Source organism: Thalassospira sp. CH_XMU1448-2 (assembly GCF_037027285.1).
Taxonomy (GTDB): Bacteria; Pseudomonadota; Alphaproteobacteria; order Rhodospirillales; family Thalassospiraceae; genus Thalassospira; species Thalassospira profundimaris_C.
The window spans coordinates 230,685-288,355 of sequence record NZ_JAYMEA010000005.1; the positions used below are offsets into that span (position 1 = coordinate 230,685).

55 protein-coding genes (2 of these 55 cut by a window edge) are annotated in these 57,671 nt (G+C 53.8%); 22 read left to right on the forward strand and 33 right to left on the reverse strand.

Annotated elements, in window-relative coordinates; translation table 11 throughout:
- The 3 genes in view from WA318_RS17650 to WA318_RS17660 are tightly spaced (at most 47 nt apart) and all read right to left on the reverse strand, a layout consistent with a single transcriptional unit that may run on beyond the window.
- Positions 1–1,072 carry the 5' portion of a cyclopropane-fatty-acyl-phospholipid synthase family protein gene (locus tag WA318_RS17650; RefSeq protein WP_336083239.1) on the reverse strand. The gene continues 164 nt to the left of window position 1, outside the view, so 1,072 of the gene's 1,236 nt are visible here — the first part of the coding sequence; it begins with the start codon at positions 1,070–1,072; its stop codon lies beyond the left edge, outside the window.
- A gap of 47 nt (positions 1,073–1,119) precedes the next feature.
- A complete protein-coding gene (locus WA318_RS17655) occupies positions 1,120–1,956 on the reverse strand; it encodes a DUF1365 domain-containing protein (protein WP_336083241.1) in 837 nt (278 codons plus the stop codon).
- A complete protein-coding gene (locus WA318_RS17660; protein ID WP_336083243.1) occupies positions 1,953–3,296 on the reverse strand; it encodes an NAD(P)/FAD-dependent oxidoreductase in 1,344 nt (447 codons plus the stop codon). The genes WA318_RS17655 and WA318_RS17660 overlap by 4 nt, the downstream gene beginning before the upstream one ends.
- A gap of 213 nt (positions 3,297–3,509) precedes the next feature.
- On the opposite strand from WA318_RS17660, the gene WA318_RS17665 reads away from it, so the two are divergent.
- Both WA318_RS17665 and WA318_RS17670 read left to right on the forward strand, forming a co-directional pair.
- Positions 3,510–4,100: a sigma-70 family RNA polymerase sigma factor gene (locus tag WA318_RS17665; RefSeq protein WP_258548614.1), complete on the forward strand. Its 591-nt coding sequence runs from the start codon at positions 3,510–3,512 to the stop codon at positions 4,098–4,100.
- Positions 4,097–4,801, forward strand: a complete 705-nt coding sequence (locus WA318_RS17670; protein WP_336083246.1) for a ChrR family anti-sigma-E factor — start codon at positions 4,097–4,099, stop codon at positions 4,799–4,801. Before WA318_RS17665 ends, WA318_RS17670 begins: the two co-directional genes overlap by 4 nt.
- A gap of 71 nt (positions 4,802–4,872) precedes the next feature.
- On the opposite strand, the gene WA318_RS17675 is transcribed toward WA318_RS17670, so the two are convergent.
- The 3 genes from WA318_RS17675 to WA318_RS17685 all read right to left on the reverse strand — a co-directional run bounded on the left by WA318_RS17675 (position 4,873) and on the right by WA318_RS17685 (position 7,499).
- Positions 4,873–5,760 (reverse strand): 23S rRNA (adenine(2030)-N(6))-methyltransferase RlmJ, encoded by an 888-nt coding sequence (locus WA318_RS17675; protein WP_336083248.1) that lies wholly within the window; start codon positions 5,758–5,760, stop codon positions 4,873–4,875.
- Between the two features lie 6 nt (positions 5,761–5,766).
- Complete coding sequence (locus tag WA318_RS17680; RefSeq protein WP_336083250.1) at positions 5,767–6,678, reverse strand: rRNA large subunit pseudouridine synthase E; 912 nt, start codon at positions 6,676–6,678, stop codon at positions 5,767–5,769.
- Between the two features lie 86 nt (positions 6,679–6,764).
- Positions 6,765–7,499, reverse strand: coding sequence for an SIMPL domain-containing protein (locus WA318_RS17685; RefSeq protein WP_336083251.1), 735 nt, complete (start codon positions 7,497–7,499; stop codon positions 6,765–6,767).
- Positions 7,500–7,770: 271 nt separating this feature from the next.
- Between WA318_RS17685 and WA318_RS17690 the strand changes: the two genes are divergently transcribed.
- A complete protein-coding gene (locus tag WA318_RS17690) occupies positions 7,771–8,448 on the forward strand; it encodes a D-lyxose/D-mannose family sugar isomerase (protein WP_114096988.1) in 678 nt (225 codons plus the stop codon).
- 100 nt (positions 8,449–8,548) lie between these two features.
- Here WA318_RS17690 and WA318_RS17695 read toward each other — a convergent pair whose 3' ends face one another.
- Complete coding sequence (locus WA318_RS17695) at positions 8,549–9,505, reverse strand: TPR end-of-group domain-containing protein (RefSeq protein WP_258548613.1); 957 nt, start codon at positions 9,503–9,505, stop codon at positions 8,549–8,551.
- 177 nt (positions 9,506–9,682) lie between these two features.
- Here WA318_RS17695 and WA318_RS17700 point away from each other — a divergent pair, with 177 nt between their 5' ends.
- From WA318_RS17700 to WA318_RS17710, 3 genes are all read left to right on the forward strand, one after another.
- The gene (locus WA318_RS17700) at positions 9,683–10,795 is read left to right on the forward strand and encodes a GGDEF domain-containing protein (protein ID WP_336083336.1); all 1,113 of its coding nucleotides are present in this window, start codon (positions 9,683–9,685) and stop codon (positions 10,793–10,795) included.
- 72 nt (positions 10,796–10,867) lie between these two features.
- Positions 10,868–12,052, forward strand: coding sequence for an NAD(P)/FAD-dependent oxidoreductase (locus tag WA318_RS17705; RefSeq protein WP_114096987.1), 1,185 nt, complete (start codon positions 10,868–10,870; stop codon positions 12,050–12,052).
- 134 nt (positions 12,053–12,186) lie between these two features.
- Positions 12,187–12,378 (forward strand): PLD nuclease N-terminal domain-containing protein, encoded by a 192-nt coding sequence (locus tag WA318_RS17710; protein ID WP_336083253.1) that lies wholly within the window; start codon positions 12,187–12,189, stop codon positions 12,376–12,378.
- Positions 12,379–12,442: 64 nt separating this feature from the next.
- Here WA318_RS17710 and WA318_RS17715 read toward each other — a convergent pair whose 3' ends face one another.
- Positions 12,443–14,209: a TRAP transporter permease gene (locus tag WA318_RS17715; RefSeq protein WP_336083255.1), complete on the reverse strand. Its 1,767-nt coding sequence runs from the start codon at positions 14,207–14,209 to the stop codon at positions 12,443–12,445.
- A 73-nt stretch (positions 14,210–14,282) separates the two neighbouring features.
- A complete protein-coding gene (locus WA318_RS17720) occupies positions 14,283–15,239 on the reverse strand; it encodes a TAXI family TRAP transporter solute-binding subunit (protein WP_336083257.1) in 957 nt (318 codons plus the stop codon).
- A 437-nt stretch (positions 15,240–15,676) separates the two neighbouring features.
- Here WA318_RS17720 and WA318_RS17725 point away from each other — a divergent pair, with 437 nt between their 5' ends.
- Complete coding sequence (locus WA318_RS17725; protein ID WP_258548612.1) at positions 15,677–17,113, forward strand: MFS transporter; 1,437 nt, start codon at positions 15,677–15,679, stop codon at positions 17,111–17,113.
- Positions 17,114–17,343: 230 nt separating this feature from the next.
- The gene (locus WA318_RS17730) at positions 17,344–19,536 is read left to right on the forward strand and encodes a malate synthase G (protein WP_336083260.1); all 2,193 of its coding nucleotides are present in this window, start codon (positions 17,344–17,346) and stop codon (positions 19,534–19,536) included.
- Between the two features lie 105 nt (positions 19,537–19,641).
- On the opposite strand, the gene map is transcribed toward WA318_RS17730, so the two are convergent.
- The 4 genes from map to pcaH all read right to left on the reverse strand — a co-directional run bounded on the left by map (position 19,642) and on the right by pcaH (position 23,713).
- Positions 19,642–20,391: a type I methionyl aminopeptidase gene (gene map, locus WA318_RS17735; protein ID WP_114096983.1), complete on the reverse strand. Its 750-nt coding sequence runs from the start codon at positions 20,389–20,391 to the stop codon at positions 19,642–19,644.
- Between the two features lie 98 nt (positions 20,392–20,489).
- The gene (locus tag WA318_RS17740; RefSeq protein WP_336083262.1) at positions 20,490–22,160 is read right to left on the reverse strand and encodes a GGDEF domain-containing protein; all 1,671 of its coding nucleotides are present in this window, start codon (positions 22,158–22,160) and stop codon (positions 20,490–20,492) included.
- A 206-nt stretch (positions 22,161–22,366) separates the two neighbouring features.
- Entirely contained in the window at positions 22,367–22,996 is a 630-nt protein-coding gene (gene pcaG, locus WA318_RS17745) for a protocatechuate 3,4-dioxygenase subunit alpha (protein ID WP_336083264.1), read from the reverse strand.
- A gap of 3 nt (positions 22,997–22,999) precedes the next feature.
- Entirely contained in the window at positions 23,000–23,713 is a 714-nt protein-coding gene (gene pcaH, locus WA318_RS17750) for a protocatechuate 3,4-dioxygenase subunit beta (RefSeq protein ID WP_114096980.1), read from the reverse strand.
- Between the two features lie 101 nt (positions 23,714–23,814).
- On the opposite strand from pcaH, the gene WA318_RS17755 reads away from it, so the two are divergent.
- Both WA318_RS17755 and WA318_RS17760 read left to right on the forward strand, forming a co-directional pair.
- Positions 23,815–24,768: a LysR family transcriptional regulator gene (locus WA318_RS17755; RefSeq protein WP_336083267.1), complete on the forward strand. Its 954-nt coding sequence runs from the start codon at positions 23,815–23,817 to the stop codon at positions 24,766–24,768.
- Positions 24,769–24,778: 10 nt separating this feature from the next.
- Positions 24,779–25,414: a trimeric intracellular cation channel family protein gene (locus WA318_RS17760; protein ID WP_114096978.1), complete on the forward strand. Its 636-nt coding sequence runs from the start codon at positions 24,779–24,781 to the stop codon at positions 25,412–25,414.
- A 104-nt stretch (positions 25,415–25,518) separates the two neighbouring features.
- On the opposite strand, the gene phnF is transcribed toward WA318_RS17760, so the two are convergent.
- Complete coding sequence (gene phnF / locus WA318_RS17765) at positions 25,519–26,232, reverse strand: phosphonate metabolism transcriptional regulator PhnF (protein ID WP_258548611.1); 714 nt, start codon at positions 26,230–26,232, stop codon at positions 25,519–25,521.
- A 132-nt stretch (positions 26,233–26,364) separates the two neighbouring features.
- Here phnF and phnG point away from each other — a divergent pair, with 132 nt between their 5' ends.
- From phnG to phnN, 8 genes are read left to right on the forward strand one after another with little or no spacing between them, the layout of a single operon-like run.
- Positions 26,365–26,880, forward strand: a complete 516-nt coding sequence (gene phnG / locus WA318_RS17770; protein WP_114096976.1) for a phosphonate C-P lyase system protein PhnG — start codon at positions 26,365–26,367, stop codon at positions 26,878–26,880.
- A complete protein-coding gene (gene phnH / locus WA318_RS17775) occupies positions 26,877–27,485 on the forward strand; it encodes a phosphonate C-P lyase system protein PhnH (protein ID WP_114096975.1) in 609 nt (202 codons plus the stop codon). The genes phnG and phnH overlap by 4 nt, the downstream gene beginning before the upstream one ends.
- Before the next feature lie 2 nt (positions 27,486–27,487).
- Entirely contained in the window at positions 27,488–28,621 is a 1,134-nt protein-coding gene (locus WA318_RS17780) for a carbon-phosphorus lyase complex subunit PhnI (protein WP_336083273.1), read from the forward strand.
- A 4-nt stretch (positions 28,622–28,625) separates the two neighbouring features.
- Positions 28,626–29,552, forward strand: coding sequence for an alpha-D-ribose 1-methylphosphonate 5-phosphate C-P-lyase PhnJ (locus WA318_RS17785; RefSeq protein WP_336083275.1), 927 nt, complete (start codon positions 28,626–28,628; stop codon positions 29,550–29,552).
- Positions 29,552–30,334 (forward strand): phosphonate C-P lyase system protein PhnK, encoded by a 783-nt coding sequence (gene phnK, locus WA318_RS17790; RefSeq protein WP_443082648.1) that lies wholly within the window; start codon positions 29,552–29,554, stop codon positions 30,332–30,334. Before WA318_RS17785 ends, phnK begins: the two co-directional genes overlap by 1 nt.
- 13 nt (positions 30,335–30,347) lie before the next feature.
- Positions 30,348–31,052 carry a phosphonate C-P lyase system protein PhnL gene (gene phnL, locus WA318_RS17795; protein WP_220150275.1) on the forward strand — a complete coding sequence of 235 codons (705 nt, stop codon included), beginning with the start codon at positions 30,348–30,350 and terminating at the stop codon, positions 31,050–31,052.
- Positions 31,045–32,187, forward strand: coding sequence for an alpha-D-ribose 1-methylphosphonate 5-triphosphate diphosphatase (locus WA318_RS17800; protein WP_336083278.1), 1,143 nt, complete (start codon positions 31,045–31,047; stop codon positions 32,185–32,187). Before phnL ends, WA318_RS17800 begins: the two co-directional genes overlap by 8 nt.
- Positions 32,184–32,789 (forward strand): phosphonate metabolism protein/1,5-bisphosphokinase (PRPP-forming) PhnN, encoded by a 606-nt coding sequence (phnN, locus tag WA318_RS17805; RefSeq protein WP_336083280.1) that lies wholly within the window; start codon positions 32,184–32,186, stop codon positions 32,787–32,789. Before WA318_RS17800 ends, phnN begins: the two co-directional genes overlap by 4 nt.
- Before the next feature lie 60 nt (positions 32,790–32,849).
- Here the strand turns inward: phnN and WA318_RS17810 are convergent, their stop codons facing one another.
- The 6 genes from WA318_RS17810 to WA318_RS17835 form a co-directional block, all read right to left on the reverse strand.
- Positions 32,850–33,548, reverse strand: coding sequence for a DUF1045 domain-containing protein (locus WA318_RS17810; protein ID WP_336083282.1), 699 nt, complete (start codon positions 33,546–33,548; stop codon positions 32,850–32,852).
- 135 nt (positions 33,549–33,683) lie between these two features.
- Entirely contained in the window at positions 33,684–34,331 is a 648-nt protein-coding gene (locus tag WA318_RS17815) for a chloramphenicol acetyltransferase (RefSeq protein WP_336083284.1), read from the reverse strand.
- Positions 34,332–34,335: 4 nt separating this feature from the next.
- Positions 34,336–35,148: a phosphonate ABC transporter, permease protein PhnE gene (phnE, locus tag WA318_RS17820; protein WP_114096969.1), complete on the reverse strand. Its 813-nt coding sequence runs from the start codon at positions 35,146–35,148 to the stop codon at positions 34,336–34,338.
- Between the two features lie 69 nt (positions 35,149–35,217).
- Complete coding sequence (gene phnD, locus WA318_RS17825) at positions 35,218–36,234, reverse strand: phosphonate ABC transporter substrate-binding protein (protein ID WP_336083290.1); 1,017 nt, start codon at positions 36,232–36,234, stop codon at positions 35,218–35,220.
- A gap of 68 nt (positions 36,235–36,302) precedes the next feature.
- Positions 36,303–37,148, reverse strand: a complete 846-nt coding sequence (gene phnC / locus WA318_RS17830; protein WP_336083292.1) for a phosphonate ABC transporter ATP-binding protein — start codon at positions 37,146–37,148, stop codon at positions 36,303–36,305.
- Between the two features lie 302 nt (positions 37,149–37,450).
- Complete coding sequence (locus WA318_RS17835; RefSeq protein WP_336083294.1) at positions 37,451–38,446, reverse strand: Ldh family oxidoreductase; 996 nt, start codon at positions 38,444–38,446, stop codon at positions 37,451–37,453.
- 279 nt (positions 38,447–38,725) lie between these two features.
- Here WA318_RS17835 and WA318_RS17840 point away from each other — a divergent pair, with 279 nt between their 5' ends.
- Positions 38,726–39,181 (forward strand): META domain-containing protein, encoded by a 456-nt coding sequence (locus WA318_RS17840; RefSeq protein ID WP_336083296.1) that lies wholly within the window; start codon positions 38,726–38,728, stop codon positions 39,179–39,181.
- 104 nt (positions 39,182–39,285) lie between these two features.
- On the opposite strand, the gene WA318_RS17845 is transcribed toward WA318_RS17840, so the two are convergent.
- From WA318_RS17845 to kduI, 6 genes are all read right to left on the reverse strand, one after another.
- Entirely contained in the window at positions 39,286–40,956 is a 1,671-nt protein-coding gene (locus WA318_RS17845) for a BCCT family transporter (protein ID WP_336083298.1), read from the reverse strand.
- Between the two features lie 66 nt (positions 40,957–41,022).
- Positions 41,023–41,436 (reverse strand): universal stress protein, encoded by a 414-nt coding sequence (locus WA318_RS17850; protein WP_336083300.1) that lies wholly within the window; start codon positions 41,434–41,436, stop codon positions 41,023–41,025.
- Between the two features lie 324 nt (positions 41,437–41,760).
- A complete protein-coding gene (locus tag WA318_RS17855) occupies positions 41,761–42,705 on the reverse strand; it encodes an alpha/beta hydrolase (protein WP_336083302.1) in 945 nt (314 codons plus the stop codon).
- 72 nt (positions 42,706–42,777) lie between these two features.
- Positions 42,778–43,710, reverse strand: a complete 933-nt coding sequence (locus tag WA318_RS17860; protein ID WP_114096961.1) for an L-lactate dehydrogenase — start codon at positions 43,708–43,710, stop codon at positions 42,778–42,780.
- A gap of 319 nt (positions 43,711–44,029) precedes the next feature.
- The gene (locus tag WA318_RS17865) at positions 44,030–46,498 is read right to left on the reverse strand and encodes a hypothetical protein (protein ID WP_336083305.1); all 2,469 of its coding nucleotides are present in this window, start codon (positions 46,496–46,498) and stop codon (positions 44,030–44,032) included.
- Positions 46,499–46,501: 3 nt separating this feature from the next.
- A complete protein-coding gene (kduI, locus tag WA318_RS17870; protein ID WP_336083342.1) occupies positions 46,502–47,332 on the reverse strand; it encodes a 5-dehydro-4-deoxy-D-glucuronate isomerase in 831 nt (276 codons plus the stop codon).
- Between the two features lie 192 nt (positions 47,333–47,524).
- On the opposite strand from kduI, the gene WA318_RS17875 reads away from it, so the two are divergent.
- A complete protein-coding gene (locus tag WA318_RS17875) occupies positions 47,525–48,547 on the forward strand; it encodes a LacI family DNA-binding transcriptional regulator (RefSeq protein WP_114096958.1) in 1,023 nt (340 codons plus the stop codon).
- A 41-nt stretch (positions 48,548–48,588) separates the two neighbouring features.
- On the opposite strand, the gene kduD is transcribed toward WA318_RS17875, so the two are convergent.
- The 3 genes from kduD to WA318_RS17890 are packed head-to-tail and all read right to left on the reverse strand — an operon-like array spanning position 48,589 to position 51,198.
- Positions 48,589–49,329, reverse strand: coding sequence for a 2-dehydro-3-deoxy-D-gluconate 5-dehydrogenase KduD (gene kduD / locus WA318_RS17880; protein ID WP_336083307.1), 741 nt, complete (start codon positions 49,327–49,329; stop codon positions 48,589–48,591).
- A gap of 41 nt (positions 49,330–49,370) precedes the next feature.
- The gene (locus tag WA318_RS17885) at positions 49,371–50,693 is read right to left on the reverse strand and encodes a TRAP transporter large permease (RefSeq protein ID WP_258548610.1); all 1,323 of its coding nucleotides are present in this window, start codon (positions 50,691–50,693) and stop codon (positions 49,371–49,373) included.
- Position 50,694: 1 nt separating this feature from the next.
- The gene (locus WA318_RS17890; protein ID WP_336083311.1) at positions 50,695–51,198 is read right to left on the reverse strand and encodes a TRAP transporter small permease; all 504 of its coding nucleotides are present in this window, start codon (positions 51,196–51,198) and stop codon (positions 50,695–50,697) included.
- 446 nt (positions 51,199–51,644) lie between these two features.
- On the opposite strand from WA318_RS17890, the gene WA318_RS17895 reads away from it, so the two are divergent.
- Both WA318_RS17895 and bglB read left to right on the forward strand, forming a co-directional pair.
- The gene (locus WA318_RS17895) at positions 51,645–52,619 is read left to right on the forward strand and encodes a TRAP transporter substrate-binding protein (RefSeq protein ID WP_336083313.1); all 975 of its coding nucleotides are present in this window, start codon (positions 51,645–51,647) and stop codon (positions 52,617–52,619) included.
- Between the two features lie 49 nt (positions 52,620–52,668).
- Positions 52,669–53,757 (forward strand): beta-galactosidase BglB, encoded by a 1,089-nt coding sequence (bglB, locus tag WA318_RS17900; RefSeq protein WP_336083315.1) that lies wholly within the window; start codon positions 52,669–52,671, stop codon positions 53,755–53,757.
- A gap of 216 nt (positions 53,758–53,973) precedes the next feature.
- Here the strand turns inward: bglB and WA318_RS17905 are convergent, their stop codons facing one another.
- From WA318_RS17905 to WA318_RS17920, 4 genes are all read right to left on the reverse strand, one after another.
- The gene (locus WA318_RS17905; RefSeq protein WP_336083318.1) at positions 53,974–55,041 is read right to left on the reverse strand and encodes an ATP-binding protein; all 1,068 of its coding nucleotides are present in this window, start codon (positions 55,039–55,041) and stop codon (positions 53,974–53,976) included.
- Positions 55,031–55,735, reverse strand: coding sequence for a response regulator (locus tag WA318_RS17910; RefSeq protein WP_220150273.1), 705 nt, complete (start codon positions 55,733–55,735; stop codon positions 55,031–55,033). Before WA318_RS17910 ends, WA318_RS17905 begins: the two co-directional genes overlap by 11 nt.
- Before the next feature lie 137 nt (positions 55,736–55,872).
- Positions 55,873–57,243, reverse strand: coding sequence for a TolC family protein (locus WA318_RS17915; RefSeq protein ID WP_336083321.1), 1,371 nt, complete (start codon positions 57,241–57,243; stop codon positions 55,873–55,875).
- A gap of 2 nt (positions 57,244–57,245) precedes the next feature.
- Positions 57,246–57,671 carry the 3' portion of a MacB family efflux pump subunit gene (locus WA318_RS17920; RefSeq protein ID WP_336083323.1) on the reverse strand. The gene runs 1,521 nt beyond the window's last position, so 426 of the gene's 1,947 nt are visible here — the last part of the coding sequence; its start codon lies off the right edge, out of view; its stop codon occupies positions 57,246–57,248.

A 57,671-nucleotide genomic window follows, 5' to 3' on the forward strand; every position in this document is an offset into this window, starting at 1 on the left:
GCTGCCATTCGCCCAGCGTACGGGCATAGGATTTGCCGAAGAATTCACTATGCTGCAGCTTGAGCCCCGCTTCACTGACCGCCGCAGCAAGGGCTGTTGGCGATGGCAACATGCCACCGGGGAAGATGTAACGCTGAATGAAATCGGCACCCTTGCGATAGGTTTCAAACCGTTCATCGTCAATGGTGATGATCTGCAATACAGCCCGGCCACCCGGACGCAGACACTTGCGGATCATTTCGAAATAGGTCGGCCAGTGTTCTTCACCGACGGCTTCGAACATCTCGATGGAAACGATCTTGTCAAACTGTCCGTCCTGATGACGGTAATCGCGCAGAACAATGTTGGTGCGATCATTAAGCCCCTGCATCAGGAGACGCCGACGGGCATAGGCATGCTGTTCGCCCGACAATGTCAGGCCGGTCACATTGCAGCGATATTTTCCAGCCGACAGTTCGGCAAATCCGCCCCAGCCGCACCCGACCTCAAGAACCGTTTCGCCCGGCTGCAAGTCGGCCAGATCACAGATACGCTGATATTTTGCGGCCTGTGCGGATTCAAGCGTCATGTCAGAATGGCGATAATATCCCGATGAATAGGTCATGCCGGGATCAAGCCAGCCAGCATAGAAATCGTTACCGAGATCATAGTGATAGGAAATATTGCGTCTTGATCCTTCGAGCGTGTTGGCATTACGCAAATGCCCGATCCGCGCAATCGTGCGTGACAAAAGCCCCCCGGCAAGACGCGCCCGGACGATATTCTCGTTCAGCATCGCAACCCGCATCAGCCGGGTAATGTCAGGGCTGCTCCAGCTGCCATCCATATAGGCCTCGGCAAAGGCGACGTCACCGCCCGTGGCAAGCTTGCGAATGGCTTTCCAGTCATGGATATGGATCGCGGCCTGAAGATCATTTTCGTGGTTACCGACGAAATGAAGATTGTCTCCATCGGGCAGAACAAGGGTCAGCCTGCCGTAATGCAGATGCGACAAAACCCTGCGCAGCATGACTTTCAACAGGCTGCGATTTCCCGTCATGCTGCCCAGCAAGGGCACAAGACGATCGCGCATTGAAACAGACAATTCTGAAGCCGAAGAGTTGCGGTCTGGCATTTTTCTTATCTCTTTCCTGCTTGGGCCGCTGCAGTCCCGGTTTCCAGCACATAGGTTACCGCGTCTTGCGGGGGTGCCGGTCGTTTGTGGAATGTCATCCCCTTGCGCCAAAGATGAAGCGCCTCCCAGTGGATACCCGCGACGACCTTCAGGGTCATAAGCGGGTAGCGAATGAATGCTCCAAACAGTTTACGGTCGGAAAGTGCGTTTCGATCACCGACGAATGCCGCTGTTAGAAATGCGCCCTTGGCATCGGTTTCACGAATGGTCACCGCAACATTTTCACCGGGCACACGGATACGGAAATGATAGTCCGCCACCATGTCGATGAAGGGGGAAACATAAAACCCCTTGGCACAGGACTGGCGCAAAACTCCTTTGTCATCAAGGCCATGCTCCCCAACCGGGATCAGGTAGCTGTGCCGGTCACCAAAGGTGTTCGAGACCTCATAAAGGACTGCACCAATCGTCGCGTCGGCGCGATAACAGAAATAGACCGACAACGGATTGAACACGAAACCAAGCAGCCGCGGATAGCACAGCAACCGGATTTTGTGCGCACAATCACCCAAACCATGACGCCCCAACAATGTTTCCATACGGCGGCGCAAATTTGTATTTGCTCCGTCGGCATGATCGCGATCATGGAAGGAAAACAGATTGAACCGGTTGCGGCTAAACAGCCGAAGCCGGGATGACAAATCATCGATTTCATCAAGATCAAGCAGGAAGGAAAACACCGAATAACGCAGCTTGTGGCGTTTCGGACGCAGCCGATGATGGGTTACAACCCCTTCATACAGGGCCGAAGCCCAGTTTGCGCTGTGCGATGGTTGGCTCATGCGGCCTCGCTCGATTGCGATTTCGCGGAGTTGCGGACATGGATGCGACCGCTTTCATTTTCGACAGTCCAAGGACGGCGAACATTTCCAAGGGCCTCGGCCACTGCCAAGCCCGACTGAAGTCCGTCCTCGTGGAAGCCATATCCGAAATAGCTGCCGCAATACCAAAGATTGTCGACGCCCTGAATTGACCACAGATCCTTTTGGGCCGCCATCGCACCAGCATCAAAGAGCGGATGGTCATACAGGAATGAGCGGATCACGCTGCCGGTTTGGGGATGGCGCGGCGGATTGAGGGTCACAAATAGCGGGGTGCTGTCATCGAGATGCTGCAAACGGTTCATCCAGTAGGTAACGCAGACCTTTTGTTCACCATCCTGTTCTTCGGCCAGATAGTTCCAGCTTGACCAGACCTTCGCGTTTTTCGGCATCAGGCTTTGGTCACTATGCAAGATGGCAAGGTTGCGTTCATATTTAAAGGCCGACAGCAATTCTTTGACCCGCGCATCAGGATTTTCCTGAAGGCCAAGTGCCTGGTCACCGTGACAGGCCAGCACAACGTGATCATAAAGATCGCGCTTGCCATAACGGTCTTCGACATAGGCTCCGCCCGCCGGATTGCGTCCGACCTTTGCAATCGCACGATCAAGCATCACCCCGCCCGATATGCCCGCCGTCATGCGTTTTACATATTCGCGCGATCCGCCAACCACGGTACGCCATTGCGGACGATCCTTGATCTGTAACAGGCCATGGTTCTGACAGAACCGGACAAAGGCAGCCAACGGATAAGCCATCATGGTATCGACCGGCGTCGACCAGATTGCAGCCCCCATCGGCAAAAGATGATCATTGATGAAGGCCCTGGAATAGCGTTTGTCGCGCAAATAATCGCCAAGGCTTATATGTTCGGCGGTTCCGTCTTCGAGTGCGGCGGGCGCCTCGCGGTAGAAGCGCAAGATGTCGCGCACCATCTTCCAGAAGCGCAGACGAAACAGATTGCGTTTCTGTGCAAACAGGGATTTGAGGTCACCCCCACCATATTCAAGCCCGCCTTCATCCATCGACGCGGCAAAGGACATGTCGGTTGGTACGGTTTTGACACCGAGATGGTCAAACAATGCACAAAGGTTCGGGTAACAGCGGGTGTTATAGACAATAAATCCCGTATCGACCGGCGTCTGGCCAGCATCAACCGTGTTGGAATGCCCGCCGGGCCGGTCATCCTTTTCATAAAGCGTCACATTGTGGGACTGGCTCAATAGCCATGCGGCCGATAAACCGGAAATGCCGGAACCGACGACTGCGATGTTGAGTTTCCCCGATGTGACAACGTTCATATGAGCCCGGCCTGCTTGCAGTTATGATTTCAAAGCTACATATGAATACGCATCACAACAACATGCGGATCACTGAATATTATTTACCTGCTGACATTGTAAGTATCTGGCAGAAAACGTACAATTTCTTCTGATCCAAATGAACGCGGCCGCCGTAAGATATGTATGATGAACATGATCTTGGCGCGGCCCCAAAGGGGACCCGAAACCAGAATGAACGGCACCAAGCCCAAACGCCCCGGTCCGGTTGACCCGGTGGAGGCAAAAAAATGTGCCGATTGGATCGTTGCTGTTGCGATGACACGTGACCGCGAGGCGTTTGCGCAATTGTTTGCGCATTTTGCCCCGCGCGTTAAGGCCTATATGTTCCGGTTTGGCGGAAACGCCGAAACCGCCGAAGAACTCGCTCAGGAAGCAATGATGCAGGTGTGGCGCAAGGCGCACCTGTTTGATCCCTCCAAGGCCGCGGCAAGTACATGGATTTTTACGGTTGCCAGGAACCTTCGCATTGACCGGTTCCGGCAACGCAAACATATCGAGGTTGATGATTCCGACCCGACGCTGATTGTTGACGAAGACCCGCTGGCAGACGAAGTCGTCAGCCGCGATCAGGAAGCCGTTCTCGTCAAGGCAGCGATGGAAGAATTGCCAGCCGACCAGAAGGTGGTTGTTGAATTGTCGTTTTTTGAAGATTGCTCACACAGCGAAATTGCCGAGCGTCTGAATATCCCGCTGGGAACCGTGAAATCGCGGTTGCGACTTGCACTTGGCAAGTTACGCGGCGGACTGGAAGGTGTCGCATGAATATCAAACATCATCCAACAGACCAGACCCTGATGGATTATTCCAGCGGCGCATTGTCGCAGGCGATGGAACTTTTGGTGGCAACCCACATGACTGTCTGCCCGCAATGCCGCAGCAAGGTCAACGGGTTTGAAACCATGGGCGGTGCTGTGCTTGAAAATGCCGATAGCATGGAAATGACAGCCCACTCGCTCGATCACGTGATGGCCATGCTTGAACGTGAAGCCACCAACGAGAATATCGTCACGGAAAAGCTGCCATCCTTGCGGCGTATTGCGGTTGGCGAAAGCATTACGGGCAGCGCGATGGCGGCTTTGCCGCGCCCCTTGGCCGAATTGCTTCCGGAAAATGTCACGTCACTCGATGACATTCCCTGGAAAACGCTGGCACCGGGTGTAAAGCATTTTCAACTGAAATCGATTGAAAGCAAGGGCACTGTCCGTCTACTTAAAATCGCGCCGGGAATTTCCATTCCCGATCACGGCCATCATGGTCATGAGATGACGCTTTTGATCAAGGGATCATATATCGACGAGATCGGCCGGTTCCGTGCCGGTGACGTTGCCGATCTTGACGACGATGTCGATCATCAGCCGATTGCCGACACCGCCGAGGAATGCATCTGTCTGATCGCAACCGACGCGCCGATGAAATTCAATCGACTGCTGCCCAAATTGCTGCAGCCCTTCTTCGGGATCTGACTTCCCGCAAATGAGTACCACTGCGTCCCAACGCACCAAGCCCCGCTGACAACTTTGTCGCGGGGCTTGTTTTATTCGGCTGCAACCAGCCAGTGCACTGAATGCTTGGCCGGACCGGGGAGCTTGCATGTCTTTGCAAGCCAGTTTCCGATTTCATCAAGCTGCTGATCAAATTGCCAGGGCGGGTTGATCACAAGCAACCCGGTGCCACGCATCCGGCCCTTTGCCCCGCCATCGCGACTTGCAAGTTCCGCACACAGGACGCCCCCCGCTGACTTGATGGCGCCAAATGATCTGCGAAGGTCGGTATCAAAGCCGTCCTCAAGGATCGGATACCACAACATGAATGTCCCGGTTGGCCATTTGTCCCATGCCTGCCGGATGGCGGCCGCTGCTTTCTGATAGTCCTGTTTGACGTCGTAACTCGGATCCATCAGCACCAGACCGCGACGGATGGCAGGCGGCATCATGCCAACCAGACCTTCATATCCGTCACGTTTATGCAGGTGAATTCGGTCATCGCGCTTTACACGGTGATGCAGCGTTTCAAATTCGCGCGGATGAAGTTCCATCAGGACAAGCTGATCGTCCTCGCGCAGCATTTCGCGCACAATAAACGGCGAACCCGGATAAAACGGACCACGATATTCATCATCTTCGCGCACACCATAATCACGCCCCCTTGCCTTCGGGTCAAAACCGGCAACGTGATCAAGATATTGCTGCAACATTTCTGGTGGATTGGCACCGGCCTTGGCCAGCGCATAGCCGTCTTTCCATTCGCCGGTCTTGGCGGCCTGTTCACTGCCAAGATCATACCAGCCGGACCCAGCATGGGTATCAATTACGCAGAACGGCTTTTTCTTTTTGCGCAAATGCGACAGCACAAGCCAAAGAGCGGCATGTTTATGCATGTCCGCAAAGTTCCCGGCATGAAATCCGTGCAGATAACTTAACATGTCGGTCTATCCTTTCTTGGGGCGCGCACCGTTTCGCCCGCCTTTGACAGAATACGATTTCACACCGGAACGCCCCGACGAACGTTTACCGGGCTTTGCACTTCGGGAACCGCCCGTTTTGCTGCGCCCGGCTGAGGTCGCAGTCGTTGCTGCACGTTTACCTGAGGGGCCCTGATTTGACCGGTCTTGCCCTGACGGAGCCGGATCGGACCGGGCGTTTCGGTGACGGGCCGGTTTATACCCGCCTTTTCGGCGCGACGGTCGCGATGACGGTTCATGAGCAATATCCACCGCCGCAATCTTATCAAGCTCGTCACGCCGTGGCGGCTTTGCCGATCCGGGCAACAAGCGCCGATGGGTTGCGGGTGGTGCTTCGACTTCGATCACTTTCCATTCGCCGGGCGCCAGGCCATCAAGCGTCCAGTCACCGATGGCATGGCGGATCAGACGCAGGGTTGGAAAACCCACCGCCGCCGTCATTCGCCGCACCTGACGGTTGCGACCTTCGGTAATGCTAAGCTCAATCCAGCTGGTCGGGATTTCCTTGCGATAGCGTACCGGCGGATCACGTTCCCAGAGATTGGCGGGCGCATCGATCCGACGCACCCTGGCAGGAAGCGTCATACCGTCTTTCAGCTCAACCCCGTTACGCAGGGCATCAAGGGCCTCGTCCGTCGGTTCGCCATCGACCTGCACCAGATAGGTTTTGGGTTTTTTGTATTTCGGATGAGCAATCTGGGCATTGAGCGGCCCGTGATCGGTGAGTAACAGCAAACCTTCGCTGTCGCGATCAAGTCGGCCAGCGGCATAGACCCCGGGCAGATCAATATAGTCGGCCAAAGTCGCCCGACCGTTTTCACGGTCGGTAAACTGGGTCAAAACGCCATATGGTTTGTTAAACAGGATCAATTGCGCCATGGCGCGCATAAAACCAGCTTTGGCCTGACTGTCAACAGATCGGTGAGCAACTGACCCATACAACCTGCTTCCGGCCTTCGGGACAGTTAGTCCTTGATCAGATATTCCATGGTGGTCACAACCCGGACCGTTTTATTGATCTGACTGGAATCAGTCATGTTGGGTGCGCCATCACCGGCCAGAATTTGAAACAGTCCCTGGGTCGCCCGCCGGATACCGCCCAGCTGACCACCCGAGTCCGTTGCAAATTGCAGGGCGGCCTCGCGGGCATTGGCGGTTGCGGCTGCGATCATTTCGGGTTTGATGGCGTTAAGCCCGGTGAACAGATAACTCGGCCCCGGATTATAGCCCTGCCCGCCCAGAACGATCCCGCCCTGAAGCAGTTTGCCGATATCCTGCGAAGCTGCGATCACCGCATCGACATCATCGGTTCGGACCTGAATGGTCTGATTGACGATATAGCGGCTTTCGACCGGACCCGACCGATAGGCTTGGGCAAGCTGGTCGGTGACTTGCAGATTTTGCAGTTCAGTCTGTTCCCGTGGAATGCCGTGCGATGCCAGAAAGTCAAAAAGGGTTTTGGTATCGGCATCGATCTTGCCCTGGGCATTTTGCAGCACGTCATCGGTGGCAACATAGGTGATCGGCCAGACGGCCTTGTCGGCCTTCACGTCGCGCTCTGCCAATCCCTTGACGGTGACAAAGCGATCAAGCGATCGCATGTTTTCGATCCCCTGACCGATCATCCATCCGGATGCCGCGATGCCGCCTGCAACCAGAATTCCCGCGACCACATTTGCAAAGCCCGAAGATTGCGCCATGTTCTTGTCCCTTGATGCCACACCCACTGCGTGTGTTTTGTGTCTTGAAGAATACTTCTTATCTCAGTGTATGGACAGAAAAAGCGGCAATAGAGAGGCATCGTTTAACAGACACCGATCCCTGAAATCTGTTTCCAGCCCTGTTTTTGAATGCATTCAAAAACTATCGCTTTCTGATATCCGTCATGTTAAAACCGCGCCAACAGTTTAAGGGCCAGAACATTGTTCCAGTATCTGACCCATACCATCCATAAGCCACAAGAGGTCTTCCATGCTGCGTTCTGAAATCAATGCCTGCATCGAGCACGCCAAAGAGCTGTACGCATCCATCGCATTCAAACTGCCGGAATGGGCACATTACAGCCCGCAACAGTGGGACGCCGAACCTGATCTTGCGAAATGGTGCCGCGGCCATCAGATGGGCTGGGACGTGACCGATTATGGCGAAGGCAATTTTGACAAACGCGGCCTAATTCTTTTCTGCCTGCGCAACGGCATCCTGCGTCAGCCGGGCGAAGTCCCCTATGCCGAAAAGATCATGATTGTTGGCGAAAATCAGGAATGTCCATGGCATTACCACAAGGTCAAAATGGAAGACATCATTGTACGCGGTGGCGGCAATCTGGTGATCGAGCTTTGCAACCTGACCGAAGACGGCCAGATGGATCGCGTCAATGACGTTCATGTCCGCACCGATGGGAAGCTCAACATCCTTCCTGCCGGTGGCAAGGTGGTTCTTGAACCGGGACAGAGTGTCACGCTGCCGCGCACACTTGTTCATCGCTTCTATGGTCAGGAAGGCAAAGGCCCGGTCATTGTCGGCGAAGTATCGCAGGTCAATGACGATCTGACCGACAACTATTTCTTTGATTGCGATGCACGCTTCACCAAGATCGAAGAAGACGTCGCACCAATCCATCCGCTTTGGAACGAGCTGCCTTCCGCATAAGGCATCCGACCTTCAGATTGCAAAAAGCCCCGTAGCAAAACTGCGGGGCTTTTTCATTTTCGACGCGACCCGTATTACCCCGACACCTTGGGGTGTAAAATCATTCTGCGGGTTTCGCATCATTCTTGTCGCCAAGAATGTCCTCGAATTCCTTCATATCGCGAAGGGGTTCGAATTCTTCTTCGGTCCAGGCTGGTTGTCGCATTGATTCAGAAAGTTCCACCGCACGCTGCAGATCGGCAAGGGCTGCTTCGCGGAAGCCAAGACCGGCATTCGCACAAGCACGCTGATAGTATCCGTTGGCATTTTCCGGCGCCTCGGCCAGCAGCCTGTTGCACAGGCTGAGCGCCCAGTCACGATCCCCCAGTTGCAAGGCAGCGTCGGCCTTATAGGCCATGACTTCGGGATCGCCCGGTGCCAGTTCGAGAATCTTGTCATAGGTTTCGATTTTTGAGCGCGGGTTTGACAGCTGGTTGGCTTGCAGCCACAAGGCATGGATGGTCTGGGTCCGTTCAATTTCGTGCTGATGTTCGTTGATGACCCTGGATTTCAGGCGCAGTTCATCTTCAAGCGATGAAAGGCGCGCTTCGAATTCTTCGGACAGACGATGCAATTCCGTGTCGGCCAGATTTCGCACGCTTGATTTCAGTTCGCGCAAGGATTGCCAGCCCAGCATGGTCAGAAGCGCACCGACCGCTGCAACAAAATAGAAGAAATAGGTCACCGTATTGGACGAATAGGAAATTGCCTTGTCGATGGCTTCCAGCTGACGATTGACGACTTCACGCAAAAGTTCTGCGCGCATGCCCTGCATCTCGGTGCGCAGGTTTTTAAGTTCGTCGAGAACATAACGCTCCATCAATGGCGGCATGTTTGATCGTTCTGCCGGATCAAGTGGTCTGAAATCAATGCCATCAGGTGGCAGGGGGCTTTCCGTCTGTGACTTGCTATCGCCATCGGTCTGCGCAAAGGCGTGATGGTTTGCCCCGCCGATGAGCAACACGCCCGTCAGAAGAACAATCCTGATGACATCCCTGAATTTCGACATTGTTTGCATGCCCTTTGTTTCCTGCCCTTTGAATGATCTGAACATAGCTTTCCGGAATGAACAAACCATAAAACCCGGGCTCGTCACCTCCATAAGAAATCACTGATCCAAATCAAACCTGCACAACTGGAAAGAGAGTATTCTGCCCGTTCCGACACATAATCAGGAATATCTTCCAGGTTGGCCATGCACACATACGGTCTTCGTCACGAGAATGCCCAGCAACATTCCAAGAGTGCGCTTACCCTGATGGCGCAACTTGGTGTGGTTCCGCATCCTGACAATTTTCTGATCTTCTATTCCTACATCGCGGGTACCAACCCGGATATGAACCAGACTATCGATATTCTGCTTAGCAACAATTGCGAGTTTGACGAACTGCAATGCAAGGCGATCCATGACCGCTTTTTCGGTGCTGAACGTGAACGCAAGATCATTGGCAGGATTACCGAGGACTTACGCCTCCAGATCAATGATACCCTGTCAAACGTGCAGAAAATCGGTATCGATACCAGCAAATATGGCAAGGCCCTGGATCACTTCTGCGACTACATCGCCAGCCGAGATTTCAGCAATCTTGAAGACTCGCTTGACAGTCTTTTGGGAGCAACCCGGCAGATGGAAGGCGCAAATCACAGCTTTGAAAACAGCCTTGATCATAGCTCGACGGAGATTTCCCGTCTGCGTCAGGATCTGGCAAATATGAAGCGCGAAGCCATGACCGACGGGCTGACCGGCATTGCCAATCGCAAGGCGTTCGATCAGCAACTGCGTAAAGAAGCGATGTCTGCCATGGAGCATGGCAAGCCTATGAGCTTGCTGTTGCTTGATATTGATCACTTCAAAAACTTCAATGACAATCACGGCCATCAGGCCGGTGATCAGGTCATTCGTCTGATGGCTGAATCGCTTCAGCGCAATGTCAAGGGACAGGACCTTGCCGCTCGTTACGGAGGCGAGGAGTTTGCCATCATCCTTCCGGGAACCGGACTGGGATGCGCCAAACAGTTCGCCAATCTGCTGCGGCAAAGTGTTGAAACCCACAAAATCGTCAGTAGAACGACAAACAAGGTAATCGGCAGCGTTACCGTCTCTATCGGTGTTGCCACATTCAAGTTTGGCGAGCCACTTGTCCGCCTGATCGAGCGCGCGGATCAGGCCCTTTATCATGCGAAATCAAAGGGCCGTAATCAGGTTGCAAGCGAACGCGATATCGCAACAGACACCGCCGAATGCAGTCCCGACGTAACGCAGAACAAAAACGTCGACGGCAAAACAGCAAATCAGCGTTGCGCCTGAGAACGCTGACAACATCCTTATTTCCACGTATAAGGCTGGCCAACTCATCCAATTCAAACTGGTCTGGTTTACGTGAAAAAAATTGATGTTCTGATCATTGGCGCAGGTGCGGCTGGCCTGATGTGCGCGATCGAAGCTGGCAAGCGCGGGCGTTCTGTCGTCGTCGTTGATCATTCCGCCAAGCCCGCAGAGAAAATTCGTATTTCCGGCGGCGGGCGGTGCAATTTCACCAATGTCCATACCAGCCCGGAAAACTTCATTTCCGAGAACAAGCGGTTCTGTGTATCGGCACTTAAACGCTATACGCAGCATGATTTTCTGGATCTGGTGAACAGCTACAATATCACCTGGCACGAGAAAACGCTGGGGCAGCTGTTCTGCGATGAATCATCCTTCCAGATCATTGACATGCTGCTTGATGAATGTGATGCGGCAAATGTTGAAATCCGCCTCAATACCGAAATATCAAACATCATGCGGCGTGATGATGAAGGTTTTGACGTCACCACGCGCACCGGTGCGCAATGGACCTGTCAGTCCCTTGTCGTTGCCTGTGGCGGATTATCAATCCCGAAAATCGGTGCGACCGGGTTCGGGTATCAGATTGCCCGCCAGTTCGGGATCAATGTTATCCCGACCCGTGCGGCGCTTGTACCCTTTGTCTTTGACCCGGACCTGCGCGCCAGAACCGGTGAACTTTCAGGCATCTCGGTGGATGCGATTGTTGGCTGCAACAAAAAGCAGTTCCGCGAAGGATTGCTGTTTACCCATCGCGGTCTGTCTGGCCCGTCGATCTTGCAAATTTCGTCCTATTGGAACGAAGGTGACAGCATCTCGGTTAACCTGAACCCGGAAGAAGACGCGTTCGATCTTTTGAAATCGGCCAAGGCCGAAAATCCGAAACAGGCCGTTCATAATGTTCTGTCACGCATTCTGCCAAACCGGCTCGCACAGATGATTACTGCCCGCCACGGACTTGAACGCCCGATTGGCGAAACCGGGGACAAGGCGCTGCGCAAACTTGCCATGGATGTCAATCAATGGTCGGTTACGCCAAGCGGGACAGAAGGTTACCGCACTGCCGAGGTTACGGTTGGCGGGGTAGATACCAATGCCCTGTCATCCAAAACCATGGAAGCACGCGATGTGCCGGGCCTTTATTTCATCGGTGAGGTCGTTGATGTGACCGGCCATCTTGGCGGGTTCAATTTCCAGTGGGCCTGGTCATCGGGCTGGTCGGCCGGGCAGGTTGTCTGATCACTAATCTTTGCCCCTGATTGACAGCCAAGTTAAGCCATCAAGTTACCCCGCACGGGAACAACGGCGGTAATCAACCGTTTATCCTTCAGGCGCGGCCATGATCGCCGCAGCAATAATGATGAGGTTGGAACATGGTTGAGTATGGTGGAATTATTGGCCTGTTGGTTCTGATTGCCGACGTATGGGCCATCGTCAATGTGATGGGCAGCGGTGCCAGCACCGGATCGAAAGTCATCTGGACCGTGCTTATTCTGGTCTTGCCGGTACTTGGTCTGATCATCTGGCTGTTTGCCGGGCCGCGCAGTGGACGCGCATCCGCTTAGAAAACGCTTTTGAGCAAGAGCAAAACAAAAAGGTCGACAGGGTTCCCTGTCGACCTTTTGTCATTCAGATTCCCGCAGCAAAGATGGCTATGCCGCCAACTGCAACCAGTGCGGAACGTATCACTGCAGAGCGCGGCGAAATCAAACCAAACGATATGGCTGTCAAACCAACCGAGACCTTAAGCCCCGCGGCAATGGCCCAGACCGGATCATTGGCCAGATCAATCAGCGATGCGTTGGCGATCATCGCCAGTGGCACGATGTAAAGGCCGACACCAAGCGCCATCGCCGTTCCGGCAACCTTGAGCCAGTTTTCCTCGACCATGCCTGCGGCAATGAACACGGCCCCGCAGACCGGCGGCGTGATGGTTGAAAGCAGTGCAAACCAGAACACAAACAAATGTGCCTGAAGCGGTTCAAGCCCAAGCTCGATCAGGGCCGGTCCCGCAACCGACACGCAGATCACATAGGCCGCCGTCGTCGGGACTTCCATCCCAAGGATCAGACAGGCCAGTGCCGTGAGCAACAAGGCCGGCCACAACATGCCGCCTGATCCAGAAAGCAGAAGCGAGGTGATCTTGATCCCAAGCCCGGTCAGTCCCAGAACACCGATGACAATCGAGGCACACAGAATGATCGACCCGATCATTGCAACCTGACGTCCGGCATTCAGGCAAACATCGGTAAACCGGTCTTTTGCACGGTTGAGATCAAAGGTCAGTCCGGCATCAAAGAACAGCAATGCTGCACCGGCCATCAAAGCAAGACATGCAGCATATTGCGGTGTGTAACCCCCGCCAAACATCCCCCACAGCAAGATTGTAAAGGGGACGAGGAAGAAACAGGACGTAATGACAACCGCGCGCATTTGCGGGCGATCTTCCTCGGGAACGCCGGGAAGGTCATAGCGCTGGGCAAAGGCATTAATCCCGACCCAGACGGCCAGAAAATAAAGGATCGCCGGCAGGATCGCCGCCACCATGATATCGACATAGGGGCGTCCGGTCAGCTCGACCATCACAAAGGCACCTGCCCCCATCAGTGGCGGCATGATCTGGCCACCCGATGACGCAACGGCCTCGACCGCAGCTGCAAGACGTTTGGGATAACCAAGCCTGGTCATCGCAGGAAGGGTAATTGCCCCGGTCGATGCCACATTGGCCGATGCCGATCCCGATATGGACCCGAACAATGCCGATGACACCACCGATACCTTGGCCGCACCACCCTTAAGGCGTCCGGCCGCCGCACCGGCAACATTCATGAAGCCCTGCCCGGCTTCACCGGCATTCAGGACGGCACCAAAAATTACAAAGATCGCGACGATGCTGACCGAAACACCGGTCAGGCTGCCCCAAAGACCGCCTTCGGCAATGGTCAGAGTGCCAAGCATGCTTTCGACCGGAAGACCGGCATGACCGAACTCGCCGGGAATGTATTCGCCGTAAAGTGCGTAAATAAGAGCAATCGCAGCAACCAGCGGCAAGGGCCATCCAATCGCCCGGCGCGCCATTTCAAGCACGATAAGAAGAAGTGCCGAAGCCATCGCGATCTGGCCATTGCCCATCAGGAATCCGTACTGATCCCCAAGTGCGGACTGATTGAACACGATCCAGCCACAGCCAATCAATCCGGTCACGGTCAGAATGATGCCCGAAATCTTTTGTGCAGGTGTTTTCGCAACAAAGATCAGCGCCCATGGCAAGGCAAGCGCCATATGGATCGGTCGACTGACAAGGTTGGGAACAAGGCCGGAAAAAATCAGCCAGAGATGAAATGCAATCGAGATTGCACCAAGGGTAATCCAGAAGGGGCGAGAAATGGCCGACATGTTTATTCAGTACGTTTGATAAAGAATGGCCCGGCAAGACTGCCGGGCCTGTCATATGCGATAAAATCAGGTCCTAGCGCTGATCGTCACGGATCGGGAAGCCTGCCTCGGCATAGTAACGCAGGGCACCTGCGTGGATTTTGCCGGTAATATTGGCAAGCATTTCCGGTGCAACACCATTCCACCAGGAAGAGCTTTCACCCATTTTGGCTTTCTGTTCCCAGAAGGTCCGGGTTAGCTGATAGGCAGTATCGTCATCCATCTGGTCGGTTGCAAAGGCAACAACCGAAAGCGACGCCGTGGTGATGTCCTGATCCTGATTGGAATAGGTACCTGCCGGAATAACCGTCTTGTCGCGTTTGGTCAGGGCAAGCTGTTCGTCAGATAGCGACAGAACATTTACATCTGTGCCAGCCGCCGCTTCGATGACGTTCGGTGCAGGCCAGGAGCCCGCCGTGACGAAACCGTCAATCTGACCATTTTTAATCGCAGCAACGGCGTTCGACAGTTCGGCATCTGCCAGATTGACCTTGCCTTCAAGACCAAACAGCTTGAGGTATTTTTCACCTTCGCTTGCACCGAAGGATCCCTTGCCAAGCAGAATGGTTTTGCCCTCAAGACCCGGGAAATCGGTTACGCCGGAATCTGCGCGCATCACGAAATGCATGGTCAGGGACGGGATCGGGAACAGAGCACGGACACCAGCGAATTTTTCAGCCGGGCGGTCCTTGAACGGGCCTTTGGCAGCCTGTGCCAGACCGACCAGACCGGGCGGGGAGGTAAACACATAATTGCCCGGACGCACCATGGCTTCCATGACGTTCTGGACCGAACCCTGACTTTCTTCGACAGTGACGATCACATCACCGTTGGTGCCGACTTTCATTGCTTCGGCAAACTGGGCAGCCATCTGGTAATAAGACGACGCTGCCTTGGCCGATTTAAGGGTTACACGGGTTTCGGCCTGTGCCGCAGTCGCCATGGACAGTGCCATCACACCGGCGGCAATAGCGCCAAGAGTACGTTTCATTTTCAAGGTTTCCTCCCCTCGTATGGTGATCCACCGGTCGGCTTTGACTGCCGAACTTGAAGGTGAACCGTTTCGCTGGTGGCGAAATCGCGCAAAAACCAGCCCGGTTTCGGGATGGTTTTGGCAAAAAGAACCAAATTCCCGGTCATAGAAAGCATCAATCGCGTCAAGGTCAAGCAGCTTGTTGGCATGACGGTCCATTGATTGACCACCAAGCAGTCCGCATTTCACATGCCAGTTGCGCAAAACAGGCACTGTTCGCGGTTAGGCTTCGCGCTTAAAGGATGCGATGAATTTGCACGGGAACTTATTGTGCAAGCCAACGTTAGCTCCAAAATGGATGACAATCCTTTTGCCTCAACGGCTTGTTTGGATTGACATGCTTTGCACCCATACCGCAGGGTATCATTACCCCACAAAACTCAGACGAGGATGCCATGCCGCGCTCGCCGGTCGCACTGATCATTGCACTGTCAGCCACATTATTTGCGGCATTTGCGCTTAATAGTGGTGCGTCACTGCAATCATCACTTTTGGCTCTGCGCGCCTCGTCCGAAGGATTCGCACCGATCTTCACCGGTATCATCATGGCATCCTATTATATCGGGTTTGTTGCCGGAATCGTCTGGGGTGCCAGTCTTGTCAACCGGGTGGGACATATCAGGACATTTGCCGCACTGGCATCAACCGGGTCAGCTATTACATTGCTGCATGCAGTCATCGTTGATCCGATTACATGGTCGCTGTTTCGCGCCTTGACCGGTCTTTGTGTATCGGGCCTGTATCTGGTGATTGAAAGCTGGCTGAATGCACAGGCTGATAACACGTCACGCGGCGGCACAATTGCCATATACATGACGGTATCACTTGGCGGGCTTGCGATTGGTCAGTTGTTGCTCAATGTCTCGCCAATTGACAGCTTTGAGCTGTTTACCGTCGCCTCGGTCTTGCTGTCGCTGTCTTTGGTGCCGCTTGCCCTGACCCGTCAACCACCGCCGACCGCAGTCAGTGGCGAGCGCATGACATTCCGTCGCCTTTACAATATTTCCCCGCTTGGCTTTGTTGCCGCGTCGGGTGCTGGCGTCCTGTCGGGCGCGGTTTATGGTGTCGGTCCGGTCTTTGCCGCCGACCTTGGTCTGCCGACACAGGATGTTGCCTATTTCATGTTCTTTGTCATTCTGGGCGGCATGATCATGCAGTTCCCGATTGGCAAGATATCGGACATGGTGCCGCGCCAGTATGTGATGATCGTGGTTTTGCTCGGACTGGCGATTTGTGGTCTTCTGCCACTGGCAGCCCCGGAAATGATCAGAAACAACCTGACACTCTGGGGCGGGATCACCGGCGTCTTTATCATGCCGATCTATGGATTGGCTGTGGCCTATGTGAACGACTATCTCGAACCCGAGGATATCGTCCCGGCATCGGGTGGTCTTCTGATTATTTATGGTGCGTCGGCCGCCACCGGCCCACTTTTGGGTGCCAGTGCCATCGGGCAGATGGGCCCGTGGGCGCTTCCGGTATTCTTTGCAATCATCGGTGTCTGCGTCGCAAGTTTCGCGATCTATCGTGCCGGCTTTGGCCGTCGCATCAGTATCGAGGAACAGGGACAGTTCGTTGCCGTACCGCGCACAACGCCGATGGCGTTTGAATTATCCCCGATCACCGATGATCCGGGCCATATCGAACCGGATGGCAGCATACCGGGAAACCAGACGTTGGATGCCGATGAAATCGCCGGGATGATGACACCGGATGGCACCGCGCATCCTGATGACATCGGACAAGTACCGGTTGACGGACAAGTGCAAGCAACTGGTGTTGCAGATAAAAACGAGCAGGATGATACCGGTTCAGACAAACCGCGCGGCTGATGCCATCACCTGATATGATGTCTTTGATCCCGGCATGGATGCACAAATCCGTACCGGGTTTAATTCCATAATACGGAAAACATCCCAAAATAATAAAACCGACTGTGGACCCATCGGGGATTCAACCCATATGTTGTGGCAAATGAAAGCGCGGAGACGTGACGAGGATGTCGCCCATATTCGGACAGACACCCACACCCGCGGCGGTTCCAAGTCTGGTGAGAGAAAACATGACCCAACGTATTCAAAAAGGCGGCCTTCAGATTGCAACGGTTTTGCATGATCTGGTTGCCAATGAAATCATTCCCGGAACCGGGATCGATGCCGATCAGTTCTGGGCATCTTTTGAAAAACTCGTCACCGAGCTTGGCCCGCGCAACAAGGCTCTGCTGGCAAAGCGCGACGAACTTCAGGCAAAGATCGACGAATGGCACCTGTCACGTCAGGATCAGGCCCGCGACCCGGCCGCCTACAAGGAATTCCTGACCGAGATCGGTTATCTGCTTCCGGAAGGTGATGATTTCTATATCGGCACCACTAATGTTGATCCGGAAATTGCCCGCGTTGCTGGCCCGCAGCTTGTTGTGCCGGTGATGAATGCACGCTACGCACTCAATGCAGCCAATGCGCGCTGGGGCAGCCTTTATGATGCGCTCTATGGCACCGATGTGATCGATGATGCCGATGGCAAGGAAAAGACCAAGGGCTTTAACCCGAAACGTGGTGCTGCTGTTGTGGCCTATGCGGCGGACTTCCTCGACAAGGCAGTGCCGCTTGCCAGCGGAAAACATGCCGATGCCGCAAAATACGAAGTCCGCGAAGACGGATCGGGTTGGTGGACGCTGGTCGTGACCCTGACTGATGGCAGCGAAAGTGCGCTGGCACAGCCATCACAGTTCATTGGTTATAACGAAAAGAGTGGTGCGCTTGCGGAAATCCTTCTGCGCAATCACGGCCTTCACATCGAAATCCGCATTGATCCGACCCATCCGATTGGCAAGGAACATGCCGCGGGTGTTTGCGATGTCATTCTCGAATCTGCACTGACAACCATTCAGGATTGCGAGGATTCAGTCGCCGCCGTTGATGCCGAAGACAAGACCCTTGTCTATCGCAACTGGCTTGGCCTGATGAAAGGCACGCTTGAAGAAAAATTCGAAAAAGGTGGCAAGACAGTTACCCGTCGCCTGAATGCAGACCGTTCCTATCAGGGATTTGACGGCAACGAAGTCGTTCTTCCGGGACGCAGCCTTATGCTGGTGCGTAACGTCGGCCATCTGATGACCTCGGATGCGGTGCTTGATGCCAATGGCAATGAAATCCCCGAGGGGTTCCTTGATGCCATGATCACCGGCCTGATTTCCAAGCATGATGTGGAAGGCAAGAACGAGCTTTCCAACTCCCGCCATGGCAGCGTCTATATCGTAAAGCCGAAAATGCACGGCCCCGAGGAAGTCGCCCTGACCAATGATCTGTTTGCCTTTGTCGAAGGTGCGATCAATGTTCCGGAAAACACTCTTAAGGTCGGCATCATGGACGAGGAACGCCGCACGACGGTGAACCTCAAGGAATGCATCCGTGCTGCAAAAGACCGCGTTGTCTTCATCAATACCGGCTTCCTTGATCGTACCGGTGATGAAATCCACACCAGCATGGAAGCTGGTCCGGTTGTCCGCAAGGAAGCCATGAAAGACCAGTACTGGATTTCGGCTTATGAAAACTGGAACGTTGATGTCGGTCTGGAATGCGGCATGAAGGGCATTGCCCAGATCGGTAAAGGCATGTGGGCCAAGCCGGACCGTATGGCAGAAATGATGGTTGCCAAAATCGGCCATCCAAAAGCCGGTGCCAACTGTGCATGGGTTCCGTCGCCGACGGCCGCAACCCTGCATGTCATGCATTATCACCAGATTGATGTGCGCGCCGTACAGGACGAGATCGGCAAACGTGAACGCGCAAGCCTTGATGACATTCTGGCGATCCCGCGCATGGGTGACACCAAACCGATGCCACGCGAAATTCAGGAAGAACTGGATAACAACGCCCAGGGTATCCTTGGCTATGTTGTCCGCTGGATCGATAGCGGCGTGGGTTGCTCCAAGGTGCCAGATATCAATGATGTCGGCCTGATGGAAGACCGCGCGACGCTTCGTATTTCAAGCCAGCATATTGCAAACTGGCTCCATCATGGCCTGTGCACCGAAGAACAGGTGATGGAAACCATGAAGCGCATGGCAGCCGTCGTTGACAAACAGAATGCTGGCGATCCGACCTATCGCAACATGGCCCCGAACTTTGATGACAGTGTTGCCTTTGCAGCGGCCTGTGATCTGGTCTTCAAGGGTCGCGAACAGCCAAACGGCTATACCGAGCCTGTCCTGCATGCCCGCCGCCGCGAAGCCAAGGCGAAATACGGCGCATAAGCAACCCACTTATAGACCAACCAAAAACAAAAGCCGCCCGGATCATTCGGGCGGCTTTTTGCTGCAAAAGATGCTGCAACATGAATTGCAGCATTCCTGTCTCTCTTATCCGCCCAGCGTCATGATCTCATAGCCCTTATCGGTCACGACAAGGGTATGTTCATACTGAACAGTGGCATCGCCGGTATCGGCAAACAATGTCCAGCCGTCATCTCCGTCCAGCGCCCATTTCGCACCATAGGACAGGAACGGTTCGATTGTGATCACCTGCCCTTTTTTAAGCGAGCGGCGTTCCTTGGGATCATCCCAGGTCGGAATGGTATGGGGATGTTCATGCAGGGATTTGCCAATGCCATGGCTGGCAAGGTTACGGATCAGGGTATAGCCGCCCTTGCGGGCAAAGCTTTCGATCTTAAGACCGATTTCGCGGATCGGGGCCTTGTCGCGCACGACCTTGATGCCCGCCCACATTGCCTTTTTGCCATCTTCACACAGCTTGACGATTTCAGGCTTTGGCGTGCCGCAAATGAAGCTGGCACCGGTATCGGAAAAATATCCGTCAAGCGATGCCGATACGTCGATATTAACCAGATCGCCATCAGCCAGAACCTGATCACCAGGAATGCCGTGTGCCACGGCTTCGTTCACACTGATACAGGTCGCACCCGGAAACTTGTATTCGGCCTCAGGTGCGGAAACAGCGCCCGCATCTTCAAGGATTTTACGACCGATATGATCAAGTTCCGCGGTTGTAATACCGGGAACAACGGCGGCCCCCATCACGTCGCGGGCGCGCGCGCAAATTCGGCCGATCCGACGCAGATGGTCGAGATCTTTTTCTGATGAAACTGTCATGAAATGCTTATTACGACGCCCTGAACCAAAGTCAAGAAACCTGTTCTAGTTGCGTTGGCCGCAACCACCCGCGACCTTTAGACCAAACAGTCACTCGATTATGCGCAGGACGACGAATTGTCCGTCAGGTCTTCGATATCGGAAAACACGATGTATCCGTTCTTGCCCCGCGCCTTGGCGGCATAAAGTGCCGCATCGGCATGTTCCAGAAGCTGCTCAGGTTCGCGGTTGTCATTGGGATATAGTGCAATACCGATGCTCATACTGATCGAAACACGGTTCCCGCCGGTAATGAACGGCATCAGAATTTCATGAAGGATGCGCTCGGCCAGTATGGCGGCTTCCTCCTTGCCATTCTGGTCGATATGGCAAACCAGCACCATCTCGTCACCGCCCAGCCGTGCCACCAGATCACCACCGCGCACACAACGGCGCAGGCGTTTTGCGACCTCGCGCAGGACATCATCGCCTGCGGCGTGACCAAACCGGTCATTGATCGGCTTGAAGTCATCAAGATCAAGCATCAGAACCGCGATCTCGGCCCCCTTGCGGTCCGCACGAGCAACTGCATGCTCGAAATAGACATCAAGTGCCAACCGGTTGCCCAGACCGGTCAGTTTGTCATGGTGTGCGATACGTTTCATTTCACCAAGTGCGGCATCTTTTTCGGTCAGCTTGGTCAATAGTGCCTGCAGGTTTTTTGACAGAATGTTGATTTCCCGTGCCCCGCGCACATCGGGAAGATTGCTGATTTCGCCACGCTTCATGGCTTCGATGCCATCGACCATCTTGCCAATAGGCCCGACCAGAAATCCCGCAGCCCACCATGCAATGGCGCTAAAGACCAAAGCCAGAAGCAATCCCCACAACAGAATATCGCGGCGCAAGTCATAGACCGGCGCCAATGCGTCCTCGACATGCTGTCTAACAAGAATGGACCAGCTCAGCCCTTTGTAATCAAGATGCCCGTCTGCCGGGGCATAACCGGTCAGATATTCTTTCCCGTCAGACCAGGTGCTTATTTTCCAACCAATATGCTTACTCTGTGCTTCACTCAACGCATCCAGGGAAAGCTTGGAACCAACCAGATTGCCATCCCCCCCCAAAAGCACCGTCCCATCCTGCGAGATCACAAAGATATCGACATTCTGATGAATACCCTGTCCGCTAAACAGGGACTTGCGGACGGCATCGGCCCATTCCCAGCTTAGATGGGTGGCAAGAACACCGGTGAATTCGCCACTGTCATTAACAAGTGGAACGGCGATATCGACGAACTGGATCGGTTCGCCATTATAAAGCGGGAATTTTTCGGCAAGCAGTTTGGCATCGTGAACATCGCCGATGAACTGACCATTTTTGCCATATTGGAAAACCGGGCGCTGGGCGATATTGGCCCCAACCAGCAGATCATTCGTCGCGGCAACTACCGTGCCGTCGCGATCCAGCACACCGATCCAGGTAAATATAGGAATTTCATGGCGTAACCGGTTGATAATAGAACTGATTTCGCGGACGTCCTGCATCTCGCGCAATACGCGTAATGTGCTGAGAACAGAAACCTCGCCACGGTGTGTCCACATCGTACGGTCAAGCTCGTCAGCCATCTGAAGCGCAATATCAGAAACCCCGATGCCAATCTGGTTTTGCAAATCCGCCCCAGAGCGCTTGCTGATGACAAAGCTCATCAGCGCCGCCAAACCAACAACCAAAAGCGCGGTTGCCAGTGCAACTTGCACACGGATTCCGACCTCAAAGACCTTAGCCAAGGCTGATCCTCTCACTCTCCAAAACCGGGGTCTGTTTTTGTTGTCTGTCGGCCCTCGGTGCGACGGGTTGACCCACCACGTCAGCAATGTTGGGAATATAAGAATTGCAGATGCGGTTTTGAAGAAGAAGTTCCAACAAAAAATGGCAGCCATTGAGCATGACTGCCATTCCTTAAAATCAGCCAGAATGCCGGTTTAAACGCCCGTCAGACATCGAAAAACACGGTTTCGTTTTCACCCTGTAAAACAATATCGAACCGATAGACCGGCACAGGACCGCTATCATCACGGTTGGCAACCAGGGTTTTGCGTCGTTCGGTTTGCTCAATCAGGTTCAGGACCGGATCACTGGCATTTGCTTCCTGTTCATCGGCAAAATACATCCGGGTGTTCAACCCGATATTGATACCACGTGCGACAATCCAGAAATTGATATGCGGGGCCATATCCAGACCATTGCGCCCCGATACCACGCCGGGCTTGATGGTTTCAAACCGATAGACAGCGGTATCGAAATCGGTCCCTGCACGGCCCCAGCCACGGAAACCCTCGTCGATCTGGCCTTGCTTCTGACGGTCAAGTTCATGGTTATAGCGCCCGTCTGAATTGGCTTGCCAGATTTCCAGAAGCGCATCGCGAAGCGGCGTGCCTGTTCCGTCAATCACCCTGCCTTCGATGATGATCCGTTCGCCCCGGGTGTTTTCATCGGCCATGATATTGGTGAAGTTGTTTTCAAAAATATCAAAGCCGGCCTGTTTGGGGATCAGTCCGATATGAACATAGGGCCCCGCCGTCTGGGATGCGGTTTCTTTGAGATAATCAAGTGACTGCACCATGGATCAGTTCCCTTCCAGACGGTTTTCAAACAGGGTCGAACGGCGACCACGCAGAACGATGTCAAATTTGTAGGCAATGGTATCGAGCGGGATTGATCCGTTCAGATCAATCGGCGCGATCAGACGGTTGATCGCATCTTCATCCGGGATAACATGGACAATCGGGCATTCCTTGATCAGCGGATCACCTTCGAAATACATCTGGGTGATCAGACGCTGCGCAAAGCCGGACCCAAAGACCGAGAAATGGATATGGGCCGGACGCCAGCTATTGACGTAGTTGCGCCAGGGGTAAGGGCCCGGCTTGATGGTGCGGAAGAAATAATAGCCGTTCTCGTCGGTCAGCGCGCGACCACATCCGCCGAAATTCGGATCAATCGGGGCAAGATAGGTATCCTTCTTGTGGCGATAACGGCCACCGGCATTTGCCTGCCAGAATTCCACCAGCGTATGGGGAACCGGGCGGTTGTTTTCATCAAGAACCCGCCCATGCACAATAATACGCTCGCCAATCGGATCGCCATCCTTGGCATAGTTGCGGATCAGATCGTTATCAAGCGGCCCCAATTCATTCTGACCGAACACCGGGCCAGTGGTTTCCGACAGGGACCCCTGCAATGACAACATTGCCTGACGCGGGGACCGCGCTACCGATGTCTTGTAAATCGGGGTATAGCCCGCTGGCTGAAGCGTTCTGTCACGCTGATAGAATTCCATAGATCTTCCTCCGCAAAATGAACAAACCGGTTCTTGCCGGTCTTGTGATCATCCTGCGCAGCCAATTGCATAAAATAAATGCATGATTTATCATCTAACTCATGAGTAATTTCGATCATTTGGAACTGGACGGTCATGCTTTGCGACTGTTTCTTGCCGTCCTTGAAGAAGGATCGGTAACAGCAGCCGCCGAGCGGCTTGGCGTCACCCAATCAGCAGTCAGTCACAATCTGACCAAGCTGCGCCGGATCATGCGTGACCCGCTTTTCACCAAATCCGGACGCGGAATTGTTGCAACGGCTCATGCCCAAAGCCTGGCCGAGCAGGCACGCTTTCTTCTTGATCAGATGCAGGCCTTTGCCAGCGGGGCGGATTTCGATCCCGAAGCAGCCGAGATGACTTTGACGATTGCTGCAAATGATCTGCAGCGTGATCTTCTACTGCCAAGCCTGTTTTCACGCTTGCAAGGCCAGCTTGCCGACATTCGCATGACCGTGGTGCCGTCGCTTTTGCCGGGCCCCGCCTTGTTGCGCGAAAACCGCTGTGATCTTCTGATTTCGCCGCGCCCGCCCGAAGGTGTCGATATTGTTCAGAAACGGCTTCTGACCGACCATTATATGGTCTTTTATGACCCTGACATGCGCGAAGCCCCGACCAGTCAGGATGACTATTTGTCAGCGCGCCATATCACCGTCAGATATGGCAATAACCGCACACTTGAATTCGATGATCTTCTTGAAAATCAGGGGATTGATCGTAACATCGTATTGCGGGTGCCGAATTTCACGGCCATTGCCGAATTTCTGCGGGGCAGTCAGATGATCGCAACATTGCCAAGCCTGCTAAAGCAACATGCCCTGCGTGACTTTGCCCGCAGCCAGGTTCCTTTATCAACACTTCGGGCCGGTACGATTGATCTGCCGATCTATATGTGCTGGCATCAACGCTATCAGCATGATCCGTCGCATCGATGGCTGCGCAACCAGCTTGAAGACGTGGTTGCTGCCAGGTTGCGCACACCGACCAAAAGCCCGCTTCCGCAACAGACAAGCTAGACAGGACGTCATGACCATTACCCAGATTATCTATTGGCTTGAATTGGCGGGGGTTGCGGTTTTTGCAATCACCGGCGCGCTGGAAGCATCCCGGCGTCAGATGGATGTTGTCGGTTTCATTCTGATTGCGACATTTACCGGGATCGGGGGCGGTACGGTACGCGATGTGATTACCGGGGCAACGCCGGTTTTCTGGATCCGCGATCCGGCCTGGGTGGTGACGTGCATCGGGGCTGCGGTGTTTACCTATTTCACTGCACATCTTGTTGAACGACGTTATGTCGCCCTGATCTGGCTTGATGCGCTGGGTCTTGCCATGTTTGGTGTTACAGGTGCAGCAATCGGGCTTAATCTTGGGGTTTCGCCGCTTGTCGCGATCATTCTGGGTATGATTTCCGCGACCTTTGGCGGCATGGTTCGCGACGTGGTCTGTAACGAAATCCCGCTGATCTTGCGTCCGGAAATCTATATCAGCTGCGCACTTCTGGGCGCGAGCATCTATGTCGTGGGCACAGCCCTTCTTGATTTGCCACGCGGCCCCGTTGCCTTCATCGCATTTTTCTGTGCGTTCATGCTGCGGGCCTGCGCCATCAAATTCAAGCTCAGCTTCCCGGTCTATAAAGCCCGTCCCGGTCGGGAATATTGACGCGTATATGCATTATCGACGGTCGTTGAAACTACTATCCCGGAGATAGTTAGTTAACTCACTTTTATTCTCTGCGCCTTGCGGGCAGGGACTGAAAGGCACGATTATTCGACAATCAATTGCACGCGATCACTCGAAAAGGCCGTCACACCATATTCAATCGGCACCCCGGCTGAATCGATATCGACACTTTCGGTCGAGATAACCGGTCGGTTCTTGGCCTGTTTTAGCAGGCTTGCCACACGCGATGATGGCAAGGTTGCCGAAATGCGGGTCGTCTTGCGGCTGTAATCATCAATCCCGAACCGTTTCAGGGCCTCGGTCAGGGATTTGGTCTGGGCGAATATTTCGACAATCCCGTCAAAGCGCGCCGCCGGAAGATAGCTTGTCGCCACCGCAAGCGGCACACCATCGGCCTCCGATACCGAAAACAGCTCGATCACGCGCGTGCCCGGTTTGACATCAAGAAACTGCGCGACCGTGACACTGGCCTTCAGGACTTCTGAAGAGATCAGTCGTTTGTCGGGCAGGCGATGACGCCCCGAGACAATCTGCGAGAAACGGGTTTTTGATCCCAACGGATAATCAAGAATTTGTTCCTGAACGAAGGCACCACGTCCCTGTTCAACGCGGACCACATTGGTATCGACAAGTGCCGCCATTGCACGGCGCACTGTATGGCGATTCACTCCGAAACGACGGACAAGTTCCATCTCGGTCGGCATCTTGTCGCCCGGTGAAAACACACCTTCCGCGATATCGGCAAGAAGCTGTTTTTCAATTTGCTTCCAGATAGATAGCCCCGGCTCCCAATCCATCTCATTTCCCATTCACAAAACTTTCACCGCAAGACCTTTGCCAAAGTCGATAAATCATCTTATAACGTGAATATGTATAGACGTCTAGACAAATTTTAAATTTGTCGACATGCTTGAAAAAGGATCAGACAGATGACGGCGCAAACTGCCCAGACCGCTGGGCCCGGCCAGGATCACAATCCATTGAATCCCCCCCAGACAAAGGCCGTTGATGGTGTGACTGCCGCAAGGCAGCGCTGGATGTCGGTTCTTGCCCGCACGCCGCGTACGGTGCTGGAAACAAAATGGGCTGATACCTATAGCGACGTGAAATGGTCCCATTTGCGCGAACCACAAATCGGCATGGTCATGGTACGCGGTCGCGCTGGCGGTGCCGGACAGCGCTTCAATCTGGGTGAAATGACTGTCACGCGCTGTGCCGTGACCCTGTCTGACGGCACCGTCGGCCATTCCTATGTCAAAGGCCGCGACCGGTTGCAGGCACAATATGCCGCCCTGTTTGATGCAATCATGCTGCGCGATGGATCAGCCTGCGATTTCATTGATGATCTTGCCGCCGCACAGGCCAATGCCAAACACGAACATGCGCGCAAGGTCGCGGCCACCAAAGTTGATTTCTTTACCCTTGTCCGCGGAGAAGACGAATGACCCTGCAATCCCAGACAAGCGAGCTGCTGCCGGGCTTTGACCATGCCGCATTTGATTCCAATGCGGTTTTTCGTGTTCTGCTAGATGCCCTGTCCCGTCCGGGGCGCATTTATGATGTGCCCGTTTCGGTGGCGACACCCGATGGCCTGAATGCAACCACCACCGCCACCCTTCTTGCCATGGCCGATATGGACACCACCATATGGTTATCGCCAACCTGCGTGACCAAGGCCGCAACGGATCATCTGAAATTCCATTGCGGTTGCCCGATCAGCGATGACGTTGCCAAGGCCGATTTCGCAGTCGCCCGCATTGATGATGATCTTTCCTTCATCACCCACCTTTCGGTTGGCAATGCTGAATATCCTGATCAATCGGCAACCCTGATCCTGATGGTTGATGAGATTTCCAACGCCCCGGCCATGAAACTGACCGGACCGGGGATCAAGGACAGCCATGATCTTGATATCAAAAAACTGCCCGCAAGCTTCCACGCATGGCGTGCGGAAAACCATCACATGTTCCCGTGCGGGGTTGATGTGATTTTCGCAAGCCCGACCAAGATTGCCGCCCTTTCGCGCACCACCCGGATTGAGGTCATTTAACCATGTATGTTGCCGTTAAAGGTGGCGAACGCGCCATCAACAATGCCCACCGGCTGCTTGCCGAACAGCGCCGTGGCGACAAGAAAATTGCCGAGATCGAAACCGATCAGATCGAACAGCAATTGTCGCTGTCCGTCACCCGGGTCATGGCCGAAGGATCGCTTTATGACCGCGATCTGGCCGCCCTTGCCATCAAGCAGGGACGCGGTGATTTGATCGAGGCGATCTTTTTGATGCGCGCCTATCGCACGACATTGCCGCGTTTTGCCTTTTCCAAACCGATCAGGACCGCGGATATGGATGTGTCCCGCCGAATTTCGGCAACTTTCAAAGACCTTCCGGGCGGTCAGATTTTGGGCCCGACCTTTGACTATACGCATCGCCTTCTCGATTTCACCCTGATGGCAAATGGTGAAGACCCGCTTGATGCACCAAGTGGCGAACGTCCGGTCGATGAAAACATGCCGCGCGTTCTGGATGACATCCTGAATTACGAAGGCCTTATTCAGGATGAACCGGTACCGGTCGATGACACCGCGCCGGTCGCCGACCTGACACGCGAACCGATCAAGTTCCCGGCTGGTCGCGACCTTCGTTTGCAGAACCTGACCCGCGGCGATGAGGGCTTTGTCCTTGCCCTTGGCTATTCAACCCAGCGCGGCTACGCCAACAGCCACGCCTTTGTCGGTGAAATCCGCTATGGCACCGTATCGGTTGAGATCGAACCCGAAGAACTCGGCTTTGCCATTGATATCGGCGATATCGAACTGACCGAATGTGAAACGGTCAACAAGTTCAAGGGATCGAAGACGAAGCTTCCGCAATTTACCCGTGGCTATGGCCTTGTCTTTGGCCAGAACGAGCGCAAGGCGATTTCCATGGCGCTGGTTGATCGCGCCATGCGCGCCGATGAAATGGGCGAACAGATCATGGGCCCGGCACAGGACAGCGAGTTCGTCATGGAACACAGCGACAATGTCCAGTCGACCGGTTTCGTCGAACATATCAAGCTGCCGCATTACGTCGATTTCCAGGGCGAACTTGAACTTGTCCGTCGCATGCGGGCCGAAGTCGAAGAAAGACTGGCCAAGCTTGAAGCCGATGAAGCGAAATCCCAACCCGAAGCCGCGGAGTAATTCCATGGAACAACTTGCGAATAATCCGGCGGATGGGGCAACGGCCTATAATTTCGCCTATCTTGATGAACAAACCAAACGGATGATCCGGCGTGCCCTTCTTAAGGCCGTCGCAATTCCGGGCTATCAGGTCCCGTTTGCCGGTCGTGAAATGCCGATGCCTTATGGCTGGGGCACGGGCGGCGTGCAGGTGACTGCAGCGGTCATTGGCCCGAATGATACCCTTAAAGTCATTGATCAGGGGGCGGATGACACCACCAATGCGGTTTCGATCCGTCAGTTCTTTGCCAAGACGGCAAAAGTCGCAACGACCGAAAAGACCGCCGAGGCATCGATCATTCAGACCCGCCACCGCATCCCGGAAAAGGAACTGCGCGAAGATCAGGTTCTTGTCTATCAGGTACCGATCCCCGAGCCACTTCGTTTCCTTGAACCGCGCGAAACCGAAACACGCAAGATGCATGCGCTTGAAGAATACGGCCTGATGCATGTGAAACTTTATGAAGATATTGCACGCCATGGCCACATCGCCACCACCTATGCCTATCCGGTGATGGTCGATGATCGCTATGTGATGGACCCATCACCAACGCCGAAGTTCGATAATCCGAAAATGAACAATATGGCGGCCCTTCAGCTGTTTGGGGCCGGGCGCGAAAAACGCATCTATGCCCTGCCGCCCTACACCAAGGTCAAAAGCCTCGATTTCGAGGACCACCCGTTCGAAGTCCAGACATGGAAAGACGAATGCGGCATGTGTGGTGCACATGACAGTTACCTTGATGAAGTCATTCTCGATGATCAGGGCAACCGGATGTTTGTCTGTTCGGACACCGATTACTGTGCCGAGCGACAGGAAGCAGGCCATCGCGGCCCGCAACATCACGACCAACCTCTTGGCAATGCATCACGCGAAAAGGCAGCAGAATAATGACCCAGATGACTGATCCGCTTTTGCGCGTTGACAACCTGACCATGATGTATGGCGACCGGGTTGGTTGCAAGGATGTCAGCTTTGAACTGCGCCCCGGTGAAGTACTTGGCATTGTGGGGGAATCCGGATCGGGAAAATCCACTTTGCTGCGCAGCATTTCCGCCCAGCAGGAACCGACCAAGGGGACAGTGGAATACCACACCCGCATTGATGGCGTGCGCGATGTTTACCAGATGTCTGAAGCCCAGCGTCGTCTGTTGATGCGCACCGACTGGGCATTTGTTCACCAGAACCCGCGTGACGGGTTGCGCATGAATGTCAGTGCCGGGGCCAATATTGGCGAACGCCTGATGGCAATCGGGGATCGTCATTACGGCAACATCCGCAGCAACGCCGACAGCTGGCTTGGCAAGGTCGAAATTGCATCCGAGCGCCTTGATGATCTGCCATCAACCTTTTCGGGCGGCATGCAGCAACGTCTGCAAATTGCCCGTAACCTCGTAACCAGCCCGCGCCTCGTCTTCATGGACGAACCCACGGGTGGCCTTGATGTCTCTGTTCAGGCCAGATTGCTCGATCTGCTGCGCGGGCTGGTTCACGACCTTAATCTTGCGGTGATCATCGTCACCCATGATCTGGCAGTTGCGAGGCTTCTTTCGCACCGGCTGATGGTGATGCAGCAGGGCAAGGTGATTGAACACGGCCTGACCGATCAGGTTCTTGATGACCCGCAGCATCCCTATACCCAGCTGCTTGTTTCTTCCATTCTTCAGAACTGACCGGGGCGAGAAAATGTCTGAAATGCTTCATGCTCAAAACGTTGGCAAAAGCTTTACGCTCCATACCCAGGGCAGCGTGACCATTCCGGTTTTTCAAGGCGTGGAATTCACCCTGTCAGCCGGAGAATGCATCGCACTGACCGGTGAATCGGGTTCGGGGAAAAGTACCTTTATGCGCATGCTTTATGCCAATTACACATGTTCAGAAGGGTCCATCAAGGTGTTCCATGATGGTGACTGGCTGGACATCACCACGGCCAGCCCGCATTCGATCCTTGAGGTGCGTAAACGCACGATGGGTTATGTCAGCCAGTTCCTGCGCGTGATCCCGCGCGTTCCGACACTTGAAATCGTCGCCGAACCGCTTGTTGCACTGGGCACCGCCCGCGAGATTGCGATGGACAAGGCGCGCGATCTTTTGACCCGGCTTCGTATTCCTGAACGCCTGTGGCAGCTTTCACCGCTGACCTTTTCCGGGGGCGAGCAACAACGCGTGAATATTGCGCGCGGCTTTATTGCCGATTATCCGGTCATGCTGCTTGATGAACCGACCGCATCGCTTGACGCCCAAAATCGCGCCACTGTTTTGGCGTTGATTGAAGAAGCCAAGGGACGCGGTGCCGCAATTGCCGGTATCTTCCATGACCATGAAACCCGCGATGCGGTCTGCACCGGGTCGTTTGATGTGACTTCGTTTAAAGTTGGGGCCAATGACTGAACAGATTTTTACCAATGCCAAACTCGTTCTGGCAAATGAGGTCATTGATGGTGCCATCCAGATAAAGGACGGAATGATTGTTGATGTGTCTGATCGGCCATCAAACATTCCGGGAGCCGAAAACATGGATGGCGATTACCTGATGCCCGGCCTGGTCGAACTTCATACCGACAACCTTGAAAAGCATCTGACCCCGCGCCCGAAAACCCGCTGGCCGGCCACAGCGGCCGTTATCGCCCACGACAATCAGGTTGCCAGTGCCGGGATCACCACGGTTTTTGATGCGATTTCGGTTGGCGATGTAACTGACGGTTCAGAACGTATCGAACGTCTGATTGAATCGGTCACCGCCCTTGAGCATGCCCTTGAAAACAAGTTGCTGCGTGCAGATCACAAACTGCATCTGCGGTGTGAAACGTCCTATGGCGGCTTGATCGAGGCACTTGATAATCTGGTTGATCTGCCTTTGGTCAAGATGCTCTCGGTGATGGATCACACCCCGGGTCAGCGCCAGTTCGTCAGCCTTGATGCCTATTACACCTATTATCAGGGCAAATACGGCATGAGCGACGAAGAAATGCGCAAGTTCATCGCATCGCGCAAACGCGATTCCGAACTTTATTCCGTCAAGCATCGTCGTCATGTCGTGGATCTGGCGCACGCCAGGAACCTTGCCCTTGCAAGCCATGATGACGCAACCGTCGAACATGTCGCCGAGGCCGTTCAGGACAAGATGACCGTGGCCGAATTCCCGACCACGCTTGAAGCCGCCAGGGCTTCGCACGAAGCCGGTCTTGGTGTGATGATGGGCGGACCGAACCTTGTACGTGGCGGGTCACATAGCGGCAATGTCGCGGCGGGCGATCTGGCAAAGAATGGCTATCTTGACATCATTTCAAGTGACTATGTCCCGCACAGCTTGCTGCATGGGGCGATGAAACTGTTTGATGATTTTGATGGCTATGATCTGCCGCGTGCCATTCGCACCGTTTCGCTTAATCCGGCAACGCAAGTTGGCCTGACGGATCGTGGTGAAATTGCCACCGGAAAACGTGGCGACCTGATCCGGGTGCATCATTCACCACACCACCCGATTGTGCGTGGTGTCTGGCGTGAAGGTGTGCGCGTGTCATGACCGATCGCCATGCACAGGATGGCATCGCAAAAACCGGACTTCTTGTCCTTGTCGTCGGCCCAAGTGGCGTTGGCAAGGACACCCTTCTTGATGCAGCACGCGAACGTCTTAAGGGCGTTGGTCATATCTGCTTTCCACGGCGCTGCATCACCCGTCCGGCCGGATCGGTTGGCGAGATCCATATTCCGGTCCGGTCCGAGGATTTCAGCCAGATGGCCCGACAGGGGGCATTCCTTTTAAGCTGGAAGGCACATGATCTTTGCTATGGCATACCGCGCCATGTGCAGGATGATGTCGCACATGGCAAAACCGTGATCGTCAATGTGTCACGCAGTGTGATTGATGATGCCTGTGCATTGCTTGGACATGATCATGTTCGGGTTCTGAACATTCGGGCCAATCGCGATGTGTTGCGCAAGCGCCTTGAAGCACGTGGCCGCGAAGATGCCCTTGATATCGAACGTCGCCTTGCGCGTGCATCGGCCTATCAGGTTGATGGCAACAATATCGTTCATGTCGATAATGATGCCGACCTTGAAACCGGTATCGCCCGCTTCATTGCCGCGATCGAGATTGATCAGGCAATCGCCACTCGGGCATAGATCCTTCCGCGACGTACTGAACTTGCACAAAATGCTGCAGTTTTTGCTGCAGCATTTTTGTTATCCCCCAAGCGAAAATCTTTTAAGGAAACGGAACGGTTTTCCATCACCCGGATCGCCAAACAGGCAGATATCGGAAACGATAAACGGGTCCTGACAAAGCGGGGCAACGACGGGCCGCAAGGCTGTTTCAAATCTTTGCGCCTGCTCCGCATCAAGTTTGTTGGTCAGGGTCAGATGGAAGCGGAATTCCTCCATCACATAGGGATAGCCCCACTGCACCAGACAGGCTTCCTGCCGATCCGTAAGCCCAACCGCACGACGCTTGTTCATCGCCGCTTCGTCTTCGGGCTCGCGGAAGTCATCAAGGACCCGCACCAGTGACGCCGCAAGTTTGCCAAGTTCCCCAACCGGTTCCGTTGGAACCAGCGCCAGAAACCGGCCAATTGCTTTCAGGGTCAATGGTCCGCAGCGAACCGGCGTGAGCCGCACGGCAAGATCGTTGATCGCGACCTCAAGACCAGATCGGGTTTGTCCATCCTTCAGCGCAAAGGGCGGCTTGAGCGTTCCATGAAATCCGTACCGCACTGGCGAGGTTGTTGCGGCAACGATCTCGCCCCCGTCCAGTCCTTCTATTGCAAGACGCGCAATGTCATTCCCCGTCTCCGCATCACGCCCCAGCCAGGCATCCCCGAACCGCCCAAGCGCACTTTGTGACGACGGAGCATAGTAAAGTGCGTAACGCTGATAATCAGACATGATTTCTCTTTGATAGAATGCGGGGCCAAGCCCCATCTTGGAAACAGTTACGACGCAGCGCAATATCAAGTTTCACGAAAAAGCGCCGAAGAATTCCTTCCCGGCGCGATCTCAAGTTTTCCTGACTTTGCAACGTCAGACCGTATCGTATTTCAGACAAAAATCGCGCACCGGAAGTGTTCGGAAATCGCTTAGTCGTTCACGCAACATCTCATGGGACCAGTCCCACCATTGAATGCGCAAAAGAGCATCAACGATATCGGCTTCGAACCTAGGGCGCAGTGGACTGGCCGGAATGCCGGTCACGATGGTGTATGGTGCAACATCCTTGGTCACCACCGCACCTGATCCGACAACGGACCCGATGCCAATTGTGACACCTCCCTGAACAATCGCCCCATGCCCGATCCAGACATCATGTTCAAGTCTGACGTGCCTTTCACGGCGCCAGTCAAAGAAGGCCGGATCATCATCGCCAAGCTCATAGGCGCTTGATCGATACTGAAAATGATGCATCGACGCGCGGTCCATCGGATGCTGTCCGGGGTTGATCCGGGTATGGGCCGCGATATTCACGAACTTCCCGATATCGGAATAGATGATCTCGCTATCATTCACGACATAGGAGTAATCATCCATTTTCGTTTCGCGCATGGATGTCCGTGGGCCAACTTCGGTCCAGACACCCATTTCGCAATCCACAACTGTCGCACTGGCATCAATCGTCGGCGTTTCCGACAGGGACTTCATGGCAGGCTTGGCCTGCGAAATTTGAAATCTCATTTATTCAGGTCACCAGTTTGCGCAGACGCTGGGAAACCATATCAAGCAGACTGACCGAAATGATGATGATGATCATGACCGCAGCCGTTTCCGCATAATAGAAGCCGCGGATATATTCCCACAGCACCATACCGATGCCACCGGCGCCAACAATCCCCAGAACAGTGGCCGAGCGTACATTGGATTCAAAACGGTACAGCGAATAGGAAATCCAGAGCGGAAGCACCTGCGGGATCACCCCGAAAATAACTTCCTGCAGTGCATTGGCACCCGTTGCGCGAATGCCCTCGACCGGTTCGGGATCAATCGCCTCAACCGCCTCGGAGAACAATTTGGCAAGAACACCGGTCGTATGAATCCACAGCGCAAGCACACCGGCAAACGGCCCCAGACCAACCGCAACAACGAACAACATGGCAAAGACCATTTCGTTGATCGCACGGAAGGAATCCATCAGGCGACGCACAGGCTGATACACCCAGACCGGTACGATATTCTCAGAAGACAGAATTCCAAACGGGATGGAACAGACGATGGATAGCGCCGTCCCCCAGATCGCGATCTGGATCGTGATCCACATTTCTTCGACATAGGTCTTCCACATCAGGAAGTCCGGTGGAAAGAACCCCTCGGCAAAATCGACCATATTGCCACTGTTTTCAAACAGGGCCATGGGACGCATATCCGCACCTTCCCACGACATGGCCAGAAGACCAAGAATAACGGCCCAAAGCAGGAAGCTTGACGCAGACCTTTTCAAATCCCGCGGCGGGATGGCCGTCGCGACAGATGATGCGGAAGAAATGCTGCTGTTCATCGTGTTAATCCCGGATGGTAAATGCAAACAGGGAGCACACTTTGCGCGTGCTCCCTGTCAAAAGGCCGATTACTCGTAGGAAACGAGGATATCGAGTTCTGCCAGTTTCTTGTCGATTTCAGCAACGCGGGCTGCTTTCTCGTCAGCGGACAGTTCTTCGGTGTTCTGGATTTTCAGCTTGTCTTTGTACAGTGCCAGCTGACGGATCGGGTAAAGCTGTGCATTCGAGCTTTCCATGAATTTGCCCATACCGTCCTGGATACCAGCCAGAACCTTGTTGGCACCTTCAACGTCACCCATACGACCGTAGCCAAGGAAGAACGCCTTGATTTCGGATTTCAGTTCGCGTGACAGGTCCTTGCGATAAACCATCGGATCAGACGGGATCAGCGGCGAGGTCCAGATGACTTTGACCTTGTCGGTGATTTCCGGCTTGTTCATGTTGGTACGGGCAAGCTGTTCGGAGTTGTTGGCAGCAACATCAACCTGTTTGTTGGCCGTCGCCATCAGATTGGTTTCATGGTTCGCATTACGAACGGTCTTGAAGCAATCTTTCGGATCGACACCGTTCTGGGCAAAAACGTAATAAGTCGGAACCAGGAAGCCCGAAGTCGAGTTCGGATCACCGATACCGAAATTCAGCGAACCATCACATTTCAGCATATCGGCAAGCGTATTGAGCTTGTCGTTATCTGCCTGGGTGATGATGTGGGAATAATAACCATTGGTGCCATCGGATTTCGAGGTCTGAACGAAAACTTCGCCACCCGCACGATCAACGGCTTCCATTGCCGACTTGTTACCGAACCAGCCAACATGAACCTTGCCAAAACGCATGCCTTCGATGATGCCAGCATAATCCGGCGCAAAGAATGCCTCGATCTCCTTGCCGAGTGCTTTTTCCATGTCGTCGATCATCGGCTGCCACTGGGCTTTGAGGTTGGAGCTCGACTCAGTCGAGATGAAACCGAATACCAGTTTCTCCGGGTCCTGTTCGAGCGGCTTGTACTCAACATCAGCCGCTGCAATACCGGATGCAAGCAAGGTTGCAGCCAGAGCTGCGGATGCAATTGTCTTACGGATCATAGGAAGTCCCCTGTCAGATATGAATTGGACGTGTTTCGATGAGGTAAGGCAGTCATAAGGTGACCCGGCTAGCTTTGCGCCACAGCCAGATCCTTTTTCGCAACCGGCTCAGCCGCTGGACGTTGTTCGTCCCCGGAACCATCTGCAAAAAGCTCGGAAGAATATTCGCCGTAAAGTTCGCGCAGGAATTCCGGCGTCAACTGGGTCGAAGGTCCGTCAAAAACGACAACACCATCGCGCATGGCGATGGTGCGTTTACAATAATCCTTGGCGTAGTCGACCTGATGAAGCGATACGATCACGGTGACATTGTCTTCGCGATTAACGCGATCAAGCGTGTTCATCACCTTGCGCGACGAGGCCGGATCAAGTGACGCAATCGGCTCGTCGGCAAGGATCAGGCGCGCACCTTGTGTGATTGTGCGTGCAATTGCTGCACGCTGTTGCTGGCCACCGGAAAGATTGCGGGCTTTTTTGGTCGCATGTGCATCAATGCCGACACGATGCAAAGCTGCCATGGCGCGCATTTTTTCGGATTTGGTAAACAGACCAAGCGACCCGCGCCAGGCCGGCACCCGCCCCAAAAGCCCCATCAGCACATTGGTTAAAACCGACAGTCGGCTAACAAGGTTGAATTGCTGAAAGACAACGCCGATTTCTGCACGCACCTTGCGCGCACCGCGCGAAATCTTGCCATTTTCCTGAATGGTTTCGCCAAACACGACGATTTTGCCGCCATCGCGATCTCCGCGCAGCAAACCGGCGATGTGACGGATGAGTGTCGATTTTCCTGAACCCGATGCGCCAATCAGCGCCACCATTTCGCCTTCGCGTACCTGCAACCTGACGTCGCTTAGCGCGCGCTTGTCACGGGTAAAGCTTTTGTTCAGTCCAGAGATGTCTACAACCAGCATCAAGAAATCGCCTGCATGTGTTTCGCTGGATGAAGAAACTACGCATGAACGGCGACTCTACAGTGACACTGATGTTACAGTTCGATGATTACGAGGGCTAATTCCCGCCAACAACAATCAAACTTGTCTATACATCAAATATTAAATCAAATTATCGCGTCATAACTAAAAATAAATACCGTCATAAATTGTGAAAATTTAAAAATAGAATTATCCAAAACAAGATCAGACGAAAATATTTTTCATTTTCACCGTGATAAAATTCGTAAAATTCACAAATTAATCGTCTGATTCCAACAGTATTATTTTATGTCATTGATCGCTGAAATCACGTCATCTTCGATTTCCAGGCCTTCGGTCTGGGCTGAAAGCTGTGCCAACTTGCCGCGACGCCCCGGAAGACGAACGCCATCTTCGGCCGCGATCTCGTTTGCAATCTCGGCAAGATGATCAATAACCCCAACACCGCCGGTTGTGATCGGGTCTATTGCGATAATCATCTGCCCAAGTGCTGGTGGCTTGCCCTTGTCATCAAACAGTGATGAAGACTGGTGACCAAACTGCGCCCCGGTCAAACCGGCGGCCAACAGTTCCACCATCATGGCAAGGGCCGCCCCTTTGACCCCGCCCGCCGGAACCATCGTACCGTCAAGTGCCTTGACCGGATCAGTTGTCGGGTTGCCATCAGGGTCGAGCGCCCAGTCATCGGGAATCTCGACACCTTTTTGTTTGGCCGCCATGATCTTGCCGCGTGCCACCTTTGACAATGCCAGATCAATGATGATCGGATCACCTGCATCCCCGACCGGGATACCAAAGGCGATCGGGTTGGTGCCAAACATCGGACGACGCCCGCCCCAGGCGGCCATTGCCGCCGGCGCATTGGCAAACATCATTGCGGCCAGGCCCTGCTCTGCGAGCCGTTCGACCGTCAGTCCCATCACCCCGGCATGATGGGACTTGTGAATAGAGGCAATAGCTATTCCCTGTGAGCGCACCATGTCCGGCAAATGATCCATCATCAGATCAAGTGCGGGATAGGCAAACCCGTATTGGGCATCAATCCGCAGCACCCCGGGTGCCGTTTTCTCCATAACCGGTGTCGCCTGTCCGTCGACCTTGCCTGCACGGGCTTGTGCCGAATAGGCCGGAACACGTCTGAAACCATGCCCGCCCTGCCCGGACGCCTCGGCATTGACCAATGCAGTGGCAACCGATGCTGCATTTTTTTCAGCAACATTGCAGCGTATCAAAGTCGTACGAACAAGGGTGTGGGCATCTGCGAGTGATATCTTCATCGGTATCTGGACCTTGGATTACGGCTTGAGCAGCCAGTGGCGGGTACCCTGACAATAGTCGCAAGCCCCGCCCTCAGGCAAAGAAGTTTTAACGGATGATCTTCGCCCTGGCCCATTTTCTGTGGCTTATAAATATCTGACTTTGTGCTAAAATCTTGCCGCAAACGTGTTTCAGACTTCCCGAATAACGTGAATATTTACATTCCAGCCGTTCCTGTAACGGGCACAGTTCATTGACATGCAATGACACGGGACAACGATCAACACAGGATACCGAACATGCGCAACATCAAACCAATCATGTTTTCTTCCATGGCTGTGGCCGCGACATTGTTCCTGTCGGCCTGCAACACAACCGGACAAACCGACATGACAGCCGATTGGTCGAATGTAACCGGCAAGAACTGGCAACTGACCATGCTGACAAACGGGGACAAGACCCTGACCCCGACAGCCCCGATCCAGCCAAGTGCGCTGTTTGCGGCTGACGGCAAGGTAAGTGGATCGTCGGGCTGCAACAATTACTTCGGAACATACACCCAAACGGCGGATCAGCTGACTTTCTCCCCGCTGGGGGCAACCCGAAAGATGTGCATCAATGGTGCGATGGAAATCGAAACCGCATTTAATGCTGCAACCGGGCGGGTAGCGAGCTGGACCCTTTCAGACGGCAATCTTGTTCTGCTTGATGGCAGCGGAAAAGCCGTAATGACATTTGCGCCGACGGCCCCCTGAGCCAATCAGCTTGGCGACGGTTTGTCGTTCATCATCCCCAAAAAGAAGGGCGCCATTTGGCGCCCTTCTACGTTGACTGGCAAGATCACCCAAACGAGACGGTCCTAGTCTTCGCTTGGAGTTGCCTCGGACTTGGGTCCGACCGCATGCGGCTCGCTTCGTAAGCCCTGAATAATCGAATAACAGGCCAGAAGCAGCACAATCGCAAACGGAAAGCCCGTTGACACAGCCATCGCCTGCAAGGAACCAAGCCCGCCGCCCAGCAACAATGCAATCGCCACCAGCCCTTCAAAGGTGCACCAGAAAACGCGCTGGGGCACCGGGGCATCCACCTTGCCGCCTGCTGTGATGGTATCAATCACAAGCGATCCGGAATCTGATGACGTCACAAAGAAAACAATCACCAGAACGATGCCAAGAAACGAGGTGATTGCATGCATCGGCAATTGTTCAAGCATCGTGAACAGCTTGATCGGAAGGCCCGCCTCGGCAATTGCGGTGACACCTTCACTGACCATATGAACCGCTGTTCCGCCAAAAGCGGTCATCCAGAACACACACACCAACGACGGAATGATCAGGACGCAGGTGATAAACTCACGCACCGTGCGCCCGCGCGAGACACGGGCAATGAACATGCCGACAAACGGCGACCAGGAAATCCACCATGCCCAGTAAAATGATGTCCAGCCCTGGCTGAAATTGGCATCCGTCCGCCCGACCGGATTTGAAAGGGCGGGCAAATATTCAACATAGGCCACAAGGGAGGTGAAGAACCCCTTGATAATATCCATCGTCGGACCAACCAGAACAACAAACACCAGCAGCAGCGCGGCCAGCACCATATTGATTTCTGACAGCCGTTTGACCCCGGCATCGAGCCCCGCCAGAACTGAAATCAGGGCGACACCCGTGATCGCGATAATCAGAAAGACCTTTGATCCATCCGTAACCGGAATGCCAAACAGGAAATCAAGCCCGGCATTGGCCTGTTCTGCCCCGAAACCAAGCGATGTTGCCAGACCAAACAAAGTGGCAAACACCGCAAGAATGTCGATCACATGACCGGTCCATCCCCAAACACGCTCGCCAAAGATCGGATAGAATACCGACCGCATGGTCAATGGCAGCCCCTTGTTAAACGAAAACAGCGCCAGCGCCAGTGCAACGGTTGCATAAATTGCCCAGGGATGAAGTCCCCAATGGAAAATGGTTGCCGCCATACCCAGATCAAAGGCCGCATCCGGATCACCAGCCGCCGCCCCCAATGGGGCCCAGTCGGTACGCAAGCCCTCATCGCCAACCGCAACCCCACCCATCGAAGAGGTGAAATGCGAGATCGGCTCGGAAACGCCATAGAACATCAGACCAATGCCCATGCCAGCTGCGAACAGCATCGCAAACCAGCCGGAATAGGAATAATCGGGTACCGCATCTGCGCCGCCAAGACGCACACGTCCAAGCGGCGAAACAATCAGAAACAGACACAAAATCACAAAAACATTGGCTGCTGACAGGAAGAACCAGTCAAAAGTCGATGTCAGCCAACCGCGCAGTTCATTAAACATCGGCCCGACACTGCTCTGAAAGGCCAGAGTCAGGAAAACGAATGCGACAATGGCCAACCCGGAAACAAGAAATACCGGGTTATGCACATCAAGACCAAATGGTCCGATTTCGGTCTGAATATTGTCTTGCCCGATTTCATAATCGGTATCGATCGGGTTCGCTGCACCATCCGGGCTTTCAATGCCCGTATCAGCTTCTGACCCCATTTCAAACTCCCTAGATTGGTGAAGAAACAGCTACCCCTAGCCGTCTTTGCACAAAGGCTCGGTTGTTTAACGCACGAGGAACACAGAATGATCCGAGTGCGATGCGACATATCCGCCATGCGATGAAAAAATATGATCCGCAACACCTGGCACATGTGATGCCATCACAATGACATCCGCCCCCAATTCATCGGCCTTGCTGACGAGTATCTTGCCAAGGTCAACGGCCGGATCATGCGCGATTTCAGCCACAGCCGAGGTTGCAATACCCGACTTGCGGCTCACATCTTCTGCAAAGACCGAGATCTTCTGTTCAAATTCTTTGGGATTATGGGCAACCTCGGACGGGGTATTCGTCCCCACGGCAAGAAAGCAAATTTCTGCCTTGTAATGCGCTGCCAGATCAGTGGCCGTTTTTACGGCCTTGTCGAGTTTCTCGATATGGGCCAGATCAACAGGCACCAGCATCTTCTGATACATTCATTCCTCCGTTGTGCGCGCGCCAATATTGGCAAATGGCCTTCGGTCGAAATTACAGTCCAGAGATGATAGCAGCTCGTTGAAAATAAATCAAAAACCCTCAAAATTCATGAGAATTTGGTAAAACTCTAAAAATACCCCGCCAGAGAACGGAATATAAAAGACATCTTTACCCCCGTTTATTTATCAAACATCCCGATGAAATCTTGCACAAATAATCCATTAACCTGAAAGAAGCCGACAAAAAATTCCCTAACACCCAAAACATAAAAAAAGACCGGCTTTCCGGTCCTTGTCTATTGTCGTGTTTCATTGCCTGAAAGATCAGCCTTGCGCCGCCATGGTCTGGATGGCTGCGCATAATCTGCTAAACGCGTCTTTTGCTCCGGCACTCATTTTTCGGGCCCGAAGCCAGCCATGAACCATTTGCGGCTCCTCGCGATATTGCACTGAAATCCCAGCACGGGCCAGTCTGGCCGCATATTCCCGCCCGTCATCACGCAACGGGTCAAAATAGGCCGCCGTAATGTATGTTGCGGGCAGTCCGCGCAAATCATCCACCGACAGGGCATGGGCATACGGATCATCCATCGGCGCCTTAAGCACATCACGGTAATAGATGACGTCATCCGTGCTCAGCCCCGGCGCATTGGCCATCTGGCCATAGCTTGGCCAGTTCAAATCCCCACCCAATGCCGGATAAATCAGGACCTGCCCCAGAACCCGATCACCAAAGCCATCCTCACGGGCACGGACAGCCAGTCCTGCGGCCAGCATGCCGCCGGCACTATCCCCGACAAGAACAATCTTCCTGCCCGCCATCAGAGAGCTTTGCATCACCCGATGACAATCTTCGTGCTGGGCCGGCCAGACATATTCCGGCGCCAGTCGATATTCGACCGATGTCAGCTCTGCCTCTGCGGCTTGGGCAATGTCGGCACAGATTGCATCATGACTGTCGCGGGAACCAACGACAAAGCCGCCACCATGCATATAAAGAATTCGATGCTCCGATGTGACCCTGGCCGGACGATAATGACGCACCGGAACATCCCCGATCTCATCATCCTCAACCTGCATGCCATCGGGATGAGGAAATGCAAATTGCGCGCATAGCGCGCCATACCACATCCGTTGCTGCTCTATACCGGCGGCAACTGCATCAGGCGGGAAAAAGCTGTCACATTTGGCAATGAATGCCCGAATGCCGTCTTCTTCGGGCATCGGGTCATAACTGATATCAAATGAAACCGGGCCGGATTCCGACATCGGGAAACCTTTGCGAGTTGGGACACCTCAAAACTAGCGCGGATGCCCGATCATTAAAAGGTTTCTGTCTCCCTAAAGTGCAATGCTCTCGACTGAGCCTTTCAAAAGCCGTGCACTTTTTACCAGTCCTGCATGCTCGTCATCATTCAGATCGGGCATCAGATCGGCACAGATGCCATCTGCCCCAATCACACGCGGGATCGACAAGGCAACATCCCTGACCTCGCCGACCTCATCCGTCACGCAGGATACCGTCAGGACATCACGCTGATCGCGCGCGATCGCCTTGACGATACGCGCAAGCCCCGCACCGATGCCGTAATAGGTCGCCCCCTTGCCCTTGATGATCTTATAGGCCGCATTGCGCACACCATCATCAACCAACGCCCTGACATCCTGGGTGATGGGGGCACCAACCTGTGCAGCAATCTCGGCCAGTGACAACGACCCTACCTTGGCATTGGACCAGGCCAGCACTTCGCTATCACCATGTTCGCCCAGTACATAGGCATGAACCGATTGCGGTGAAATCCCAAGATGCCGTCCCAAAAGACTTCTGAACCGCGCAGTATCAAGGATCGTCCCGGATCCGATCACCCGCCCTGCGGGCAATCCGGAAATGCGCTGGGTGATCTGGGTCATGATATCGACGGGATTGGACGCAATCAGAAGGATCGCATCAGGCGCGACACTCAACACCTTGCCAACCACATCCTTGAAGACAGCCGCATTGCGCTCAAGCAACGCCAGACGGGTTTCACCGGGTTTCTGACTGACACCCGCGGCAAGGATCACAATCTTTGCACCGACCAGACCGTCATAATCTGAGGCCTCGACAATTGTGGAAGACATGAAGGGCACGGCATGGGCAATATCCTGCGCCTGTGCAACGGCAAGATCATGGTTCTGATCAACCAGCACAACCGAACTGGCAAGCCCCATCAATGCCAGCGCATATCCGGCCGAACTTCCCACCATCCCGGCCCCGACAATCCCGACTCTCATCACCTGCGCTCCTGATTCCCGATTTCTATCAATAACATAATGCCATTCTGCTCCTGAGGGGTCAAAAGAAGGGCAGGTTTCCTTGTTGGTTGTGGAGGAGTGCAATTAGCCCCTCCCCTTACATAACCGATATATGGTCTACAGTTTCCTATGTTCAGGAAACAAGCCCCGCTCCAACTATCTGGCTGACAACAATTCCGCTCTTATCGTTAAATCAAAAGAATATGCCAAAATCTGCAAAGATATAAAAAAGGCAGGAACAGCACTTCTGCCATTCCTGCCTTCATCATTCAGGAGCCGCCGGGAGGCCACAGCTCCCTCACTGAACTATCGGCAATTCCTTGCGGTCGCCCTCAAGCGTCCATTCCGCGGGATCAAGGGTGCGACCTTCGGCTAACACAACGCCGTCCTGGTGGAACAGCACCGTGCCATATTGCGCATCTTCAATACGATATGTGCCGTTGGTATCGACGTGAACGCTGAGATCGTGATTTGCGGCAAACTTTGCCAAATCACGGGCATGCCCCAATCGAACAACCCATGTTCCATCACGGCCGGAAAGACGCAACTCGTGTCCGGCCGATCCGCCTGTTTTCACAAGCTCCAATGCCCCCGAAGCCGATACAAGTAACGCTCCGTCGCCCGAGCGTGCCCACGCACGATGTCCGTCAAGGTGCCATTCATCAAAGGCCAATGTGGGGAACCATGCATGGGTAAAATCGGGTTGCGGTGCAACCCCTTCAAACCGGACTATCGCAAGATCACGATATTGTTGAACACGTGGAACACTTGCTGATCCCCCCCAGAAAGACGGCCGTCCAAAACCGGACTGAACAATTTCGCCGGGATGGTTGATGAATATCTGGGCACCCGGTTCACGTCCGATCCGGGCCTGAAGAAGCGTTTCCTGATATCCCCAGTCCCCCCAGCGATAAAGTGCCGCACTACCCATCGCTGTTTCACTGGTTTTGTAGTGATACAGCCGGCAAAACGCATTTTCGCCTTGCCAGAAAGTCCATTCCTGAGCGGTATCGCTTTTCTCCCAGCATGCAATATCGGCAAGATCTGGCAACTCAAGCCCGTGATCCCGCAATGCCAAAGCCATCTGGGCCAGACAATTCACATGTGCCCCAAACTGACCTTTTCCCCACAGCAATCTGGCAAGCCCGTTCAACTCCAAAGTATCAGCAACACAAAGTGAATGCTCATAACTTCGGCCTTGCGCCGCGGTAATAACGCCATGATGGGCCGAGTTGGCAATCATGGTGACCAGTCGCGTAATGGCTTCGGATGCCCGGTTTCGAATGACATCGTCAGGTGCAAGCGCAAACAGGGCTGCCAATCCTTTAAGGTCAATCGGGAAATAGGTTCCGGAATTGAATTCCGCCATTTCCGCCGCTTCGAAGTGATCGAACCACGCCATCAAGCGTTCAAGTCCGGCCTGTTTCTGTGCGATGCCGTTACGGTCAGCGCGCCTGAAATGAGACTGCGGCAACAGATCGCCGGCCAGATAGGCAGAAGTATGGAACAACAATGCATGGTTTTCCGAGAAGTACCATTGAACATCGTTCCCCGGTTCATCCATCCAATAACGGAATTCCAGAATGGCGGCATCGATACGCTCAATCAAAGCGTCCGACAACCGGTCTGTAAAAACAATGCGGGTCCACAAAAGTGGAACAAGTGCAAAATCAGCACAATCAAAGCACTGCTCGATCCCGGGCAAAGCTTCTTCAATGATAGCCTCGGCGCGCGCCAAAGACATCTCATCCCCGACAGCAGCACAGGCAAGTGCGGTCTCGGTATCGGTTTCACCGTTCTTTGCAATCCATGCAAGGCTCTCGGCAATGCGCGCCTCAAGGCTTTCAGGTGCAGGCCCCGTCACAGAACGCCAACTGACCTCCGCGCCAAGCCGCGCTTCGGACTCAAAACCGCCGCATTGGAACGAAAATCCAAAATACCGATAATCGACCGGAAAATTACTTGAAGACGCCAGCCGCACGCGATTGGCCCCCGCAGGAATTTCAAACGTCACATCATCATGATCATGCGACATGAAATGACCGGCAACCCTGACCCGGCAGCAAACCTTGTCAGGAAACGGCACTGGCATGACAAGCCAAATGTCATCGTTGTCATAGAATTTTCGATCAAGATGCATGACATCAACAGCTGCCTCGACCGCAGACACGGTATCAGCTGCAGCCGGAAAACAATTTCCAGCCTCGGCCTTTGGTCCGCTAATCCAGACAAGGGCAATGCGAATAACCGCATCTCGCTCGCACAGGTCTTCAAACTGAACCGCAATCTCGTTATGGCCCTGAATCAGATCGGCCTCGAACTCGATCTCGTCCATTGCGTTACGGCTGGCAGGTGAAAGCCAGGCGACAGCCTGTCCATTCACATAAACACGCGCGGCCCCGCAAATTCCCAAGCGCAACCTGGCGGATCCCGCATCAATGGCATTGATCGCCGTTCTGGCCCAACCCTGAATATGAGTTGCTCGAAACCAAAAACCCGAAAGATCAAGGAACGGTGATCCTCCTGGTAAAATGTTTCTCGCCTTCCGCCAGTCAGGAAAAGGTAATTCCACAATCTCTTTCCCCCGGCGTTCGGCAATATAAGCCGTCCGGCAAGGATAGGTATGCGGGATGAAATTCTTCTCCTTTGTGAGGAAGAATGTTGAATCCATCTCGCCTTCCATCGGCATGTCCGCCACATCATATGCCCGTTCCTCAAGTGACGTGACCTGCCAGTAAGGAACAGATGCCCCGGATTTAAGCAGCATGACTTAACGCAGCTCCTTAATGGCAACCGGCGAAACATCCGTATATTCCTGATTTTCTCCGGTCATGCCCCACACGAAACCATAAGGTCCTGTACCGGCGCCCATGTGAATAGACCAGGCCGGAGACAAGACAACATCGCCATTAGCTACAACCAGATGGCGGGTATTATCAGGGCGCCCCATAAAGTGCATAACCCGATCTTCATCCGAAAGATCGAAATAGCAATATGCCTCCATACGACGCTCATGCAGGTGCGGCGGCATCGTGTTCCAGACAGAACCCTTTGCGGGATCGGTAATCCCCATCAGCAGCAGGCAGGATGGTGCGACCTCTGGATGAATATACATCGCCAGAGAACGGCGATTACTTTGCTCTGCATCCCCCATCTCAAGGACTTTGGCTTCGGCACGGGTGATCAGACGCGTCGGCACAGAGTGCCCGGCCGGGACAGAGTTCACGTAAAAGCGCGCCGGACTTTTTGCATCAATACTCCCCATCGTCACGACTTCCACGCCGCGACCAACATATAAAACATCGCGGTTCCCAAGGTCATAGCGCATTCCATCGACTTCGACCCAGCCTGCACCGCCAAGATTTGCGATCCCCATTTCACGTGCATCAAAGAACAAGTTCGTTCCGACATCTTTGCCATCACCAAAGCTAAGCGCCTTCTCTGTGGGCACGGCACCACCAACAACCATCCGATCAAAATGAGTATACGCAAAGCTGATCTGTCCCGGCGTAAAGAGCCGCTCGACCATAAAATTCTCGCGTAACTGGGTCGTGTTCATTCCATTGATCTGATCGGGACCGGCACCATAGCGTTGTTCCATAGCCACGAGATATCTCCTAAGGATGTTCCTGCACGTTCAGCCACTGTTTTTCTCAGCGGCGCACTTATGAATTAGAAGAAACAGGAAGGTGGCTTCCTGCTCCATACAAGAAAAAAACATCACACCAAGAAATTTTTCGTGCAATATGTAAATAAATTCCACAAACTGATGGAAATCAGGAAAGGAAAGAACATGGCAGTCAGTGGACGCACCAAAATCAGTGACATCGCCTCGCGTCTTGGGGTTTCTACGGCAACTGTCTCACGCGCCCTAAGCGGCAACGGCTACGTCAGGGAACATCTCGCCTCCAGAATCCGCGCAGCTGCCATTGAAATGAACTATGCCGTTTCCAGCACTGCTGCCGGACAAAAAGTCCTTATTGTCTCCTCACAAGAGGCGATGATCGACTTCAAGCGCAGCCAATTCACCATGTATGTTCTCGAAGGGGTACGGGAACGCGCCGAAAGCCGGGATATACGGATAGAATCTTACATCTATCAGCCCAATCAACCCTTCGAAGATCTCTACAAGGCGGCGCAGGCTCCTGATTTGATTGGTCTGTTACTCGTCTCGGTCGATGACGCGACACTCGATTTTGTGCGCGTATCGGATATGCCCGCCGTATTGGTCAACGGTGATGATCCGGAAATGCAGCTAAGCTCGGTCACACCATGCAACCGATCTGCGGCATCTTTGGCAACCAAACATCTGATTAATCAGGGGCACCGCCATATCCTGTTTCTCAACCGTCCCGGCAGACGCACGATTCAGCGCCGCTTTGAAGGATGGCGCGATGCTATGGCCGAACATTACAATCCCGCCTATGTGATCGATATCGATGACTGGACCGCCGAAGCCGCAAGCCAACGCATTGCCGAGGTCATTGAGACCAACCTGTCCTTCAGTGCCATTGTCGCAGCAGGCGATATTCTGGCCGTGGGCGCTGTTTCCGCCCTGCAAGCCAAAGGTTACAACGTCCCCAAAGATGTTTCAGTGGTCGGCATTGATGGCCTGCCGCAAGGCCAGTACATGTCACCCGCACTGACATCTGTCAAAATTCCGATGCAATCAGTCGGTGCCCTGTCTTTGGACTTGCTAATTGAAACCTGCCGACTGACCAACGCCGATATTGATATGCCCGCACGCCGGATTGAACTGGCATGCGAACTGATCAGCCGCGAAAGCGTATGCCCGCCACCGGCAAAACTACGCTGACTGAGATGTTAGGTTAACCGCGATCAGCGCTGCAAACCGCACTAACGTGCAAGCCAACCGCCATCAACATTCAGGATTGCGCCCGAAACATAGTCTGATGCGGAGGCCGCCAGATAAACTGCGGTTTCCGCAATATCATCAGGACGCCCCCAACGACCAGCTGGAATACGATCCAAAATAGCCGCTGACCGCTGGGGATCGTCACGCAATGCTTGTGTATTGCTTGTGGCGATATAACCCGGCGCAATCGCGTTGACATTGATGCCGCGCGCGGTCCACTCGTTTGCAAGAATGCGAGTCAAACCGGCTACGCCGTGCTTGGACGTGGTATAGGACGGAACCCGAATGCCGCCCTGAAACGACAGAAGCGACGCGATATTCACAATCTTGCCCTGCCCTTCTCGCGCAAATATCTCTTTGGCGAACGCCTGCGAGGTAAAGAAGACAGCCTTGGCATTTACATCCATGACCGCATCCCAGTCCTCTTCCGTAAAATCGATACAATCGGCACGGCGGATGATGCCTGCATTATTGACCAGAATGTCGATATTGGCCCCTTCAAACAGGGCTGCACCTGCCATGGGATCCGCAAAATCGACAACAACCTCGCTTGCGACACCGCCCGCATCGCGAACCACCGAGACCGTTTCGCCACAGGTTCGCCGTCCCGCGCAGACAACTTCGGCGCCAGCGCGTGCCATTGCAACGGCAATAGCCTGCCCTATTCCAGCATTGGCACCGGTTACCAAAGCTTTTCGACCGCTCAGCGAGAACGCATTCATGATATAACTCCGCTTGAATAGGATTAGGGTTGGGTGAAGCGTCACATCAGCCCGAGGAAACGCGGCAATGCCAATGTGATCCACGGGACATACGTGGTCAGAAGCAAGGCTGCAGATGTCGCAAAGAAGAACGGCAAGATCGGCCTTACCACCTGATCAATTCTCAGATTGGCAACAGCGCATCCGACAAAAAGTACGCTACCGACCGGCGGTGTCATCGATCCAACCCCAAGGTTAAATATCATGATGATCCCCAAATGCACCGGATGAATGCCAATCTCGGTCGCAATCGGTAAAAAGATCGGGGTAAAAATCAACACTGCCGGTGTCAGGTCCATAAAGAATCCGATGATCAGCAGGCAGATATTCATCACCAGCAAGATCACGATGGGATTATCAAAAGTCAGAATGGCTTCTGCAATAACATTGGGAATACCGGCAATCGTCATGACATAGGACATTATGCCCGATGCCGCGATCAGAAACAGGATTGAGCAACTGGTAACCGCCGACGATTTCAAAGCTTCCAGATATTCCTGCAAGCTTGCCATCCGGTACATTAGCGACAAAACAAATGAATACAGAACTGCAACCGCGGCACCTTCTGTGGCGGTGAAAGCTCCTATCGCAATGCCACCAATGACTAGGATAATCATCAACAGTGGCGGCAGAGCCTGCCATATCACTTGCAGGACTTCCGACCAACTGACACTGCCTTCCGTGCGATAACCGCGGCGCACGGCAAAAAAGGTAATGACCATCATAACCGACAGTCCCATCAAGATTCCCGGAAGATACCCTCCAAGAAACAGGGCAGAAATCGACGTGCCCCCCGACACCAAGGAAAACAGGATCAACGGTCCGCTCGGCGGAATCAGAATGCCCGTCGGAGCCGATGCAATATTCACCGCTGCAGAAAAAGCAGGGTCATAACCCTCTTTTCGCTGCAAAGGTCCCATAACGCCGCCAACAGCGGCCGCAGCTGCAATAGAAGATCCGGAAATCGATCCAAACAGCATATTGGCCAACACATTCGTATGGGCCAATGCACCGGGCATACGCCCGCCCAGCAATTTCGCCAAATTGATCAATCGGATGGCAATGCCACCCTTGTTCATGATGTTACCTGCCAACACAAAAAACGGGATTGCCAAAAGCGTGAAACTGTCGATGCCCGAGAACATCTTTTGAGCACTGACAAAACTGATAACGCTCGACGGCAGATAGGCAAATCCCGTCACGACCGACGAAACACCGATCGCAATCGAAATCGGCGTACCCAAGGCTAAGAGACCGAAAAACAGAACAAACAGGACAATTGCCGCGCCCGCAGGATCAAGCATGAAATCAACAAGGACATCCATTTCAAACTGTCTCCTGCACGTCTTCAACCGGCGCCAGTTGCCCCAGACCGATCAGAACAATATTAAGGGCCTGCAACAAAATTATCAGCCCCGCCGATACCGGAACAGCAAGGTAAACCATCCCCATCGGGACCTGCATGATCGGTGAGAGCTGTGCCATCGCCGACATGCTTGCCCCCCAGCCGCCGATCAGCATCGTAAAACTGGCAAATGCAATGGAAATGATCCCATTCAGCATTGCCAATCCTTTACGCCACCACATCGGCCCCAGAAAAACCAACAGATCAAGTGACAAATGTTTACGGCTGCCAAAACAGTACGCCGACCCCAGAAGCGCCATCCAGATCATTGTAAACCGAAGCGTTTCTTCCGTGAACAAGGCGGGCGTTGCCAGCACATAGCGGGTAAAAACCTGCCACAGCATCAGGACCACCATGCAGCACAGCGTGATTGAAATAATCACCAGCAGCAGGCGCTCAATACCATGCTTGAGAGATTGCAACACTTCGCGTTTCCTCCGTCGAAGTTACCTGGCGCACGTTCAGGTATTATTTTTATTTCGATTATCTCGAGACCATGCGATGTGAAAAAAGAATCTGCAATCTGAAAATTATTTTCACACCCAACTCATTGCCGGGTTCACACTTTAAAACTGGATGATACAAGAGCATCCAAGAAACCATTACGCCCACCATCACATTCACAACACGATGTAACTGCCTCAAATTTGCAGTCACAAAGATATTGGCGAGCTGCAGCCCATAAATTCGAATGCTGACTGCCGTTCTGAGCTGCTTCAATGCACCTCCTAGCACGCTCCAAAAATGAAAATTTATTACATATAGAAATTTTATTTTCATAGTGACAGCTTTATCCACATGCCATCGATGAAACGCGCTGGCATTTTCGTCACCGCCATTCAGGCGGAAAGAAGCCTAAGGGAGGAAAACAATGAAATATCAAAAACTTGCTCTTGCCTTAACCGCAGTCGCAACCCTTGTGACCGCCCAGGCAGAAGCCAAAACCCGCCTGACTCTGGCCAACTCGCTATCGGCAGACCATCCAACCAGCACGGCCCTGCAGCAATTCGCTGATGAAGTCAAAGAACGCACAGATGGCGAAGTAACCATCCAGCTGTTTTTGAACGCGGTTCTGGGTTCCGAGCGTGAGGTTCTTGAACAGCTTCAGAACGGTGCAGTTGACATGACCCGTGTCAGCGCCGGCAACCTCGAAAACTTCGATCCGGTATTCAAGGCATTCACCCTTCCCTATATCTTCAAGGGCGAAGACCATTTCTACCGGGTCATGACAGGACCGGTTGCAGATGAGGTCTATAACGCCACAAAAAGCAACGGCTTTGTCGGCCTGACCTTCTTCGACAGCGGCGCACGTTCCTTCTATACCGTCGACAAGCCGATCAACACGCCAGAGGACCTCGCCGGTCAGAAAATCCGGGTTCTGAACTCCAACAGCTCGATCCGCATGGTTGAAATGATGGGCGGCACGCCCACTCCAATGCCCTATGCCGAAATCTATACTGCCCTGCAGATGAGCGTGATCGATGGCGCGGAAAACAACGTCACGGCACTGACTATCGGACGTCACGGCGAAGTTGCAAAATTCTATTCACAAGACGAACATCTTCGCATTCCGGATTTCCTGGTGATCTCCAAAGCGGCAGCCGAAAAACTCACCGATGAACAGAATTCCATCGTCAAGGAAGCTGCTCTTCACGCAACAGAGTCCTTCCGTGCGATCTGGGGCCAAGCCGTCAAAGACGCTTCGGCAGAAGCCGAAAAAATGGGCGTCACCTTTGTCTCACCGGATCAGGCACCTTTCCGCGAAAAAGTCATGCCGTTGCTTGACGAGTATCGCAACGATCCAGATTTCGGCAGCCTCCTGACCCAGATCCTCGAAACAGAATAATTTTCCGCTCCGCGCCGACCAAATTCCTCAAAAAAAGCGAGACACAATAATGGGAACCGATACCGTCAGCCTTCGCGACGAATTGAAAGAGAAAATCTCTCAGATAGTGACAGGCTTGCGTAACCTGCGAGACGAAGGACAGTTCAACGAGCCGAACCTTGATGGAACAGCCGGTGATTATGTCAGTTTCGATAGTTGGGAATGGCCACAGGGTGTCGGTCTGTACGGAATTGCGCAACTCTGGCTCCAGACCGGAGATGAAGAGGCGCGGAGCATTCTGGAAAATTGGTACGAAAAACAACTTTCCCTAGGTCTGCCGTCCCAGAATGTGAACACGACGGCCCCCATGCTGGCGCTTTCCATTCTATGGCATAAGACCCGGGATCCTCGCTGGGAACCCGTGCTTGACGATTGGGCCAACCGGCTGATTGCGGAAGCCCCGCGCACCACATCAGGCGGTTTCCAACATGACGTTTCGGACAAGATCAACGATGGGGAACTTTGGGACGATACCCTGTTCATGCTCGCCCTGTTTCTGGCGTCCTACGGTCAGGCTTCCGGTCGAAAAGATCTGGTCGAAGAAGCCAAATTCCAGTTTCTGGTGCACACTCACTATCTTTGCGAACCCGAAACCGGATTATGGTTCCATGGCTGGACCTTCGATGGACATCACAATTTCGCCCGAGCCCGCTGGGCACGTGGGAATTCTTGGATTTCCGCCGGAATACTGGATCTGATTGATCTTGCCGATCTCGATGCAGCAACACGCCGCTATCTACTCTGGGTTGTTAAGGCCCAACTATCGAGCCTGATAGAATATCAGACGGAAAACGGCACATGGCATACTTTGGTCGATGACCCGAGCTCCTACGAGGAGATTTCTGCGACCTCTGCAATCGGCTATGCACTGCTCAAAGGATATAGGCTGGGTCTCGGGCCTCAAAGTTGGAAAACAGCCGGCCAGAAGGCTCTGCATGCTGTGCTGGACAACATCGACGGTAATGGTGTCGTGCAACAAGTCTCTTATGGTACCCGTATGGGGCATGATCTTGAATTCTACAAAAATATCCCGTTGCACCCGACCGGTTACGGACAGTCGATGGCACTTCTATGCCTCGTCGAAGCGCTCAATCACTGACGGCATGAACAAGCCCTGGCCCCTTGATGGAACCAGGCGCCTTATCTGAAGGAAACGGGTTTCAACAGAACTTTGCGCCTGTTGCCCCTGCACCACATATTCAGGTTGCCGAGGTGGTAGTTTCCTCTCTAGACGACTTGACACGTTTACAGATCACCCATTCTGCAAGACCGGCATAGTCATCGGCGTAATCAGGATTTTGGGACATTGGTACAATCAGACGACAGGTCGCACTTGGCAAGGCAGCCGGATTTCGACGGTAAGACCGGGTTGGTTGGCCAGGAATATCAACGCATCACCCCCATGCGCCTGTGCGATGGCCTTGACAATCGACAAGCCCAAGCCGGAGCCGCCGCTGCTACGTCCCCGCGAATCATCTGCACGCCAGAACCGCTCGAAGGCACGCGCGCGGCTCTCTTTGGAAAGGCCTAGCCCTGTATCCGTACAGCGGAAGAAGACATGCTTCTCGTCCATGCCGGTCTCGACATGAACCGTGCTTTGCGGTGCGTAACGGCAGCCGTTTTCAAGAACCGCCACGAAAGCCTGCCGCAACCGCGCGCGATCAGCACTCAGAACGGCACTGGATAATTGTCGCGTTACTGTAATCCCGGCTGCATCGAAATGCCCCTCAAGCGAAGCAAGTGCCGCCTCGGCCTCCGTCGCAATGTCCAGAGATGAATACTGCAGATCCAGCTGTCCCGCGTTACTCAGCGCCAGTGTTCGCAACTCCTCTACGATGGCCGACAGGTCATCCACATGGTTAATCAAACGACCATACAGTTCGGAACTGGGTGTAAAGGCGCCATCGAGCAATCCCTGTAACCTCCCGCGCAAAATGGTCAAGGGTGTTCGCAATTCATGTGCTATTGCCGAGTTCGAGTATTTCAACTCGGCTTCTGCCCGCTGCAGTCGCCCTGCCATCTGATTGAAGTCATCGACGAGGTCGCTCGCCTCTCCAAAGTTGCCCCGCCTCAATGAAGCGCGTGCCGAAAAATCTCCGTTCGCAACCTTGCGCGCAGCCGCAGCAACGGATTTCAGTGGATCGGCAATCCGTCGCGCAAGTACCCATCCCATCAATGAGGCGGTAAATAAACCGATCCCCAGCAGGAGGCCCAAGGTGACAATATCACCGGTGCGCAATACATCGTCGTCAGTAAATTCGGGATAAAGCCATTCATAAATGAAGAAAAAATATGCAATCAGCCCGAAATAAACGACGGCAAAAGCAAGCAGGGTAAGCATAATCATCGCGCGAACGATGCGGGAGTTCAGACTATTGGCCATGTGCGTTGTCCAGTCTGTAACCGACACCACGAACACCTACAAGCATGCCATCAGCCCCGGCAGCAGCCAGTTTGCGTCGAAGATTGCTTACATGGCTGTCCACTGTTCGATCGAGAGCCTCGCCCTCCGGCAAGCAAGCATCGACCAGTTCCGAGCGCTCGAACACTCGACCTATCCTCAATGCCATAAACGCCAGAATACGAAATTCGGTTCTGGTAAGGCCAAGTGTAACCGCGCCGTCCGCGCTTTCGACCTCGACCCGATAGGCTTGCGGATCGATGGTTAACGGTCCAACGCGCAACATCTGCCCGGTATCGCGGGCGATGGTTCGCCGCAAGACCGCCTTTACGCGTGCGACAACCTCAAGCGGGTTGAACGGCTTAACCACATAATCGTCTGCACCAATGCGTAGTGCTTGTAACTTGTCGAGATCCTCCGCGAGCGCCGTGACCATGATGACGGGCGTATCGCCCCGGCGGCGTATCGTCGCAAGCACCTCATAACCGTCCTGCCCCGGCAGCTTGATGTCCAACACCACAAGGTCTGGTCGCAAGCGCTGGTGATGAGCAAGCCCGACAGTGCCATCACCAGCGGTGACCACCCGGAAACCTTCGCGTGACAGATACGTCCCGATAATTTCGGCAATCTCGGGTTCGTCTTCGATGATCAGGATTAAGGCATTGTTCATGACCATATTTTCAATCTTTGGCTTTCGACTCACAAGAATTCAATTGATTGAGGTGCGTTTCATTTCAAGGTTTTTGGCGTTGATACGATAAATTCTCTGTCTTGAAGAATGCACTTCATCACCGTGCCGCCGCAACCTCGTCATTAGCGACTGCTGTACTCCCCCCCAAGAGCGCGATACAGGGTTGATGCGTTCACGAACTGCGCAAGCCGAACGTCGGCGAGAGCCACTTCAGCGGACCGACGACGTTCCTGTGCATCAAGCCAGATGCGCAGGGTTATCGCGCCTGCCCGATAACGTATCTCGGTCAGCTTCTCGACTCCCTTCGCGGCCTCATAGGCACTATTCAACCGACGTGACTGCTCGGCATAGTTTGAGCGCGCACCCAGCGTATTGGCAACGTCTGCAAACGCATTGAGCAAGGTGGTTCGAAACGTAGAGACAGCCTCTTCATATTGTGTTTGCGAAACCGCAATCGTCAGATTCATGTCCTTCAGGTTCAGGAAGGACAGAACAGTCCCTGCCCCCAGTGTCGCGACCGGGTTAGAGATGAAAGATATGAGCTGATCGCTGCTCGTCCCCAAGCCACCAGTCAACGATATCCCCGGATAGAAGCTGGTCCGCGTCGCATCCACATTCTTCAACGCCCCCTTCAACCGTGCTTCTGCCGCGCGAAGATCTGGACGGCGGGCAAGAAGATCAGCAGGCAAACCTGGCGTGATCTCTGGCAACTTCTGCCGTGGCAATCTGTGTAGTTCGGGAACCGGATTTGGCCCACCGTTCAAAAGAACCGTAAGCACATTTCGCAAAACAAGGCGTGCCTGCTGCAACTCGGATACGCGCGCAGCCTGTGTCTCGACAGTCTGTTCAACTTCCCAAAGCTCAAGTTCGGAAACCCCGCCAACAGCCATCTGTTTTCGGACGAGGTCGTGTATTTGCCTGACATAGTCAAGGCTGCTTTCGGCCGACGCAATCGCTTCATTCGCGTGAGCAATACGAAAATAGGTCTCGACGGTCATGCCGATAATTGCAAGGCGAGCCGCCTCATAATCCTCACGTGTTGCCTCGGCCTCAAAGCTCGAACTATCTCGCTGCGCTGCAAGTTTCCCCCATAAGTCAACTTCATAAGAGAGCCCGATTGACGCAGACGAGGATGAGGTTGCAGCGACATTTCCATCGAGAGGCTTTGCTCTGGAACTGTTAAGATTCCCGCTCAATTTCGGGAACAGGGCATTCGCCGCAAGATCAGCTTGCAAGAGCGCTCTGCGCGCCCGAAGGGTTGCGGTGAAAATGTCATTGTTGCGAGCGACCACCTCTTGGATCAGCGTGGTGAGTTCCCGATCTCCGAAAGCGATCCACCACTGATCTGTACTTACTTTGGCAGTGTCTGAGGAGATCGGGGCAGACCATGTCGGCCCTTCTGGCAAATCCGGGCGCAGATAGGCTGTCGACTGGCTCGTACAACCGACAAGAACAATAAAAAGACAAGGGATAATCAATCTGACGAAAACCATGACTACTCTCTGGAAAGCGCATCGACCGGATCGAGGCGTGAGGCATTGCGGGCTGGCAGAAAACCGAAAACGAGACCGATGAGAAGCGCAACCAGACAGGCTGAAAGGATGGCGTCGAAAGAGATGATCATCGGGAACTGGCTGCCCTGTCCACCAAACGCAATGGCTGCACCAAGTGCCAGCCCAACACCGAGGAAAGAACCCGCAATACAAATCGTGACGGCCTCAATCAGGAATTGAAGCATGATGTCGATACGACGAGCACCGACTGCCATCCGCAGACCTATTTCACGGGTACGCTCGGTGACGGAAACCAGCATGATGTTCATGACGCCAATGCCACCGACGATCAGAGAGATCACCGCGACAGACGAAATCAGCAGCGTCATGGTCTGCGACGTCTTTTCCATGATCCGGCGCAACTGGTC

Bases quoted from the DNA above. Each gene is read 5' to 3' on its own strand.
- WA318_RS17915 (WP_336083321.1), bottom strand. From the start codon at position 57,243: ATGGTTTTCGTCAGATTGATTATCCCTTGTCTTTTTATTGTTCTTGTC.
- WA318_RS17730 (WP_336083260.1), top strand. From the start codon at position 17,344: ATGACCCAACGTATTCAAAAAGGCGGCCTTCAGATTGCAACGGTTTTG.
- kduD (WP_336083307.1), bottom strand. From the start codon at position 49,329: ATGAATGCGTTCTCGCTGAGCGGTCGAAAAGCTTTGGTAACCGGTGCC.
- WA318_RS17780 (WP_336083273.1), top strand. From the start codon at position 27,488: ATGTATGTTGCCGTTAAAGGTGGCGAACGCGCCATCAACAATGCCCAC.
- WA318_RS17680 (WP_336083250.1), bottom strand. From the start codon at position 6,678: ATGGCGCAATTGATCCTGTTTAACAAACCATATGGCGTTTTGACCCAG.
- WA318_RS17720 (WP_336083257.1), bottom strand. From the start codon at position 15,239: ATGAAACGTACTCTTGGCGCTATTGCCGCCGGTGTGATGGCACTGTCC.
- phnK (WP_443082648.1), top strand. From the start codon at position 29,552: ATGACCCAGATGACTGATCCGCTTTTGCGCGTTGACAACCTGACCATG.
- WA318_RS17860 (WP_114096961.1), bottom strand. From the start codon at position 43,710: ATGAGAGTCGGGATTGTCGGGGCCGGGATGGTGGGAAGTTCGGCCGGA.
- WA318_RS17710 (WP_336083253.1), top strand. From the start codon at position 12,187: ATGGTTGAGTATGGTGGAATTATTGGCCTGTTGGTTCTGATTGCCGAC.
- WA318_RS17850 (WP_336083300.1), bottom strand. From the start codon at position 41,436: ATGTATCAGAAGATGCTGGTGCCTGTTGATCTGGCCCATATCGAGAAA.
- WA318_RS17910 (WP_220150273.1), bottom strand. From the start codon at position 55,735: ATGGTCATGAACAATGCCTTAATCCTGATCATCGAAGACGAACCCGAG.
- WA318_RS17845 (WP_336083298.1), bottom strand. From the start codon at position 40,956: ATGGGGTCAGAAGCTGATACGGGCATTGAAAGCCCGGATGGTGCAGCG.
- kduI (WP_336083342.1), bottom strand. From the start codon at position 47,332: ATGGAACAACGCTATGGTGCCGGTCCCGATCAGATCAATGGAATGAAC.
- WA318_RS17670 (WP_336083246.1), top strand. From the start codon at position 4,097: ATGAATATCAAACATCATCCAACAGACCAGACCCTGATGGATTATTCC.
- bglB (WP_336083315.1), top strand. From the start codon at position 52,669: ATGGGAACCGATACCGTCAGCCTTCGCGACGAATTGAAAGAGAAAATC.
- WA318_RS17700 (WP_336083336.1), top strand. From the start codon at position 9,683: ATGCACACATACGGTCTTCGTCACGAGAATGCCCAGCAACATTCCAAG.
- WA318_RS17675 (WP_336083248.1), bottom strand. From the start codon at position 5,760: ATGTTAAGTTATCTGCACGGATTTCATGCCGGGAACTTTGCGGACATG.
- phnH (WP_114096975.1), top strand. From the start codon at position 26,877: ATGACCCTGCAATCCCAGACAAGCGAGCTGCTGCCGGGCTTTGACCAT.
- WA318_RS17660 (WP_336083243.1), bottom strand. From the start codon at position 3,296: ATGAACGTTGTCACATCGGGGAAACTCAACATCGCAGTCGTCGGTTCC.
- WA318_RS17800 (WP_336083278.1), top strand. From the start codon at position 31,045: ATGACTGAACAGATTTTTACCAATGCCAAACTCGTTCTGGCAAATGAG.
- WA318_RS17865 (WP_336083305.1), bottom strand. From the start codon at position 46,498: ATGCTGCTTAAATCCGGGGCATCTGTTCCTTACTGGCAGGTCACGTCA.
- WA318_RS17895 (WP_336083313.1), top strand. From the start codon at position 51,645: ATGAAATATCAAAAACTTGCTCTTGCCTTAACCGCAGTCGCAACCCTT.
- WA318_RS17725 (WP_258548612.1), top strand. From the start codon at position 15,677: ATGCCGCGCTCGCCGGTCGCACTGATCATTGCACTGTCAGCCACATTA.
- WA318_RS17855 (WP_336083302.1), bottom strand. From the start codon at position 42,705: ATGTCGGAATCCGGCCCGGTTTCATTTGATATCAGTTATGACCCGATG.
- phnF (WP_258548611.1), bottom strand. From the start codon at position 26,232: ATGGATTGGGAGCCGGGGCTATCTATCTGGAAGCAAATTGAAAAACAG.
- WA318_RS17665 (WP_258548614.1), top strand. From the start codon at position 3,510: ATGAACGGCACCAAGCCCAAACGCCCCGGTCCGGTTGACCCGGTGGAG.
- WA318_RS17815 (WP_336083284.1), bottom strand. From the start codon at position 34,331: ATGAGATTTCAAATTTCGCAGGCCAAGCCTGCCATGAAGTCCCTGTCG.
- WA318_RS17685 (WP_336083251.1), bottom strand. From the start codon at position 7,499: ATGGCGCAATCTTCGGGCTTTGCAAATGTGGTCGCGGGAATTCTGGTT.
- WA318_RS17690 (WP_114096988.1), top strand. From the start codon at position 7,771: ATGCTGCGTTCTGAAATCAATGCCTGCATCGAGCACGCCAAAGAGCTG.
- WA318_RS17885 (WP_258548610.1), bottom strand. From the start codon at position 50,693: ATGGATGTCCTTGTTGATTTCATGCTTGATCCTGCGGGCGCGGCAATT.
- phnD (WP_336083290.1), bottom strand. From the start codon at position 36,234: ATGATCCGTAAGACAATTGCATCCGCAGCTCTGGCTGCAACCTTGCTT.
- pcaH (WP_114096980.1), bottom strand. From the start codon at position 23,713: ATGGAATTCTATCAGCGTGACAGAACGCTTCAGCCAGCGGGCTATACC.
- WA318_RS17755 (WP_336083267.1), top strand. From the start codon at position 23,815: ATGAGTAATTTCGATCATTTGGAACTGGACGGTCATGCTTTGCGACTG.
- WA318_RS17835 (WP_336083294.1), bottom strand. From the start codon at position 38,446: ATGAAGATATCACTCGCAGATGCCCACACCCTTGTTCGTACGACTTTG.
- WA318_RS17695 (WP_258548613.1), bottom strand. From the start codon at position 9,505: ATGCAAACAATGTCGAAATTCAGGGATGTCATCAGGATTGTTCTTCTG.
- phnN (WP_336083280.1), top strand. From the start codon at position 32,184: ATGACCGATCGCCATGCACAGGATGGCATCGCAAAAACCGGACTTCTT.
- pcaG (WP_336083264.1), bottom strand. From the start codon at position 22,996: ATGGTGCAGTCACTTGATTATCTCAAAGAAACCGCATCCCAGACGGCG.
- WA318_RS17760 (WP_114096978.1), top strand. From the start codon at position 24,779: ATGACCATTACCCAGATTATCTATTGGCTTGAATTGGCGGGGGTTGCG.
- WA318_RS17840 (WP_336083296.1), top strand. From the start codon at position 38,726: ATGCGCAACATCAAACCAATCATGTTTTCTTCCATGGCTGTGGCCGCG.
- WA318_RS17810 (WP_336083282.1), bottom strand. From the start codon at position 33,548: ATGTCTGATTATCAGCGTTACGCACTTTACTATGCTCCGTCGTCACAA.
- map (WP_114096983.1), bottom strand. From the start codon at position 20,391: ATGACAGTTTCATCAGAAAAAGATCTCGACCATCTGCGTCGGATCGGC.
- WA318_RS17905 (WP_336083318.1), bottom strand. From the start codon at position 55,041: ATGGCCAATAGTCTGAACTCCCGCATCGTTCGCGCGATGATTATGCTT.
- phnE (WP_114096969.1), bottom strand. From the start codon at position 35,148: ATGAACAGCAGCATTTCTTCCGCATCATCTGTCGCGACGGCCATCCCG.
- phnL (WP_220150275.1), top strand. From the start codon at position 30,348: ATGTCTGAAATGCTTCATGCTCAAAACGTTGGCAAAAGCTTTACGCTC.
- WA318_RS17785 (WP_336083275.1), top strand. From the start codon at position 28,626: ATGGAACAACTTGCGAATAATCCGGCGGATGGGGCAACGGCCTATAAT.
- phnG (WP_114096976.1), top strand. From the start codon at position 26,365: ATGACGGCGCAAACTGCCCAGACCGCTGGGCCCGGCCAGGATCACAAT.
- WA318_RS17655 (WP_336083241.1), bottom strand. From the start codon at position 1,956: ATGAGCCAACCATCGCACAGCGCAAACTGGGCTTCGGCCCTGTATGAA.
- WA318_RS17715 (WP_336083255.1), bottom strand. From the start codon at position 14,209: ATGTCGGCCATTTCTCGCCCCTTCTGGATTACCCTTGGTGCAATCTCG.
- phnC (WP_336083292.1), bottom strand. From the start codon at position 37,148: ATGCTGGTTGTAGACATCTCTGGACTGAACAAAAGCTTTACCCGTGAC.
- WA318_RS17875 (WP_114096958.1), top strand. From the start codon at position 47,525: ATGGCAGTCAGTGGACGCACCAAAATCAGTGACATCGCCTCGCGTCTT.